Annotated in this window: 6 protein-coding genes; 4 read left to right on the forward strand and 2 right to left on the reverse strand. The window is 72.1% G+C overall.

What is annotated here, in order from left to right:
* A partial coding sequence (locus ACIBMZ_RS10310; protein ID WP_396692264.1) for a hypothetical protein occupies positions 1-953 on the reverse strand: 953 nt, incomplete at its 3' end.
* Positions 953-1,570 carry a hypothetical protein gene (locus tag ACIBMZ_RS10315; RefSeq protein WP_396692265.1) on the reverse strand — a complete coding sequence of 206 codons (618 nt, stop codon included), beginning with the start codon at positions 1,568-1,570 and terminating at the stop codon, positions 953-955. The genes ACIBMZ_RS10315 and ACIBMZ_RS10310, both read right to left, overlap by 1 nt.
* A gap of 149 nt (positions 1,571-1,719) precedes the next feature.
* Between ACIBMZ_RS10315 and ACIBMZ_RS10320 the strand changes: the two genes are divergently transcribed.
* From ACIBMZ_RS10320 to eccCb, 4 genes are all read left to right on the forward strand, one after another.
* Positions 1,720-2,244, forward strand: a complete 525-nt coding sequence (locus tag ACIBMZ_RS10320) for a hypothetical protein (protein ID WP_396692266.1) — start codon at positions 1,720-1,722, stop codon at positions 2,242-2,244.
* Between the two features lie 3 nt (positions 2,245-2,247).
* Positions 2,248-50,910: a hypothetical protein gene (locus tag ACIBMZ_RS10325; RefSeq protein ID WP_396692267.1), complete on the forward strand. Its 48,663-nt coding sequence runs from the start codon at positions 2,248-2,250 to the stop codon at positions 50,908-50,910.
* A gap of 49 nt (positions 50,911-50,959) precedes the next feature.
* A complete protein-coding gene (locus ACIBMZ_RS10330; RefSeq protein WP_396692268.1) occupies positions 50,960-53,080 on the forward strand; it encodes a hypothetical protein in 2,121 nt (706 codons plus the stop codon).
* Positions 53,081-53,153: 73 nt separating this feature from the next.
* A complete protein-coding gene (eccCb, locus tag ACIBMZ_RS10335; protein WP_396692269.1) occupies positions 53,154-57,203 on the forward strand; it encodes a type VII secretion protein EccCb in 4,050 nt (1,349 codons plus the stop codon).
* The last annotated feature ends 468 nt before the right edge of the window (positions 57,204-57,671 follow it).

Here is a 57,671-nt window from a genome sequence, read left to right on the forward strand (position 1 = left end):
GTGGCGGGTCGTTCTGCGGTGGCGGGGATGTCGATGTGGCCGGGGCGGTTGTCGGCGTCGAAGTCGCTGTACGTGGTGCCGTCGGGGCGTTGCTCTTTGAGGATCTTGCCGTCGGCGTTGTAGGTGACGATGGTGTCGTCGGGGTAGGTGTAGCGGGTGTTGCCGCCTTCGTAGCTGATGTCGGCGCTGGTGGCGGGTCGTTCTGCGGTGGCGGGGATGTCGATGTGGCCGGGGCGGTTGTCGGCGTCGAAGTCGCTGTACGTGGTGCCGTCGGGGCGTTGCTCGCTGAGGATCTTGCCGTCGGCGTTGTACGTGACGACGCTGTCGTCGGCGTACGTGTAGACGGTGTTGCCGCCCTGATAGTCGATCTCGGCGCTGGTGGCGGGGCGGCCCTCGGTGGCGGGGATGTCGATGTGGCCGGGGCGGTTGTCGGCGTCGAAGTCGCTGTACGTCGTGCCGTCGGGGCGTTGCTCCTTGAGGATCTTGCCGTCGGCGTTGTACGTGATGACGGTGTCGTCGGCGTACGTGTAGACGGTGTTGCCGCCCTGGTAACTGATCTCGGCACTGGTCGCCGGTTGGCCGCTGCGGGCCGGGATCTCGACGTACTGCGGCTGGTCGTTCGCGTTGAAGTCGGTGTAGAGGGTGCCGTCGGGTAGCCGCTGGCTGACCAGGTCCTGGCTGTGGCTGTCGAAGGTGAGCACCGACTTGTCGGCGTACCGGAAGATCGTCAGGTTGTCCTGGTAGCCGATGTGCGCGTACGTCGCCGCCTGCCCGTCCGACGGGGGGATCTCCACGTACCGGGCGCGTCCCGCGTCGTCGAACGAGCTGTAGACCCGCCCGTCCGGCATCACCTGTTGGACCGGCTGACCGTCGGCGTCGTACGTCACCACGGAGCCGTCGCTCTGCCGCTCGAACGTGTGCCCCTTGGTCGGCGGCTGCTCCGGCCCGGCCATCAGGCGGATTCCTCGGGGCCGCCGACCCGGGGGAGGGACTCGGGTGCGGTCGGCACCGTCTCGCCGAACGACCGCTTGTCGGCCTCGGCGTAGAACTGGGCGGCGTTGTTGACCCGGACGACGTACTGCGCCACCGCCTGGATCGAACCGCCGACCGCCTTGAGCAGCGAGAGTTGGGTGTCCACGAGCATCTGCGTCTGATCCGGATTGGGATCCTCGACCGGCGGGAGGTCCTCGCCCTTCACGGTCCAGTGTGAGATGTGGCTACCGCCGTCGTGGCTTCTCATCTTGCGGTCGTTCTGCACGCCGCCCTCGTTCTCGGCGTAGAAGATCCAGCCACCCTTGCTGAGCACGTCCGCCTTGAACGCCTCGAACTCGTCGACCTGGGTGTTGAGTTCATTCAGCATGTGGTTCTGCGCCCCGCGAAGGTCGGCGGGCGTGACCCCGAACGCGCGGACGGTCGGCTCGACGAGTTCCTTCGTCTCGTCGCCCGCGTCCTTGGGCGGGTTGAACAGATTGTCGCCGGTGACCGATCGCGCCGTGCGCTCTTCCATGTGCAGTTCGGGTACGTGTTTAATCGACGCCTGTACGTAGGTGTCCAGCTCAGGGTCGGCCATCTTAGACATGTACCACGCGGGTCCTCGCGGACGGATGTCCCTCTTCGGGGGACGCCCACCGTCACCAACATTGAGATGGTCCGGTTGAGCTGGGCCGATGCTAGCGTCTCCGGCACGGAACCGATCGGCGCGCGGGCGGGGGGCTGAACATGGGGAGTGGTGCGCCCGCACACTACGACGACGGCCAGAGCATCAACGTCGACCCGCAGGGCATGTGGACGATCGGGTCGGAGCGAGTCGTCAAGCTCATGGGCGATGTCGTCGATTCGTGGGAACGGATCGGTAACACCTGGAAGAACCTCGAACTCAGTTGGGCCGGCGAGACCGCCGAGGAGGTCCAGCAGTTCAACTATCGGCTGCAGAAGTTGCAGTGGGATCTGTTCGGATCGCAGGAACAGGAGACCTACGGGCTGATCTCGCAGGTGTGCGGGATCGCGGCGGTCGCGGCGTCGAACTACGGCGAGGCCGAGAAGACGGTCATCAAGATGTTCGACGAGTTCACCGCCGCCATCCCCGCCGAGGACCTGCCGCCGGAAGAGGACGGCGAAGGCGACGGTGGCACCCCTCCACCCATCGATCTCGGAGACGCGTACAACACGACCGAGTCGCCGGTGCACACCCTCTACCCCAACAATCCCGACGCGAACAAGCAGCCGCCGCCGGATAAAGAGTGACGGATGGCGAGCGACACCCATCCGGATCCTGACAAACTCGATGCGCTCGCCGCGCAGTGGGAGGCCAAGGCCGAGGACCTCGATCGGTTGCGCCTCGTACCGTCGAAGGCCCTGAATCAGGTCGGCAACTGGCAGGGAAGCGGGCGGGCGGCGGCCACCCGCACGCTGCCCAATCTCGAGAAGAACCTCCGCAACACCGCCGAGTTGTGTCGCCGCTGGGCCCGACGGTTGCGCAAGATGGCGGACGAGATCCGCAAGAAGCTCGAAGAGCTCCGCAAACAGTCCCTCGTCACGATCCTGAGCGTCATCTTCGGACTGCTCTTCGGTTTCATCGTCGGTTTCGCGATCGGCCCGGCGCTTGCCGCGCTCGTCGCGGCGATGGCGCGGGCGGTCGCCGGTCTCGCCACGGCGCTGCGGGCCATCGTCAACCTGTCGTTCCAGTTCGGTATCGGCGCGGCCGTGTTCGGTTCCACCCAACTTGCCGCCGAGGTCTTCGCCCAGGCGATCGCGTCGCACGTCGATGGCAAGTTCGAGATCACCAACGAGAGTTGGATCAGCGTCGGTGCCGCCGCCGGTCTGGGCGGTCTGTTCGGACTCTCCACCCGGGGCCTCGGCAAGGTCGGCGGCGGTGGGCCGAAGTCGACCGACGTGCCGACGGTCAAGGGCCTGGACGGCACGAACACCGGTGGCCGACCCGGCGACACCCCCACCCCGGACGTGCGGACCGGTCGCGGCGACATACCGGGCGTCGGCTCGCCGGACGGCCCACCGCTCGGCGCACCACCCCCGTACAGTGCCCTCGGTGGCCGGCCCCCGACACCGGGTCCGGTCAGTGCCAGTTCGACGCCGCCACCGGTTCGCCCAGCCGGTGGGCGGGCGACCGCCGGTGGTGGTGCCGCGCCGACCCGGACCACCCGCCCCACCACAGTCGACCAACCCCCGCCCTCGGCGCCCGGCGGCGCACCGGCGCGGACCACACCGCCGCCGGCCCGCCTCGACGGCCCGGTGACCACGCCACCACCAGCCCGACCGCAACCCCGAGCCGGGTTGTCGCAGCCCGATACCCGGCCACCGGCGGTCGGCAACGGCAACGCGGCCAGCAGCCTGCCACCGCCCGCCCGCACCACCCCACCGCCGAAGGCCGACGCGGGTGCGCCACCCGTCGGCACGCGGACACCCGGTGGACCGGCGATGGCCGGAGTGGACGCGCCCGCGCCGCCTCCGCGTGCCGTCACCGCCGACCCTCGGCCGCCGTCACAGTTGACGCCCGAGCCGGTGCCCGCCACTCCCGGCGGAGGACGCCCGCCTGCCGCCAGCCCCGACTTGCCCGCCACGCCGGGCGGAGGACGGTCGCCTGCTGTCAGCCCCGACTTGCCCGCCACGCCGGGCGGAGGACGGTCGCCTGCTGTCAGCCCCGACCTGCCCGCCACGCCGGGCGGAGGACGGTCGCCTGCTGTCAGCCCCGACCTGCCCGCCACGCCGGGCGGAGGACGGTCGCCCGCTGTCAGCCCCGACTTGCCCGCCACGCCGGGCGGAGGACGGTCGCCCGCTGTCAGCCCCGACCTGCCCGCCACGCCGGGCGGAGGACGGCCGCCGGCCGCCAGCCCCGACCTGCCCGCCACCCCGGGCGGAGCGCGGGACCTACCCGGCAACGGCCCTGTCCGGGACGTGTCCCCGAACGCTCCCACACCGACCCGGTCCGGCACGCCGCCGCCCGGTCCGGGCGTGACCGTCGACCCGCCCGTGGTCCGGCCGGGCGGCGGCTCGGTGGCGGACGTTCCGCTGCCGGGCGGCAGACCTGCCGGAGGTACTCCCGACCCCACCGTGTCCGTTCCGCCGCCCGCCCGCCCGGTCCAGCCGGGTGTCGAGGGGAACCCGGTGAACACGCCCGGCGGCGGCACCATCGGCGGGGCCCCGCGTCCAGGGCGCCCCGTCGAGGGAATCTCGGCCAACCAGGTGGTCGACGTCCCCACGCCCACCCCGAGACCGGCCACCCCCGAGCCGTCCACACCGGTGCCACCTGCCGGGCAGCCCGGCCCACGGGGCAACCTCGCCGCCAACGACCTGCCGGCAGACGTCAGGACCCCGGTCACCACGCGACCACCGCTGGACCGGGCAACCGTCTCCGGCGAGCCGCCGGCCGTCCGGCCGGACACTCCGGTCACGTCACCCCGACCCACCTCGCACGCGACGACCCGGCCGGACGCACCCGAACAGGTCCCGGGCGACGTCCCGCCCGGCTCCCGTCCGGGCGGCACCAACGGCGACCAGCCGCCGGTCGTCGGACAGGGCAAGCCGACCACGGACACCGCCCCGGTGGGCGCGTCCTCGAAGGGCGCGCCGGAGCCGGGCAAGACGAACCCGGTGCAGGCCAACCTCGACGCGCGGATCCGCGACCTCATCGCCGAGGGAGGCGGCGGCAAGGGTCAACCCGGGGTGTCGCAGTCCAGTCGGCCGGGCACGCTGACCGAGATGCGCGCGCTGCGCGAAAGGATCCTCGCCGACAGCCCCGGCGGGCAGCCCACCGGTGGCAACGCCCTCGTCGTGCAGCGCCTGGACGATCACATCACCGCCCTGACCCCACGGCGGCCCGTCGGCGGCGACGCGCAGGGGGGCGCGGGTCGGCAGTTCAGTGGTCAGCCGGGGGTCGATACTCCGCTCAAGCAGGTCCCGCTGCCGACGAAGCCCATGCCCGGTGGTCCGCGGCACACCGGGCCCGACGGCATCGACGCTCGGGCGCCCTATCCGGACCAGACGCCCGTACCCGTGGTGGGGCCGAAGGGACCCGGCGGTCCGCGACCCGACCTGGAGGCGAAAGCCCCGGTCCCGCCACCTGCCGAGGCGCCACCCCCCAAGACCTCGGGCCGCGACCAGTACACCGGCGAGTGGGACTGGCACATCCGACGGGACAAGTTCGGCACCGAGTTCCTGTTGTTGCAACGTGGACCGGAGCAACCGCCGGGTGTGCGGCTCGGCGGATCCAGCGGTGAGCCGCACGGCCCAGGAGGGCTCGGCCGACCGCCCCGGACCGATCCGGTGGATCCACCCGACCCCGGCGCCGGGCGTCGCCTGGGCGACGGCAAGGCGGTCCGGGACGACCAGTTCGGTGTCTCGTCGAGACCGGCCGGGAACAACCAGGTCAGCGAATATCCCGCCCAGGTCCGGGAGATCAACGGGGAGAAGTGGGTCCGTCTGCCGGACGAGGCGGTGCAGGGCCGGCCCGGTGCCGGCAACCAGCAGTCGTCGGACCGCTGGATGCGGATGCCCGACCGGGACAACCGCGTCCTGCCGGACTCCGGCGGGCGCGCCCCGGAGGGCAGCTTCTACTCCTGGCAGGAGCACACCCCCGGCAAGTCCGCCGTCTCCGCCCTGGACCGGGGCCGGGGGCAGATGGTCGACGTCAAGGGCCGCCCCGGGTGGCAACTCAACCCACCGGAGCCCGCGCCGCTCGCGGTGACCTCCCGGCCGACCCCGGACATGCCCGGTCCCGGAAACCGGCTCGGCGGCGGGACGACAGACCGCCTGATCAACTCGCTGAAGGACTTCGGGGGAATGTTCCGTCGGGGCGGTGACGCACCGGCCCCACAACCGCCCTCCGTCGTCATCAAGTCGGCGGGACCGGGCGGCAACACCGGCGGCGGGATCGCACCGGGGGGCAGGGGCACCACCCCGGACGCGCCGGCCTCCGGCGGAAGCTGGAAGGGGTACGGCGAGGGCCAGCAGCTCGGTGGCCGGGCACCCCGGCCGGACGCCGACGGCAGCCCGGTCCCGCCGGGACGGCGGGGCCTGGACGGCGGCGGAACGGGACCGGGCCGAACCGGGGAGGTCGTCACTCCGCCCCGGTCGACCGACACGCCGACGCCGAGGACCGACACCGGCAGCCCGCAACCGGGCCGCTCGGCCGGGGCGGAGGGCGGCGGCTCGTCGCGTACCGGTGGATCGCAGGGCCCGCTGGGGATGCGGGAGCCGCGCACCGGCAGCCGTACCGAGACGGTGACCCCGGACCGGTACATCGAGCCGACGGTGGACAACCCGGCCTGGGCCACCCGGGGCGTCCGCGATGTCGGTGACGCGCCCCGGGGCGTCGGGGGCGAGACCCGGGCACCAGCCGGGCAGGGCGGCCAACGCTCGCCCTCCGGGACCGAGGGGGCACCGCCGAGCGGTGCCAAGCGTGTCCCGGACCGCGTCACGACCACCGACACCCGGACGCCGGCCGGGTCGCAGCCGGGCGAGGTCTTCGGGGCGCGGTCCGGTCCGGCCACCGCACCGGGCCCGAGGTCGGCCGGACAGCCCGTTGCGGCCCGCGACAGTCTGCACGGACAGATGGCGGACCTGGTGGAGGGCGCGGCCAAGCGCGCAGAGGTCAAGCCCGGCGGCGGACCCAAGCCGGGTGATGACGTCAACCTGGGCACGGGGACGCGGGCGGGCGAGAGTTCCCGTACGCCTGGAGACGTCACCAAGCCGCCGGGGCAGTCGCGGCCGGGCGAGGCGTTCGGGCAGCGTCCGGAGTCGGGGACTCGACGGTTGGAGTCGTCCCCGGAGCCGGAGCAGGTCACGCCTGGGAAGTTGCGTAAGGACCGGCCCGTCGGTGACCAGGGACGGCCGGGCGAGACCTTCGGGCAGCGTCCCGAGTCGGGCACCCGGCGGTTGGAGTCGTCGCCGGAGTCGGGATCGGCCGGGCTCGGGAAGGTGCGCAAGGACCGGCCGGCGGGCGACGCGGGGCGGCCGGGCGAGGCGTTCGGGCAACGTCCGGAGTCGGCGAACCGGCGATTGGAGTCGCCGCCGGAGTCCGGGCCGGTCAAGCCCGGCACGTTGCGTAAGGACCCGCCGGCCGCCGACCCGGCACCGCGACCTGGTGAGCCGTTCGGGCAGCGCCCGGAGTCGGGCACGAAGCGTCTGGAGTCCGCGCCGGGGCCCGGCACGGGACGGACGGAACCGCCGGCCGGGTCGTCGATGCCGCCTACCGGAACGCCCGAGCCGACGACGCCGATCCGGGATGGTCGGCCCGCGTCGACGACCGAACAACCGGCAAGGCCGACGCCATCCCAGGTCGCGCCGGCCGAGGGCGGGCCTGCCGCGACGGTGCAGCCGGAGTCGGGTCCCCAGCCCGAGCCGGGCACCAGACCCGAGCCGTCGACCGGGCAGGAACCCGCACCGGCCAGAGGCGACGCGCCAGCGCCCGGATCGGCTGCTGACCGGCGGGCGCAGGCATGGGCGAACGCGTCGCCTGCGGAGATCGAGGTGCTGCGGGGCGGGGGTGCGGGCGCCGGGCTACGCCCCGACCAGCGGGTGAACGTGGTGCTCAACGACCGGATCTCGGCCGAGTACGCGAAAGCGGCCGAGGACGCGTTGCGGACCGAGCTGGCGGATCTGCGGGGTCGGGTGCGGACTCCGGGTGAGCCGATCTCGGAGTGGGTGTGGCGGGAACAGCGGATCGCGGAGATCGAGTCGAGGCTGGGCGGACGCGCTCCGGAGCCGGTGGACGTGCCGGTGCCGAAGGCGTCTGCGGGTGAGTCGCCTGCTGACCGGCGGGCGCGGGCGTGGGCGAACGCGTCACCTGCCGAGTTGACGGTGTTGCAGGGCGGGGGCGCGGGTGCCGGGCTGCGCCCCGACCAGCGGGTCAACCAGGTGCTCAACGAGCGGAACTGGGCGCGGCAGGCGGCTGAGATCGAGGCGGGTCTGCGGGCGGAGCTGGCGGATCTGCGGGCACGGGAGCAGTGGGGGCAGAACCCGTCCGAGGCGGAGCAGCGAATCCTCGATGGTGCGGGGCTGGGCGCGGGCGTGCGGCCGGATCAGCGGGTGCTGGTGGTGGAGGCGCTGCGGTCGTTCGCGCAGGGCGCCGAGACCTGGCTGGCGGGGCCGAAGGCGGCTGCGGCCGGGACGGCGCGGCAGGCCGAGTTGCGGCGGCAGGTGGAGTTGGCGCGGCAGGGCCTCAACCCGTACGGGGATGGTGGAGTCCGGGTCGTGCTGCACCGGCGTGGCAACCCCGAACTGCGGGCACCTGAGATCGACACGCCCGGTGCCCCCGCCACCACACGGGTGGAGCCGGACGGGCTGGAGTGGTTGTGGCGGGATCAGCGCATCGCGGAACTCGAGTCGGCGTTGGGTGTGCGTGCCGAGGTGTCGTTGCCGAGGCTGCCCGCGGGTGAGTCGGCTGCGCAGCGCAGTACGCGGGCCTGGAAGGACGCGTCGCCTGCGGAGCGGGAGATCTTGCAGGGTGGTGGTGCGGGGTTCGGGTTGCGGCCGGATCAGCGCGTCAACCTGGTGCTCAACGAGCGGAACTGGGCGCGGCGGGCGGCTGAGGTCGAGGCGGGTCTGCGGGCGGAGTTGGCGGATCTGCGCGGTCGGGTGCGGACGCCGGGCGAACCCATCTCGGAGTGGGTGCGGCGGTCCCAGCGGATCGCGGAGATCAGGTCGGCGCTTGGCGAGCAACCGGTCGAGGCGTCGGTGCCCAGGCCGCCTGCGGGCGAGTCGGCTGCGGAGCGGACCGCCCGGGCGTGGGAGAACGCGACTCCCGCCGAGACCGAGATCCTGCACGGCGGGGGAGCTGGTTTCGGGTTACGCCCGGACCAGCGGGTGAACCTGGTGCTCAACGAGCGGGCCTGGGCGCGGCAGTCCGAGCAGCGGTTGCGGGCGGAGTTGGCGGACCTGCGGCGGCAGGTGCGCACGCCCGGTGAGCCGATCTCGGAGTGGGTGTGGCGCTCCCAGCGGATGTACGACATCCAGGTCGCGCTGGGCGACCGTACGCCGGAGCCCGCATCAGTGTCGAGGCCGTCCGGTGCCGGACCGCGTCGAGTGGAGAACCCGACGCCCGCCGAGCAGGAGGTGTTGGCCGGTCGGGGTGCCGGCTTCGGGTTGCGGCCCGACCAGCGGGTGAACCTGGTGCTCAACGAGCGGGCCTGGGCGCGGCAGTCCGAGCAGCGGTTGCGGGCGGAGTTGGCGGACCTGCGGCGGCAGGTGCGCACGCCCGGTGAGCCGATCTCGGAGTGGGTGCAGCGGTCGCAGCGGATCGCCGAGATCCAGTCGACGCTGGCCGGGCGTACGCCGGAGCCGATCGTCGTACCGGTGCCGAGGCCGCCTGCGGGAACGTCGACCGCCGACCGGAGTGCGCGGGCGTGGGAGAACGCGACACCTGCGGAGTTGGAGGTCTTGCAGGGCGGGGGTGCCGGCTTCGGGCTGCGGCCGGACCAGCGGGTGAACCTGGTGCTCAACGAGCGGGCCTGGGCGCGGCAGTCCGGGGCGACCGGGGTCGAGACACCGACGATGCTGCCGCCGGAGCTGGCCCACCTGCAGGCGCGTTCCCGACGGATCACCGACCCGTCCGAAGGGGAGCAGCGGATCCTCGACGGCGAAGGTCTGGGCGCGGGTCTGTCACCGGGACACCGGGTGCTCACGGTCGAGGCGCTGCGGTCGTTCGCGCGGGGCGCCGAGACCTGGCTGGAGGGCCCGACGGCTGCTGCGGCCGGCGCCGCCCGCATCACCGAGCTACGGCAGCAGGTCGAGCTGGCGAGGCAGGGCCTCAGCCCGTACGGCGACGGCGGGTTCCGGGTCGTCCTGGACCAGCGCGGACGCCCGAGTGTCCAGCCACGCGACAGCGCCACGCCTGGTACCTCCGCCACCCGGGTGGAGTGGGAGGTCCTGGAACACGGCCGCGAGCCGGCGCCGCCGCGACCGGAGACCGTGGTGGTCACCGAGCACGACGCGTTGCCGCCGGTGACCGAGGAACCGGTCCCGCCGGTGCGGCCGGTCGAGAGTCCGTCGGTGATCCGCGAGCGCCCGGCAGGCGGGGAGTCGGCACCCCCGGTGCGGACGGTGGAGCGTCCGCCGCCTCCGACGGTGGAGCGTCCGTCGGTGCCGGAGCGGCGGATCCTGGCGGGTCAGCGTCTCGGCGAAGGGCTGTCACCGGCGCGGCGGGTGCAGACCGTGGAGGCGCTGCGATCGTTCGTGCAGCAGACGCGGACCCGCATCGACGACCTCACGGCGGCAGGCGGTCCAGCAGACCTGCGGCAGGCCACCCGGCTACGGCAGCAGGTGGAGGCGGCCGAGCAGGGCCTCAGCCCGTACGGGGAGCGGGGCGTGCGGGTGGTGCCCGGCCGGGACGGCCGACCGGAACTGCTGCCACCGCGTGACGTACGCGGCCTGCCGCTGACCGGGGCCGAACGGAGGGTGCTGGCCGGACAGGGGGCGGGCGAGGGCCTGTCGTACGACCAGCGGGTCGACCTGGTGGTCGCCGAGCGCAACGCGGCCTGGCAGACCGAGCAGTTGCGGGTCGAGTTGGCGGAGCTGCGGGACCGGGAGCCGCTGCCGGACGAGCCGCCGTCGGATCAGGCGTGGCGGGCGCAGCACATCGCCGACCTGGAAGCCCTGGTGGGCGATGCCTCGGCCGGTGACCGGCCGGCCCCGTTGGTGCGGACGGTCGCCCCGGTGCGACAGCCGCCACCGTCGGACGTCCGCGACGAGCCGCTGACCGAGGCCGAGCGGGAGGTGCTGGCCGGTCGGGGCGAGGGCCGGGGGCTGCCGTTCGACCAACGCATCGACCTGATCGTCGGCGAGCGCAACTGGGCCTGGCAGACCGCGCAGGTGCAGGCGGAGTTGGCGGAGCTGCGCGCCTGGGACGCCCTGCCGGGCGGCTCGGTCTCGCAACGGTTGTGGCGCGCGGACCGGATCGCCCATCTCGAAGCCGTGTTGACCGGCGAGGTCACGCACTCCCACGACGAGCAGCCCGTGCCACCGGTCCCGGCGTCGGACGGACCCCCGCCGGTGCCGCCGGTGGTCGCCCCGTCCGCAGGCGAGCAGCGGATCCTCGACGGCGAGGGGCTCGGCGCGGGTCTGTCGCCGCTGCGGCGGCGGGACGTGGTCGAGGCACTGCGGTCGTTCGCGCAGCGCGGCCGGGCGGAGCTGGACGAACTGGTCGCGGTCGGCGCGGACGATGCCCGGGCCGGACAGCTCCGGCAGCAGGTGGAGGCGGCCGAGCAGGGGCGCAGCCCGTACGGTGACCGTGGGGTCCGGATCGTGCTGGACCGGGACCGGCAACCGGTGCTGCTGCCCCCGCGTGAGCTGCCCGGCCCGCTGACCGAGGCCGAGTGGACGGTGCTGCGGGGCCGGGGCGAGGGCCGTGGCCTGACGTACGAGCAGCGCGTCACGCTCGTCATCCACGAGCGGGAGGTGGCGCGGCAGGCCGAGGAGGTCCGGCAGGCCGAGGAGGTCCGGCGGCGGCGCGAGCTCGACGAGGCGTTGCGGACGCGGCAGGCCGAGCAGGAACGGCGAGCCCGTGAGGCGCAACTGGCCGTACGCGCGGCTGCCGTCCCCGAGGGATACCAGATCCGGCACGAGCAGGCCGACACCTACCGGCTCTATCGGGGCGCGGCCCCGACGTCGGCGGAGGACGCGGGCGCACCGCTGGTGGCGGGTCGGGAGGCGTTGCGGGTCGACCGGTCGGTGACCGACATGAGCGTGGTGGGCCGGTACCTCCGCGCCCTGGACCCGGCGGTCACCCGTCGGCAGCAGGTGGAGGTGCCGCGCACCGGGCGGCGGGTGACGCCGGAGAAACTGCGGTCGCTCGTGGACCGGCACCTGCCGGCGGGGGCGGTCATGGCCGTACCGGTCGGTCAGGTGACCGCCGGAACGCCGGTGCCGTTCCCCCGTCTGCCCGGCGGTGCGTCGGCGGACGACGGCTGGTACCTGGTCGACGACGACACGACCCTGAGCGACGCGTCACGGACCCGGCCGATGGCCGCCGGGCACACCCTGGTGGAGTACCCGAACCTGATCTGGATTCGGCCACCCGGCGCCCCGGAGTCGGTGATCACCGGGTTCCTGGCCCGCCCCGACAACGCGAAGACGCTGGTGCTGGTCGGTGCGCCCGGGGTCAACCCACCCGGTGAGGTGTGGGACGAGCTGAGCACGTATCTGCGCGGCCTGCCGGAGCAGCGGTTGGGCCGGCTGGAGATGAAGGATCTGGTCGCCGAGCGACCCGACCGCCACCTGCCGGAGGACCGCCGGTTGGTCGAGTACCACGAGGCGGCGCGCCGGATCGGGCACGGTCTCACCGGTAAGCCCAGCCTGGAGGCCAAGGAGGAGCTCTGGGCGTACCTGTCGGACACGCTCAATCCGGCCGGGCCGGGACACGTGCCGGTGCCGGCGTTCGACCCGACACTCAACGCCCCCGGCCGTCCTGGCGATGGTAAGGGCCATGATCTACACGGTGGCTTCGAACATCGTCGTTGGCGTCTGCTGCTCTCCGACAAGCTGGACACCTGGCAGGCCGTGGTCACCACGATGCGCCACGAGTGGGAGCACGTCGAGCAGTACTTCCTGATGGCCCGTTACCTGGCCGCCACCCACCGCACGGTGGCCGACCTGCGGCGGCACCTCGCCGTCGAGGACGACCGGGTGCTCCAGGCCGCGCTGGACGACCCGGCCGTGCCGGGCACCGACGACCACGAGTACGGCGAGCAGTTGTACCGGGGTCGGCTCGGTGCCGATCGGGGGGCGACCGAGGCGGTGGAGGCGCGTCGGAGCGAGCTGTACCGGGTGTACAAGGACGCCGTGCAGCGCAAGCGGGCCAACGACGCAGACCCGGCCCGGACCCTGCGCGGTGGGGCCGAACTGGCGCTCCAGAGGATCCGTGCCAACGCCGCGTACGCCTCCGCACGCGTCGACTACGCCGCGCTGCCGCTGGAGGGCCCGGCGATCGAGCGGGAACGGCAACTGGACCGGCTGTTCGCCTGGGACACCATGCCGGATGAGGCGCCGGTCACCGTCGCCACCCCGCCCCGGCCCGGCCGCAGGGACGACCCCGCCCTCGTCGCGGGGGCCGGATCGGCACCGGACGAGCCCGCCGAGATCACCGCCAGCCCGCCCGATCCGGCCGAGACGCCGGTGGCGGTCGGGACGTGGCCACCCGAACTCCTGCCCGCCGCAGCGCTTCCCCTCCAGCACGAGCAGCGTTCCCTCTCGGCACCGGACCCGGCCGTTCCGGATCCCGTGTCGGAGGCCGCCAGAGACGTGGTCGGCGCGTACGCGCCGAGACTCGTGCAGAGCCGCTGGAGCGTGATCGGTGCGTCGGGCCGGTCGACGGGGCGGTTGACCGAGCTGCTCTCCACCGAGCGCCTCAGGGCCGTCCCGGCCGCACAATTTCAGGCCGGTGTGATCATCCGCCCGGCCCGGTCCGGAAGGTCCGGGGACGACCGGTTCCGGTTGGTCGTGCGGGCCGAGTCGGCCGGCCCCTACCGGCACGTCGATTCGGCTGACGGTGCGCATCGCTACGACGCATCTCTGCTGGTGACGGTGCGGTTGGAGCACACCGGGCCGGTACCGCCGGGACTTCCGAGCCTCGAACCGGTCACTGATCTGCCACAGACCCGTGCGGTGCTGCTCGATCAGCAGGTGACGGTGCCGGACCAGATCCTGACGCAGCCGAAGCTGCGGATCGATCGCGACGGCGTCGCGCCGGTGCCGGCACTGCCCGGCGGTCCGCAGGAGACGCTCGGGGCGCTCGGCCTGCGGTCGCTGGCGGTGACCACGGACGCCGTAAGGAACGGACAGATCCAGGTCAGCGCGGTCGTCCCGACGTCGGTGCGTGCGCTCAACGACGCGGTGATGGCGGAACTCCACTCGGGCCGCTGGACCGGCCGCCGGTCGGCGAGTGCCCGGGGCGGCGTCCGGCCCCACCCGGCGGTGGCCGACCCGGTCATGGTGGACGAGATCCATCACGCACTCTCCGCGCCGGGGCTGACCGCGCTGCTGCCCGACGCGCTGCGTGGATCGGGTGTGGCGGCGGGTCCGATCCGGATCGAGCTGGCCATGTTCGGCGGCGTACGCCTCGGCCGGTCGGATCGGGACGGCACCAGCCGCGAGCGGATCCGGGTGGGGCTGCTCGCGCAGGTGACTCCGACGGGTTCGGCGGCAGCGCCGCCACTGGCGGTCCGGCTGGACGGTGCGGTGGAGCTGTCGGTGTCGCCTGGCGACGCCGACCGGATCATGCGCGACGCCGTTCCGCTGCGCGACGAGTTGCCCACCTACGAGCGGGCGGCGTCGACGCTGAGCGCCGAGCAGCGGAGAGCACCGTCGGCCTCGGGGCTGAGCGCCGACCAGCACCGGACGCTCACCGACGCGTTGGGTGGCCCCGACGGCTGGGACCGGTTGCTGAGGAGTCAGCCGAACGGGTTCGACGGTGCGGGGTTCTGGCGGCTGGCGAAGCTGCTGGAGGTCATCGGTGAAGACGACCTGGTGGTCGAGGATGCCCGGCTGACCCGGTTGCTGCGGTGGGTGCAGCTCATCGAGCGGGTGCCGGAGCCGGGCCGGATCGAGCCGTTGGTGGTGGCGGCGGTGCTAACCCACAAGCGCGGCGGGTTGGCACACGCGGAAGTCGAGCTGAACCGGGCGAAGCAGGCGCACTGGTCGGCCGAGTACCACCACGGCTACTGGCAGACCAAGGAGACCGCCCTCGACGGTGCGGCGGAACGCCTCCAGACCCGCGCGGACGACCTCCGGCGTCGGATGGAACACGACCGGGAGCGGCTGGCCGACCATGCGGCCCTGGTCACGGAACTCGCCGATACGCAGGAGGAACTGGCCAGGGCGGCGGCAGACGTCGACAGGATCCGCGACGCGCGGACTGCCGCCGCCGCCCGCGTACGTCATGCCGCGCGGGAGATCGCCTCGCAGCATGTCGAGATCGAAGGCCGTCGCCGGGAACTGTCGTCGCTCGGCGCGAACCCGACCGGTGCGGTTCCGGGACTCCTGCGGGCCTGGTACCTGCTCGCCGTGGAACTCGGGGTGGATCCGTACGCGCTGGAGGTGTTCGGTGGCGAGCTGGCCGCGACGGCGGCCGGACGCGACGACATCGCGCCCGACGAACTGCTGGCCGAACTGCGGTGGCGGCTGCGGCCGTACGGGGTGTACACCGACCACGATCTGGGCCTGCTGGCCGACATCGGCCGCCGGCTGATTCTGGACCCGGCCGACCTGCCGGTACTGCGGTGGCTCAACGCCCGGGGCGTGTCGTTGGAGTTGTTGGACGCGCTGCCGGCGCACCTGATGTCGCGGTCGTTCGACTGGGCCTGGGAGCAGCACCATCGGGGTGACGATCCGACGTCCGTGGTGGCGGAACTCGGTCTTCCCAAGGCCGACAAGCCGGAGCGAGTGGCCGACGATCTGAATCGACTGGTCGACGAGCTCCGGTCGGCGGCGAAGGCCACCGAGGCCGAACCACCGCCGTACAGTGCCGAGCCGCAGTCCCCGGCGCCCGTAGTGCCCACCGACTCCAGCACGCCTGGAAAAGCACAGTGGACGGATTCGGCAGCGGACAGTTGGTCCGCGCTGCTGATGATCGGTGACGTGGTGCGGGAGGGCGTGCGGCGTGCGACCGCGTCCACGCAGGGCGGTCCGCTTCGCTCGCTGGGGGAGGCGGTCCTCGGCGTCGCCCGGGAGCACGGGTTCCGTACGCCGAAGCAACTCCTCCGGTACGCATCACTGAGTGGCCGACTCGGCTTCCCGGCCACCGCGCTGCTCGCGGATCTGTCGTCCCGGCACCTACGGCTACAGCTCTATCGGATGCTCGGCGACCGGCCGCTGGACGACATCGCCGGCTTCCTCCGCGCGTTGACGCCGTACGACGTCGCAGGCTCCTTCGGCGCGTTGACGCCGTCCGGCCTGTACCGGCAGGTGCCTCCGGTCACCGAGGCGCAGGCGACCAGGTGGGCGACCCGGTTCGGGGTGTCCGCCGACGAGGTGCGGGCACTGGCCGCAAACGCCTGGGCCGACCTGCCCCGCCTGGTCGGTCTGGCCGAGCGGATGGAACTGGACGACGGCGAGGCGCACTGGCTGTTCGACCTGACCCGAAAGACCGGTCAGGTGCCCAGCTACCTGCCGAGGCTGGCATATCGGGCGGAGGTGCGGCCACCGGTCCTGCTCGAGTGGGGTTGGCGGATGAACGCCGCCCCGGCGGAGCTCATGCCATTCCGGTCGGCGGCGCGCCTGCTGTCGGCATCTCCGCGGGTGCCGGTGCCGGAACCGGACCGGCTCTCCGTCGCGGAGCTGGTGACGCACCTTCGGAACAGCCTCGACGACGTGACCGGCGCGCCGTGGTGGGCGTTGTGGGTCGGCACGCACACCCCGTCGGACTTGAGCCCCCACGGCCTGACGCCGGTCGAGCTGTTCGACCTGATGGGTGCCGACATGCAGGATGTCCTCGCCCACCCGGGAGCGCTGAGCGCCGCTGGGCTCCTCGACCGCGTCAGGGACCCGGACCGGCCGCCCAGAGGCGCAGCGTCGATCAGCCCGCTGCCGGTCGAGCGCGCCGCTGACCTGTGGTTCGCCACGTGGTTCAGCGAGCGGTTCGAGTCCGAGGAGTGGGACATCCAGCGCGACATCATGACGCGCCCGTGGGTGGACCACCTCGCGGTGCTCGACGAGGCACGCAGGATGGAGGCACCTCCGGCGGACGTCCTCGACTACGCGCGATTGTCGGGCGGCCGGGATCTGGCGGCGACGCGAACCTATCGGGTGCCGTCCGGGACGCCGCAGGTCGGGCTGATCGAGTTGGCCATCCAGTGGGAGGTGCACCTGCACCAGTTCGCTCCGGTCGCCGACCTCCTGCCGCTGGAAACGGAATTCTGGGAACAGGATCTGGACTCGATCGCCACCGGTCTGGCGGCCCGGATCTGGGGCGATCCGGACCATGTTCCCGCCGATGTCTATCAGGCGGCCACGCTACCGCTGACGCTCCTGACCGATCTGGGACTCGGCGCGAGCGACTGGCAGTCGACGACCGACCGGAGCCGACTGATCGGCCGGTGGCTCACCTGGCAGTGGGGACTGGACTCCACCGCGCAGACGCGGGTCGTCGGGCTCCTCACCGACGACCACTTCCCGGAGCAGCGCGGCTACCTCGAACTGCTGTACGCGCTGGCCAAGCGGATGAACCTGTCGACGCCGGCACAGGCGGCCCTGGCCAGCCAGTTGGGTGTCAGCCGCGCCTGGGTGACCGCGTTCAGTCTCCGGATCGGGAAGGTTCCCGACCGGGTCGTCGATCAGGCACGCCGCCTCGGGGTGCAGGATCCGGCGCGGTTGTTCGCGCTCGCATCCGTCCTCGGTGTCGACCCGGCGGTGCTCGGACCCGACGACGACCTCGACCGGCTCAACCAGACGCCCGACGGCGACCGCTTCAGCGTCGCGTACGACGTCGCCCAGTCGATCCGGGCCCGGCCCGGCTGGGCGGGGCTTTCGTCGGGCGACACGATCACCGATCGACTGTTCCGGCTCGTACAGCGGTCGGGGACCGTCCCGTCGAATCTTCCGACGCTGCTCGACGACGGTAGTTGGCTCGGTATCGACCTGTTGTTGGAGATCGCGGAGCTACTGCACAGTGCGCCGGAGTCGGTGGCGCTGTACGCGAACACCCAACGGCCACCGGCCGTGTCGGGCGGTGTGCGCCCCACGATCGAGCAGGTGGTCACGGACTACCAGGCATGGGCCGAGTCCATGTACCAGAGGTACGCCCTCGGTCCGGAGCAGCTCTGGCGGGTGTGGAACCGGGAGGGCTCGGCCGCGCTCAGCCGTTACAGCGATCGCGCCGTCCAGGCCGCCGCGTTGGCCTCCGCAGACTCCGGCGAGGCCGCCGAGCTGTTCCATCGGTTCATCGGTGGCGCTGACCCGCTCGCAGTGGTCGAGGCACTGGCACGGGCACGTCAGCCCGGCGCATGGCTGGTGCCGTTCCTGCCGGAGGCCCCCGAGCTGACCGGTGTGACGATCCAGTTGACCCTGACCGAGCCCGGTCTTCTGCCGGAGACGGTCGCGGAACTGCGCGGGGCCAGCCTGGTGGACGGCGATCTGCGCTACGAGCTCGGACCCGAACGTGGTGACTGGGCTGGACTGGCCCACCTGACGGAGAGCATCCCGCGCAGTGCCGCCGCCCTGCATGTGGCGATCTCCGTCCGGACCGGGTTCGGCATGGACGCGGCCGCCTACCTTCGATTGGCGCACCTCTACTACACGCAGGCCGATGTGTTGACGGTCGCCGGGCTCACTCCCTTCGACGGGGGGTATAAGTACATACACGCAGACCTGATTCGGGAGTTCGACTCCTTCGAAGCATTTCTGCGGCACCACCGCACCGGTCCACTCGTCTTTCACGCGAACTGGCGTTCGGGCGACCACGTCTCGTTCTCCGTGACTCCCGGCCAGGTCTGGCCCGGCGCCCTACAGGCCCGCGTCCGGATCGCGGCGGAACTCGTGCGTGTCGCCCGGCAACCGCTTCCGCAGGAGATGTGGGAATGGCGCTTCACCGGCCCGGCCTTCCGCGACCCGTCACGGGCGGGCGGCCCACACCGGCTGGGAGACCGGGCACACCGACTGATCGGGCTGCTCGACGATCCAGCCCTTCGGGCCCAGACGGCCGGACTCGTGCTCGGTGGGAAGCAGGTCGACCACCGGGCCGGGCCGCAGGTGCCGGGACTGGGGCGGGTGCTCGACGATCCCACCGTCGCGCACACGGCGGTCGAGGAGCCACAGACACCGAGTGCGGACCGCGTACGTGAGATCCTGGCCGTCGACCTGTCGACGTCCGGCCTCGACGCCGAAACCCTCACTGCCCGGCTGAGCAATTCCGTCGACGTCCGGGGCGAGCGCGTGAGCTGGCAGGAGGCGGTGCTCCGGGCGGCGGTCCAGCAAGGCGTGGACTTCTCCGGCATGCTGGCCGAGCAACCCTGGCCGACCCTCACCCGCCAGATGATCACCGGACGGGTGGCACTGCCCGACGAGGTGATCCGGGCCGCGTACCGCTTCGTCGCCGGGATCTCGGACGCGGACTTGGCGAATCTGCTCTCCGCTCCGATGCCACTGCTGCCGTGGAACCTGAAGGTGCCGAACCGGGTGGACCGGGGCTCCGCGGATGGGCAGGGCGAGTGGCCGGACCTCGGTGCTACCGGCGCGCCCGCGCAGGATCTGGTGCGGTGGCTGGAGGAGCGTGTCTCGGCCGGTATGGAACCGCTGCCCTACCTCGTCGAGAACGCGTTGGGCGGCCTGGCTGGGCCGGAGACGGGCACCACCTTCGGCATGCGCATCACGCTCCGGCTCAAGGGTTTTCCCGAACGCTCCGACCGCCGGTTCTGGTCCGACTCGCGCGATGACCAGCGCTGGCTCGGCCAGATTCCGGAGATCATGTACGCGGTGTGGGAGGGGCTCGGGAACCAGGAGATCCGACGTAGACCGGTTGATCAGGACTCCGGCTCTGAGGAATATGACGTCGTTCTGACCGGGCTGGTGGACAGTCCGCCGGTGTGGCGGGCGCTCGGTCTGCTGATGGAGACACTGCGACCGTGGGCCGGTGAGACATCTGTCCTCATTACTGCCCGCTCTCCCGGCCTGGAATCGGGCTCCTTGTCCCGTCCGTTCGACGACGTCGCAGAGACGTACGCGGACCTCCTGCTCCGTTTGTCGTCCAGTCCGGACCGCGCCGCCGTCAGCGGGCAGTCCGGTCGTCGGGCCAAGATCACGAGCACGTTACAGTACGTGCGTACCGGGTGGATGCCGTTGTCTCTCGCGTTCGGGCTGGGGGGGCTACAGGCGCGGCTGCGACTCATCCTCGCGCTGATCCGGGCGGTGGAAGGCGGTGTCGGTAGCACCAGGCCCGTCCCGTCGCGTGGTGGCGGGTACGACCGGCTCGATCCCGAGCTGCGCTGGCTCGACGACTGGCTGCTCGATCTGTCCGGCTGGACGGACTTTCACGCGTTGCTGGACGTGCTGGACCTGGACCCACCAGGAGCCACGCAGATCGCCTCACTTTTCGTGTTGACGTCGTCACATCCGTCGGGCGAGCGACTGACCAGTCTGCCGCGAGGCGTCCGGTGGGGGCCGGACATGCCGTTGCTCGCTCCCGACGACGAGCACCCCGCCGCGTTCCTGGCCGAGATCGTCGAGGGAGACTCGGATCTCCCCGCCAGGGAGGCGGTGCAGCGGACCTACACGCGCCACCTCTCGTTGCGGTACTGGCATGGGCTCTACGCCCGGTTCCACGCCTTCGTCAGCGCACTACCACCCGGCACGGACCTCGACTCCGCACGCGCCGACCGGCGCCGAGCCGCCGCGAACCTGTGGGACCTACTGGACGACAGCGACGAGTCGGTGAGCGTCTGGCACGAGCGATTCCAGGCGCAGATGCCCCTGCCCGAGTGGACCTTGCCCACCTCCGTCCCGAGCGTCGCCGACCCGTACGAGACGGCCCAGTCGGTCTGGTTGGCCACCCCTGCCCGGCCGGAGAGCGCCACCGAAGAGGACGTCGCGATCCTGCGGACCGCAGCGGGATGGCTGGACGGCGTGCGGTCCGCACCCGCCACGAGCCTGTTGCACCGGATCGGCACGTGGCTGGCGCAACGGGAGCCGGGCCGGTTCTCCGTGTCGACGCCGGAGTTGCATCCGCGGCCGGGACGGTGGGCGCAACACGGTCTGCTGGGCGCCGTCATCGACGCCGCCGGGTGGCAGGGTGTTCGCCTTCCCTCCGGGGTCAGCGCCCCGGCAGGACTGCGCCGCCACGTGGTGGCGCAGATCGAGCAGCTCGGTGACCTCGATCGCGACCTTGCCAGCGCGGAACCGGTACGGCGTGTCGAATCGATGCCGCCCGGTGCGCTGCTCGAACTGGGGTCGCGGCTCCCGGCGCTGGCCGCAGCGCCCGAACCGACCGAGCACCGACGGGCCATCGCCGAGGACAACATCCGGCGCGAGCATCCAGGGGCCAGCGATCAGGAGTTCTCGCGTCTGGTCCAGGCAGCGCTCGACGGCTGGGCACGGGAGAGTCGGCGGCGTCTTCTGCGCGCGGAGCTGGCGCGTACGCTCCCGCCGCAGGAGTCCGCCGCCGCGCTCGGCAGCGCCCCGGAGGGCCGGTTGGACGCTCTGGTGGAGCACCTGGGGCAGCAGCAACCCCGCGACCCGACGGTGAGCCGTGACCTGGCCGTGGTGCTGGCTCGGGCACTCGACGTCGACATCGTGGTCCGCAGTGGTGTGCTCGCAGAGCACACCAATCCGGGCGAGCGTCCGGTCCTGTATCTCGACCGATCCACCGACATGGCGTACCGACCGCTGTCGCCGGTCGCGACCATCGACCCCGAGAGCCCGGTCCTGCCGCCTCTCGACGTTCTCGACCCCGAGTTGACCGCAGTCGTGCGTACCTGGGCTCGTGAGCACCACGCGACGCTCACCGCAGGCGGCGGCGCACGGGATCAGGCATGGACGGAGCTGACGAACCTGCTGACCGACTGGGTCGGCCTGCCGCAACTCCGCGTCGAGGTGGTGCCGGGAAGGCCCACCGCCCTGAGCTACGCAGAGTGGTCGTTGAGCATCAGCACGGAGCCGGTCGACCGCACCCTCGGCACGCTGTTCGCGGAGATTCTGCGCGCCGAGCAGCGGATGCTCGTGGAACAGGCGGGGCATGACGGGAGGGCTCTCCGGGAGTCGGTCGACCGTCCCGTCGCCGCCCCTCCCGCCCGACGTCACCTCCCGCGGATGTCCGTTCCCGCCGGCGATCGTCGGATCGCCTCGGCCAGGAGTTTGCGGGATCCGGAAGCCGAAGGCATGCGGGAACCGTTGCAGCGCGCCCTACAGGCTGCTGACACATGGCTCGGCCTCGAAACGGACGTGCGCTCCGCCGAGGACGGCGAGCTTTCGACGCGACTGGACCGACGCCTCACGCGTGACAAGAGCAAGGTCTTGCGGTTCCGCGCCGACATGCTTGCCCTGATGCACAACCCGTCGGTCGAGACGCATGTGCGGGGCATCCACGATCGTCTGCTCGCCGACGGATCGGTCCGCGACTGGCGTGCGGAGATCGACATCCGGATCGACCCGGACTCGGGCGTCGAGGTGGCATGGTCGGGGCCCCCTGGCGTCCAACTCCGAGCGACGAACGGTGCCGCCGTCCCACCGCCGAGCCATCTCGTGCACCCCGAGCGCCCGATCGTGGTGGTGCACGCGGCCTCTGCGGAGGAGGCCGGACAGATCCTCCGCCGGGTGGCCACCGACCTACCGGCGAACGCCCTCGTCGATCTGGTCGTGCCCCGGGTCGCCGGGGCACGGGTGATGGCCCTGGCCGGTCTGTTGCAGGACCGTCAGAACCTGGCACTGCGGGCGGATCTGATCACCCGGGGTGAACGGGCCGACCATCTCGTCGGATACTCCCGCGCACACACTCGGGCGGTCGGACCCTTCGTCTCCTACTACACGGTCCATGCCGAGCCGCAGAGCGAGCCGTTGCCGGTGTCGCACGTGACGCAGTTGGCCAACCTGGGTGGCGGCCGATTCGCACTCGTGCCGGGCTGGGCGGTGCAGGTCACGCCGCACCGGATCTGGATCCGACCCGACGAAACCGTCAACATCGTGCCCTCCTTCGGGGTCGAGTCGGTCGCCATCAGTGCACCGGGGGTGGCGACACCGTGGTCGGTCGTCCGGCTCGGGATCTGGCTCACCGAAGGGTTGGCGTCGCAGGCCGGCAGGCCCCCGGGCGACGATCTGTGGAAGGTGTACGGAGACGTCGGTCCGCCACCAGCGCTCCGCCAGATCAACGACGTGCTCGCCGTCGATCCGCATGACGGGTTGTTGTGGAGCCACGCCTTCGGTGCCGAGGGTGATCTCCAAGCCACGGGTTGGCAGATGGGTAGCTCCGACGGCTACCTGCCGTTCATGCTGCTCGACCAACTGGTCGGTCTCGCCGGTGGGGATGCGGAGGCCGATCCGGACCGGGTCGTCGATCTGTTGACCGGGTTGGCGCGTCGGGTCGGCCTGCACACCGGTGGTCAGGGAGACGTCGTCGACGAGAGCGCCCGAGTGGGACTGCTGCAGGTCGCCCTCGATGTGCACGAACGTCACGGCCTGCTGGGCGTGACGGAGGACCGCCTCCGGGCCGCAGCCGAAGAGGACCGCCTGCCGGACGCCGAGACGGACTCGGATCTCGGCTCGTGGGACGCCAGTCCTCCTGACCCGGCGGAGGCTCCGGTGTCGGTCGCCGGTGCCGGAGGTGCGGCGGCCCCCGAGGTGATGCCGTACCTGGTCGCGGTGGCCCCGGACGGCTCGTACGTGCTGGCGCGTCCGCCGTCGCAGGGCACCGACGGCCGGTACGGCTTCACCGGTTTCGACGTGTACCGGCCCGACGGCACCGCGCGGGGCAGCTTCGACACGCGCACGGTCGAGAGTGACGACTTCGTCGGTACCTCGTCGCTGGTGAACCACTCCGACGTTCCCGGAGCCCTGGACCTGGTCGCCTGGCACGCGACCCGGCACAGCACCCGACCCGATTTTCGGCTACTCAAGGTGATCAACCAGAAGGTGCAGCAGCGCCTTCGCGACGAGTACCGGATGGAGACGCTGCCCTCCTCCGTCGAGGGGGCACCCGACTATCGGGGCTCGCGTGAAACGGTCAACCGGATCGCGCAGGAGCGGCTGGAGCAGGCCGGGTGGACACTGGCCCCGGATGGTGGGGCCGCGACGACGCCGACGTTCACCCACCCGTGGACCAGCGATGATGCGGCATGGGCACCGACGGCTCCGGACGGTACCCCGTTGGCGGTGGTCACCGAGACGCTGGCGGACGGCGGATCCCGTCGGGTGGCAGGCCGGCACGACGCTGCCGGTGACTTCCAGATCGTCGACCCGACGACCGGACGTGCCGCCTATCGCCTGACCGCCAGGACCGGTCCGGACGGCGCTCGCGCCTGGACGGCAGGCGTGCTGTCGGCGCAGGACGCGCGCCACTTCCACGCACTCGCCAGGGACGTCGGCTGGACGGCTGCCCAGGGCACCGCCGAGCGGGTCCGGCACCGGATGGAGCGGGTGCTGGGCTCGCGTACGGCCGAGGACAAGGCACGCGACTTCGTCACGCACATCGTGACCCATGGTGAGCCCGTCACCGGGGCCGTGGAGGTCGGAGCCGCCGGCCACCAGCTCTACCGGCATCGGGTGGGCGGACAGACCGTGCTGGTCCGGGCCAGGGTCGTAAACGACGAGGTGTGGTCGGCGCATCGACCGTCGCCGCTGGATCGGGTCCTGGACCGCTTCGCCGCGCACGATGTCGTGACGACACTGCGCGACGCCGGATGGACCCTGAGCGCCGGTCACACCAGTGCCGTCGACCCGGCCGATCGGCGCGTCGACCTGAACGCCTTCGACGGTACGGCCTGGCCGGTCCTCCAGGAGACCGCAGCGCTGGTCCGGCCGGTGGCGCTGGCCCCGGACGGCTCGTACGTGCGGCTGCGGGAGCCGCTGGCGGGCACCGTGGAGGAGGGTGGCTGGATCATCCTCGACGTCTTCGGCCCGCGGGGAGACGCTCGCGGCAGTCACACCGTCAACACCATGCGGGCGGACGCCGACCACGTGACGACGATGGCGCTGTACAACAACTCCGACGTGCCCGGCCTCGTGCACCTGGCCGCATACCTGGTCACCGAGAACAGCGGCAAGGAGTACTACCAGTCGAGGTTCGTCACGAACGACCGGATCCGGCGGGTACTCGTCGACGAGTACGGCATGCGACCCGCGCCGGGGGTAGGGTCCTTCGCCGGGTTGTCGGTCGCCTCGCCCGGATTCGCCGCGGAGGACTACCGCGTGTCCAGGGTGATCGCCAACCGGGTGGCCCGCGACCGGCTGGAGCAGTTGGGATGGACGCTGCCGCCGACGGGCGGTGCCCCGTCGGCCCGCGTACTCCGCACGTCGTGGGTGGGTGAGGCGGGCGGATGGGAGCCGACCGGTCCGGACGGCACCCCGCTCGACGTGGTCACGGAGACGCTGGCGGACGGCGGAACCCGTCCGGTGTCGGGCCGCAGGATCGATCCGGAGACCTTCCAGATCGTCAGTCCGGAGACGGGACGCGACATCTACCGCCTCCGTGCGGTTGCCGACGCGGACGGCGGCCGGCGGTGGCGGGCACCCCTCATGTCCCCGTCCGACGAGAGGTATTTCGCCCGGTACGCCGAGGCCGCCGGGCTGGACTCGGCGATCGACCACGTCCGGCACGTCGTCGACGCCGGTACGCGGATCCGTGATCATCTGACGCTGCCCGGGGTCGGGCTGTACCGGCTCGTCACCGGACGACGTAGCGCCCTCGTCTACGCGCGGGTGGACGGGGCCGGCACGGTGACGAATGCACACCGTCCCACTCCACTCGACGAGCTCCTGGAGCGCTATCACGACCAACAGGTCCTGACCGAGTTGGTCGACGACGGGTGGACGGTGCGGCCGGGCCACACCAACACCGTCGATCCGGCGACGCGCCAGATCCAGGTGGACGCCTTCCAGGAGCAGGAGGCCTGGCGTACGTTGCGGCAGGCCCGACCGCTGCCCGTCACGGTCGTCGGGCCGTCCGATCCGCTGCTGGACCACCGGCTGCTGGCGACCTCGGATCCGGCACTGCACGACGCCGTGCGAGCGCATGTACAGGAGCATCGCGCCCTACTCGCGAATGAGGACAGGGAGGCGTGGCGGAGCCTGGCGAATGTGATCGCGGCCCACGTCGGTGGCCCACTGCTGCTGCCGCAGAACCTCACCGTCGGTGGAAACCAGAGGGCCGGCGCCGCCGGTCTCTTCTCCCGCCAGGCGTGGCGGGTCAACGTCGACCCGAGTGCCTTCGACAGCATGGTCTCCACCCTGGTGCACGAGATGGTGCACTACGAGCAGGCGGTGGTGGCCGGCCAGGCGGTGACCGGACTGGTCGGTGCCTTCGCCATCACGCCGCTGACCGACGATGCCCGGGTCCGCAACGAACTGGCCGCCAGTCAGGTGGCCGGCGACCTGCGGATCGGCTCGGGTGAGCGGTTGTGGACGGAGATCACGGTCGACAGCGAGCAGAGCCGCCGGGTCATCGATGCGATCACCGCCGCCGGGGCGCCCTACCGTGAGGCGACCCGCCTGCTCGACGTGGTGGATAGCATCGACGGATTCAGCCCTCGGCTCCGCCGCTGGTTGGGCCAGCGGCAGGCCGTGGCGATGCGGGAGATGGCCGACGCGGCCATCCTCTACATGGCTCTGCCGCTCGAGACGCAGGCGCACCTCATCCAGGTCGACTTCGAGGCCGGCGGCTCGGTACAGGACTGGCTGACGGACCCGAACGCCCAGGTCGTGCCGCCGGAGGGATACACCGCGCTGGCCATCCCCGCCGGCAGCTTCGTGTCTCCGTCGTCGTCGGTGGAAGCGGTGCCACCGGCCCGCCTGGCGAGCGCGGACCGGCCGCTGGTGGTGGTGCGGCTCGATGATCTGGATGATGCCGGGCCGGTGCTGGCGGCACTGGCCGCCGGACTGCGGAGGCCGTCGCTGGTGGAGCTGGTGGGCACGCCGGCCCGACGGCTCACCGTGCCGGAGGCGCTGGGTCTGGCCGAGATACTCGGCGGCTGGCACCTGCTGGCACTCGCTCCGGACCTGCTGGACGTGTCCGGACCGCACACCGCCCATCTGGTACCCCACGCTCGGAACCACGCCGTCACCCTGCCGCCCTTCGCCGGCTACTACACGGTCCACCTGGATCCACAGCGCCAGACGCTGACCCTCGCCAAGCCCTACCTCCTGCGCAACCTCGGCGACGGTGCCTTCGAGCTCTATCCGGGCTGGCAGGTGACGACCGTGGACGACCGGGTGTGGGTCGGCCCGGTCGACGCATCGCCGGACCTGACCGGTGCCGGTGCCGCCCGCGTGGTCATCGGCACCCCGGAGCGGGAGACGCCCTGGACGGTCGTGGGCGCCGGGATCTGGGTGGCCCGAGTCCTGGCCAGTCACATCGGCGTCGACTTCGACGACGGCTTCGTGCACGTGCACCGGCCGTCCCGCACACCGCCGGTGATCGACGAGGACGGCTACACCACGACCGACGACGTCGCGGCGGCCGACGGGGACCTGGTACGCCGCGCTCTCGGGACCGGCTACTCGTCGGGCGACTTCCGGGCCAGGTTGAGTGCGTACGCCAACCCGAGCCAGGACGCCGACTCCCTTCGTCTCCTGCTCCATGCTCTGCTGGAGCAGGCCGAGGAGGCCGGGCTCACCGAGCCCACCGGTGTGCCGGTCGACCCGGCGGTCGCGGTACGCGCCCTGACCGCGCTGGCGGGACGGCTCGGCATGCCGACGTCCGACGAGGACGCTCTCCGCTCCCGCCGGGACCTGGTGCACGTGGCCGAGCTGGCGGCGATCGCCTACGGCGTGCACGGTCTCAATCTGCCGAGACTGAGCGCGGCGTACCGGCTGTGGCCGGCCGGGCCCGATCGGGGTGGATCCGTGGTCGACTTCGCGGAGAGCCTGCTCAGCCGCTACGGGTCGTTCTACGAGGATGCCGACGCACGGGATCCCGACTTCCCGCTACGCCTGCGGCGCGTGCTGGAGCCGTTGCAGTCCCCAGAGGTGGACACAGCGGCGGCATCAGACCGCTACCTGACCGCCAACGACTGGCTCGACCAGGTGTTCGCCACCACCACGACGGTGGATTGGCAGGAACAGATCTTCGGCTGGGACGGGGTACGGCCGGAGCATCCGCTGCCCTTCGCTGCGGGCGGGATCGTGGTCGGGTACCTGTCCGGGCCGGACGGACTGCCGATCGTCGGCGGCCGGTCGGCGGCCGAGCAGGGGGTGACCGGCGGTGCTGCGCTGCTGGCGCAGCTCGGCGACCGGGTCCGCGCGAGGGTCGCGCCGCAGGTGCCCAGGGACGAACTGTCGGTCTGGTTGATCCCGTTGGTCGGCGACCAGGCCCCCGGGCCGAACCTGGCCGCGCTGCGAGCCGAACTGCACGCGATGCACGAGTGGCTGGCCTGGGGGGTGCGGCTCGGCGACGCGGTGACGGTCGACGAGCCGGAGCCGACCACCACCACAGGCGACCGTGAGCACCTCGACGGGACCACGGAGCTGGACGCCAGTCCTCCTGACCCGGCGGAGGCTCCGGTGGCGGTCGCCGCCGTCGGTGACGACCTCGGGTGGCAGCGTGCCGCCGACGGCACGTACACGCATCCCGACGACGACGCCGCCGACGATCTCCCCGAAGCGCTGCGCGAGACCCGGTCACGGCCGCTCAGTAACGTGGAGTTCTTCACGTCTCTGTTGCGCCTGGTGATCGCCCGGACCGCGCCGGAGCGGGTCCCGACGCAGGACGAGTGGGTCGACTACCTGCTGCGGTGGACATCCCGGAACAGCGAGGGGCCTCTCGTCTCCCTCATGGACGGCGTTGGCGAGGCGTCGCGGAACCTGATGGACCGCGAGCCGGGGTTCCGGATGCAGGCATTCATGCGAACGCCGGAGAGCGATCTCGTCCATGTCCTGCCGGTGTCAGGCGACGGCGACGAGCTCATCGACACGTTCGTCGACGTGCGGAGCGAGGCGGTCGTGCACCGCCATTTCCTGGGCCAGGACGCTGCACGACTGGCCGGAGACACCGGGCGTCCCGAATCGGTGCCCGGACTCGTGCGCCGGATCCGGCAGACGCGACTCGGTATCCCCGACACGGTGACGCCGGGTGGTCGATACGCGTCCGACTCCGCCACCGGCGTCGTCGAGACCCCGGTCGTCGCGACGGCCCGGCAGTGGCGTCGGAGCGTGCTCTGGCTGCGGTCGCTCGCCGTGGACGGGACACCCCTGGTCGAGCGGGAGATCATCGACCGGATCGACGAACTGCACGGCGAATCGCGAACCGTCATGGAAGCCGGTTGGTCCGTGCTGCGGCGGCGCATCGGCCAGGCGTGGCAGTGGGCTACCCGCCCGGATGTCGAGCGGCAGGACCCCGGCTCGGGCCAGCGGGAGCGCGCCAGCCGGTTGGCCGGCGGCCTGCACGCGGACCTGGCGACCTTCCGGGCCGAGCTGGCCGAGGCGGTCGAGGCGGCCGCGCAGGAGGTCTCGCAGAGCCACCCGAGTGATCGTCGTGAGTCGGTGATCAGCGTGTTGGCGCAGCAGCCGTCGATCGACATGTCGTCGGCTCTGGTGACACCGGTTCGCGGCACCGGCGGCTGGGACCTTCGCCCCGACGGCGCATACCAGGAAGGGGAGGTCGCCGGGCTGCCCACGGGGTTGTGGTTCGACGACTCCGGTGTCGCCGAGCAGGAGGACGAAGACCTCCTCCGGGTGGTGCAGGAACTGCTGGCTGCCGGGGCCCGACCGGCACGGCTGCCCACGTTGCGCCAGTTGCGGGACATGCCCCCGGCGACCTCGTCGGCGCCCACCGAAGCGGAGCGGTGGGACGAGCAGTTGTACACCTTGCTCCGGGCGGCGGCGGCCGATGCGGGCGGCGTCCCGTTCCGACTTCAGGGCTTCGAACGGCTGGATTCGGGCGACGTTCGGGCGTACCCGGTGCAGGGCGACTCCGGCGAGGTGGTGTTCGCGTACCTGGCGGGGCAGACGCTGCACCGGCTGCGCGGATGGCCGGTGACGTCGACCGGCGGCTACCAGGAGACGACCACCGCCGAACTCCCGCCGGGCCTGTCGACATTCGATACCCGGGTGAGCGGTCGGGCCGACCAGATCGTGTTCACGGTGGAGATGTTGCTGACGGAGGTGATGGGCACCCGGCGGTTGCCACCGCGCTCGGCACTGGAGGAGAAGTCGACGTTCTATGCGGACCTCGCCTGGCCCCGGCGGATCTTCCGGCTTCTGCACTGGGCGGCGAAACGATCTGCGGGCGCGGCACAGTCCGCGGAACCGGTCCCGTTCCGGTTGCAGGCGTTCGAGGACGTCGGCCAGGGCAGATACCGGGCGTACCCGATCGAGGGCGACTCCGGGCCGCTGATCTTCGTCTACGAGTCGGCGTACAACGGCATCGCCCCGCTGCGCAGGCGGGAGTGGGCGAGATCCGGAGACGGCGGATTCGCTCCGGTGCCCGGCGTGCGGGCCGTTCGCCTGCCCGACGGGCTGAACGTCAGCCCCGCCGACCGCGCCGACGCGATCGGACTGGCCGACGCGGTGGCCCGACTGATGACCGTGCACGGACATCCGGCGACCGCCGAGGGACTGTGGCAGCACCTGAGCGAGGCGGAGGTCCTGCCCGCCGGGACGGTGCCGGAGCACCCCGCCGACGCGGCTCTGCTCACCGTGATGGGGCAGGAACTCGGCTTCCGCGCGCAGGTCTTCGTGACCGACGGCGAGACCGTCGTCGGTGAGCCGGTCCGGGGCGACCTCGGTCCGCTGTTCCACCTGGTCCACGACTCCCGCGACGGCAGCTACGCCCCGGCCTGGACCGGACCGGCCGAGGATCTGCTGCCGGCGACGGCAGGGCCACCCTCGGAAGACGGCTGGGAGGTGACCGCCGACGGCGAGTACCAGCGGGAGGGGGCCGCACCCCGACTGCCGGAGGCGCTGTCACCGGGCATGGGCGGGTCGTCGGCGCAGGCCGTGTTGCGGGCGGTGCGGGAGCTGGTGGTGGCCACCGGCGTGCGGCGGGTGCCGACGTCCGCGCAACTGCTGCGGTTCACCGAAGCGGTCCCGGCCGGACTGGACTGGGACCAGGAGATCTTCGAGTGGCTGCACGGCGCCGTCCGTGGCCTCGGCGGCACCGGGGCGTTCCGGTTCCAGGCCTTCGACGAGGTCGAGCCCGGACACTTCCGGTCCTATCCGGCGTGGGGCGAGTCCGGTCCGATGCTGTACCTGCTGCGCACCGACGACAACCGGTACCACGCGCTCTGGAGCGACCGACCGGCGCAACTCGCTGTATCGCTCGACGCTCTCATACTCCGGAACCGTCCGGTGGCGACGGACGAGGTACGGGTCCGGCTGGCCCGCCTGGGCGGCGCGGACAGCGGCCGGTTCGGTCGCCGATGGTCGCAGCTCAGCGACCGGATCGAGCGGGCACGGCGGAGCCTGGGCGCACGCCAGGAGTTGGCCTTCGGTGGCCAGGACGAATGGGCGCCCCTCGCCGGGCAGGCGATGGCCCTGCTCCGCGCGGACCTGGGCCGGTTCGACGTCGACCTGGACCGGGCGGTGGCCGACGCGGAGCTGACCTCATGGTTCGGGTTCGGGACGGAACTGTCCGACTGGCACCGGCAGATGTGGGAGCTGCTCAGTCGGTTGGCCGGTGTCGACGGAGGTTTCGGGTCCTGGTTGCGGGAGACCGCGCAGGCGGTCGGGCTGTACCACCAATCGAGCACCGCGCAGTGGGGACAGGAGATGTCCCGGTTGCGCCCCTGGGCCCGGCGTCCGGACATCCCGATCTGGGCCCGACGACGGCTGTTCCACATCGTCGGTCTCACCGAGGCGTTGTACCCGGGAGAACTCGTCGAGAGCGACGAGGCGCGGCGGGCCACGTTGTTGCGGCGGGTACGGCGCCTGGTGGACGCGGTCCGACGTGACCCGTTGTGGCGGCGTACCCCGGGTGCGCAGGATCGGATGCGTCCGGAGCTGCTGACCGACCTGCTGCGTGGATGGCGGGGCGCGTCCGCCGACCGGCCGATCACCAACGACGACCTCCGCGCGCTCGTGGACCTGGTCGACGAGATCAAACAGCCGGGGCACAAGGTGCGGCTGCACCGTGTGCTGAGCGCCTGGCAGGAGCGGTACCGGTCCGCTCCGGCACAAGCGGTGCCACCCTCCGCCGACGAGGCGCTCGCCCTGCCCGTCGACCGGGCCGCGGACCGCTGGGAGTTGCCGAGGCACCTGGTCGAGGGCCAGCTCCTCGGCCCGGCCGACGCGACCCTGCTCCCGGCCGAGGCCGCCCAGGTGTTGGCGCTGGTCCAGGAAGCGGTCGGGCACGGCGTCCCCGACCACGACCCCGGCATGGTGCGGCTGCGGTACGACCTCGAACACCGGTACCGCGGCTTCCTCGTCAACGGCAACCGGTACTTCATGCGCCGCGACGGCATCCCGATCGAGTTGCACGTCGGCTCGAAACTGGTCAACGCCCTGGTCGAGGAGAAGTTCCCGGGAATACCGAGCTCCCGGCGGCTGGACAGCGCCACCCTGTCCGCGCGCAAGCAGAAGTACCTCAAGAAGTTCCTCCGTCCGCGTACCGTCCACCTACCGTTCTCGGCGCTGTTCGGTGCTCTGACGGCTGGTTTCGTCGCCGTGCACGTCGCGATCACGCGTAACGAGCCGGCGAGCACCATGAGCAGGTCCGCAGGGGTCCTGCACACCCGGATGCTGCGCAGCGGCACCACCGCCACCGCCTTCCGCGCCGACAGCAGATGGACGGTGACCAGCATCGCCCCCGGTGCCGAAGCGGGACAGGCGGTACGCGGTGAACCGCACAGCCGGCTGCTGTCGGGGTCGGTGCTGCTCGACGTGCCGGTCTACATGACGCGTCCGTCGGCGAACGTGAAGGGCAAGGCCCGAGCCACCACCTTCTCGGCGTCCGATTCGGTCAGGTCGTCGAACGACGCCGAATCGGTGCTCGCCGACTCCGTCATCTCCGAGTCGAGCCACCCGTCGCCACAGTTCCGACAGGACATCTGGGGCAGCGAACCGAGCGGTGACAGGTCACCACCGACCATCTCCCGGCGCAGCTCCACCGACTCGTCCGCGTCGTCGGTCATCCGCCAGCCCAGCAGCTCGAGCAGGATCGAGTCGCGGCCGAGGCGCCTGGTCCGGTGGATGCGGTTCCGGAAGAAGAGCCATGAGCAGTCGGGCATCGACCTGAAGCAACTGCGGCGTACGCCCTCGGGTCGGCTGGTCCCGCAGCCGAGCGAGCGTCCGGTCGCCCGGGAACCGGTGACCGCCGGCGATCTTCCGCCGACGATCGACTTCCAGGGCGAACTGCCGCGGGCGTTCGTCGTCGACGATGTCGGCGACACGACGACGTTGGTCGACGCGATGGCCGCGGCGGCGGGCCGGCCCCTCGGGGTGGGCGGGTCGGCCCGAGCCACCCTGTACGACTTCTCCGACCGGGGCGAGGTCGGTAACACGATCCACGAGATGGTGGACACCTACCAGTACGCCCCGGTCCTGACCGACGACCGGAACGCCAAGCCCATCGCGGCGGAGCGGGTACGCGCGGAGTTCGGTGCCGCCCAGTTGCTCTCCGTCACCGAGATGGACGACGACGTGGCGATGCGGCACATCTTCGCCAAGTCGATCGAGGTGGCCGCCGAGACCGGCGTCATCGACGGCCTCAGCGGAACGGTGGGCGCCGGACCCGGATCGCGTTACCGGGGGTTCGGAATCACCGTGTCCGGCGGTCTGCGGTGGCTGTTCGGCAAGTCGTTCCGACGGACTCGCGGCGGTGCCGCCGGCAGTGGTGCGGTGAGCCAGAAGTTCGCCGAGACCGTCGGCCAGACCGCGCTGTACGCGGTCGACGTCACCTTCGACATCGAACCGATGGGTGACCAGCCGGCCCAGCACGCCGTGGTGACCCTGCTCGTCCGGATGCAGGTGGAAGAGGTCCGGCGGTTGGCCGACGCCGACCGGGTGGTCAACCCACAGCGGGTGACCGATCTGACGTTCCGCTATCCGGGCAAGTCCAGCGCACGAAGGGGAGTGGGCCGTACGCCCACCAACGGCGATCGGATCCAGCCGCCGAGGTACCTGTCGCGGGAGCATCCGACCACGATCGGCAGTTCGGTGGTGGCCGACCTCACCGGCCTGCGTGACCTGCACGACCGGTTGCTCGGCGAACTCGAATCGAGCAAACAGGAACTGTTCCCCGGTTGGCGGACGGTGCAGCCGTCCGACCGGCGCCTGAGGGACGTCTACGACATCGTGCAGAACTACCGCACGCTGGCAGCCGGCCTCGCGCGGACCTCGTCGATCAGCGGCGGCCTGTCCCCGCTGATCGGCAGCGGTACGCGGATGAATTTCCGGCAGTTCGGCGTGCTGCACTCCGACTACTACGAACTCGTGGTGAAGGGGACGTTGAGCAACCGGCGGCACGCCGGGAGCACCGGCCTGATCAAGCCGGTGGACGTCGCGGTCCTGACCGACCTGGTGAGCTCCACCCACGCCCGTGAGCAGGCGTACTCCACCGGGCCCGAACTCGCGGTGGCGGTGAAGTCGTTGGCCACCGAGATCGGTGGCCGGTTCGGTGTGGTCGGCAAGGTGAGCTGGCCACGGGTCAGATCCGGCGGTTTCGGCGCACCGGTGCTGACGTACCGCTGGGCCAATCGGGCGACCGGGGTGGAGGTGTTCGACTTCGACCTCGACTTCGACGCGCTCTGGCTGCACCACCGACGGCCGGCACGGTGGCGGCGTTCGGCGCTCGTGGCGTGGGCCAACAGCGGCTGGCGGATGCAGGTGAGCCCGCCGGAACGGCTGCTGACCGGGGGCGAGCCACCGCAGGGGACGGTGAGCCTGTGGACACCGTCGGACCTGTCCTGGCGTGTCGAGCCCGGCGTCACGCCGGTCACGATCGCGGCGGCGACGCACACCCCACCGGTCGAGATCGCCCCTGCGGACGCCCGAACTCTGCTTGACAGCGCCCGCCCGCAACTGCTGACCCGCGCCACCCACATCGACGCGATGGACGTCCAGCCGGGGGTGTTGACGACCCTCGCCGAACTGGCGATACGCGACGTCAGCAACGGTTCGCCGATCATGACCACCTCGGGCACCCCGGTCAACGAGGCGCTCAACGACGCGCTCGAGGAGTCGGTGCAGAAGGGGCACTTCAGCACACTCACCGCGCCGGGCGGATTCCAACTGGGCGGTCTGCTCGGGGACGGCAGCTACGCCGACTGGCACGCCGGGGTGGCGACGCGGGTCGTACCGGTCAACTGGCGGCTGGAGCAGTACATCGACGCGCTGTCCGTGGAGGACTACTACCGGGGCACCAGCGGCGCGTTCGTCTCACGAGGCAGGGGAACCAAGTGGACCGGCGGCGTGGTGACCGGACCCGGCTGGACTCCCGACCATCCCGCCGGACGCTTCGCCGGCCGTCTGTTCGGGAGCTACTACTACGACCGGGAGCGGATCCGGGCCATGCGCCAGGAGGTCACCGGCGCCCAGGAGCGCAACCGGTCGCACACCGGTCGCTACCTGGTGCTGAAGGCCGATCTGCAGTACCTCGCCCTGGCCACCGCACGGTGGGGCAACCTGCTCACCGAACTGCCCGGCACCCGGGACCTGCTGGCGTTGCTGCCCAACCGGCGAGGTCCGCTGCTGCGGTCGTCGGCCTGGCAGGCGACGGTCCCCGACTCGCTCTACGTCTACATCGCCGAGTCGGACCTCCAGGATCTGGCTCTGCTGATCGATCCCCAGGAGCCGGCGACGGCACGGCTGCTGGCGGGGCTGTTGCCGCCGCCACTCGGGCGGGAGCGGGCCTGGCGGGCGCCCGAGCCGATGCGGATCGGGCAGGGTATGACGGTCAACGTCCTCGAGGACAAGATCGACCTGGACGAGCTGAGGGCGTTGCTCCACGACCGGCTCGCCGAGCAGATCAGCGGAGCGCTGCCCGACGATCTCGCCGACGACGTACTCGGTGGTCTGCGGCACCTGCTGGCCGGGGTCCGCGCCGACGGGGTCAACGCCTTCCTCGACGACCTGCTCGAAGACGGGATCCCGTTGGCGCTGCGCCGACGGACCTATCTCGGGCGGCGGGTCGTCGAGGTGTCCGTGCGGCTGCGTCAGAAGGGCGAACCCGTCTTCCGGGACCTGCGACACGACGTCAGCATCGAGCACCATCACATCGCCCACATCCGGCAGGAGGAGAACGACACGGTCTCCCGCCGCCACCTGGGCATGGTGCAGGGACTGGCCGGCGACGGCACCTCGCACGGCCCGGTCTTCGCGCTGATGCCGGGGGCGGCGGTCGGCGGCGCTCGGGGCCGATCCACGTACCGTCACCAGGCGCGCCTGCTGCGCGTGCACACCACGGTGACGTCCACCGGGCCGACGGTGCGATTCGCGGTGAACCTCCTACCGGAGGCCGTCGTCGAGTACGGGGACGGCACCGTCGAGATCATCTCCGGTGTGCCGACACGGCCGCTGGTCCGGGTACCCGAGACGATGAGCACTCCGGCGCATCCGGGCGGCAGCGAGGTGCCGGACGTCTCGCCGGGGCCGACGACGATCCGCTTGTTGGCGTCCTGGGAGGTGGAGCCGGCCCGGCTGGTGCGGTGGAAGAACGACCCGCTCGCGGTCCGCCTGCCCGCGTTCTTCGGGCCCGGCCAGGTCCGGGGCACCGTGTCACTGCGGCTCGCGGCGCAGCGCCTGCTCACCATGATGGTCAACGGCAGCACCGGGCTGCCGGGCAGCGACCTCACGGCGATGGACCGGATCGGCTCGTCCTACCAGGTGGCCGGATCGGACGCCAGCGCCACCCTGAAATCCCTCTTCACGCGAACCGTCCTGAGCAGCACCTTCTTCCAGATCAACGACGCGAGCGACCGGGACTCGGCCGGCCGCCTGCCGGACGTGGACGGCGAACAGGCCGGGTTGGCCCTGCCGACGGTGTCGGTGCTCTCGGTACGGAGCGCGACGGAGGGCACGTGGCGGGACGTGGACGCGCGGCTTCTCGCCAACCTGCGCAACGTGCGCCTGCACTCGGTTTCCGGGTCCACCGGCGAGGTCGTCCGGATCGAGCGGCGCAAGGTGACGCTCACCCCCTCGGGCGTCGATCACCAGCACGCGGACAGCGGGATCCAGGACCTGCTCTTCCAGACCTCGTTCGACCATCAGAAACAGCGCGACGGCGAGATCAACGAAACCGACCTGTTCGCGCTCACCGGGGTGAACGAGACGTCCAACACCGAGGACGACGCCGTCGGTGACGAGGGTGAACCGGCCGGCTACCGCAGCATCCGCGACATCGGGCGCACCTACGAGTACCGGGCCGACGTCGTGTACCGGTTCGTCGCGACGCTCGACCGGCGAGCCGAAGGCGTCGAGGTGGTCGTCCCCGACGGCTTCTGGTTCCGGCTGCGCGAGCGGGAGGCGTTCACCACCCACCTGATCACGGTGCCCGTAGCCGCGAAGTTGACGCCGCCCATCGAGATGGTCGACACGGCCGCCACCACCTACCGCAGGGCCTCCCAGGAGGCAGAGGACGCCTGGCACCGGATGGTCGTCGCCGGGCAGGAGCTGACGCAGCGGATCGAGACCGAGCAGCAGGCATGGCAACGGCTTTCCGATGCGGTCGAGGCAGCCCGCACGAACGAAGAGTCTCCACTGCCCAGCGGTGTCGAGAGCGTGATCGAGCAATGGAAGAAGCATCGCGACAAGGGGTACCGGCCGCAGATCGAGAAGTTCCAGGAGGCCCGCCAGGAGTACGTCGAAGCCCTCCGAGAGGCATCCGCGGCCAACCGGTGGTTCCGCGAGGAGCAGGCCGCCAACATGTTCGACCATTTCACTGCCGAGCCGATTGCCGCGGGCGAGCTGCCGCCCGGGCAGGCGGCGGTGGAGGCGGCCGACGACGACGAGATGTTCCGGCGGGAGAGTCTCGGCACCGCCTTGACGTCGCTGTCCGAGCGGGTCGACCTCCCGGAGCTGCCAGGGCGGCTGGCGGACGACGCTGCCGGGCTGGGGCCGCTCGCCACGGCCTGGCTCACGGCGATCGATCGGGTACGCGTGGCGGCCGGCGAGGCGGATGACCGTCTCGATGAGTACCCGAGATTGCGCAAGAAGACCGACGAGTCCGCGAAGCAACTGCGGAACCTGCGGCTGTCGCTCAAGCACCAGGTCGAGCGCCTGGTGCCGGGCAACGTCTGGCCGGCCGAGTCGGGACCTCGATCGATCGACGACAGCGGCCTGCCGTCCGCGCCGACCGTCGTCGATCTGGACGCACCGGCCGGTGGAGAGTTCGCGGACGCGGGTGTCCGTTTCCCCGGCGGTCGGTACTGGCCGCCGGAGGCGGGTGGGCCGGAGTCGGCGGTGCCGGAGTCGTTGCCGGTCATCGCGGGTGCGTTCGTGGCCGCGCTGCACGGCGACCGCCGGGGTGTCCGGATCAACGGTCGGCACGTCTCGGTGGCCGGGTTCGCCGAGTTGGTGCGTCGGACGCCGGGATGGTCGGGGCAGCCGCTGGTGCTGGCGATCTGCGACTGCGCCACCGACACCTGGTCCACCCGGTTCGCCGACAGGTTGCGGCGGATTCTGCGGGTGGACGTGTACTCCAGCGACGGCTGGGTGGAGACCGACGACGAGCGGCTGCGGGCGTTCCGGGTGGGCTTCGCGCCGACCGACGGGCCGCCCTCCGGTGCAGCGGCCCCGGTCGTCGACGACGAGATCGTGGTGCGGCGTGACCTGGCGGTGTTCTGGCGGTACCCGGCCGACGGTGGTGATCCGGTGCGGGTCGGGTCGGACCTGGTCGCCGTTGGAGCGGGCGAGTCCTCCCCAGCGCTGTCGTGGTCGCTCGACCCGGACCCGGTGGGTGTGCTCGCCGTGGAGAGCCCGGAGACGCAGCGGGCCTCGCACGAGTTGGCCCGCACCCACTTCGAGGCGCTGACCCGCGCCTGGCAGAGCACGGCCGTCGCGGGGGCGGCCGATGCACCTGCCGGGTCGGTGTCGATCCCCGACCGGTCCGACCCGGGCGGCACCGATGCGGCCAGGTCCGCCGCCGAGGAGGCGCTCCAGGAAATTGCCGACCACCTCGCGGCTGCCGAGCAGATGCCGCCGCCCTCGGTCGAGCTGGTGCCGCACCCCGGCACGGCCGGCGGCCTCGACCCGGTCGCCTGGGCGGCGCGGGTGGTGGTGGACGAGCCGGACCGCATGCTGACGGAGTTGCGGCGGGCGGTCCTGGCGGCAGCACAACACTTCCTGGCGCACCGCCTTGCGGCGGGCATCGGTGACGAGCAGACCGGCTGGGACGCTGTCGGTCGGCAGGCTCTGGACGCGGCCCGCCGACACCCGTTGTCCACCGAGGACACCCGGTGGAACCTGGCCGTCGCACTCCGGCGGGATCTGTACCACCCCGAGTACGGCGACGCCGTCCGTCGACCGGTCCGGGAGCGACTGCACCGGGCCGCCCGCGACGCCGACCGGCGACTCCACCGTGCCCAGCGCATTCCCGGGTTCAGTCCGCAGGTACGCCAGCGGCTGGCGGCGGCACGAGACGAGGCGTGGCAGCGGTACACGTCCGCCGTGGAGACGTACCGCAGCTCCCTGACGCAGACCCGGGCTGACGCGCTCGAACTCGTCGCGTCGCAGCTCGGCTCGGCCCGGGACTGGCGCACGGACCTGCTCGGCGCCGACCTCGACGCACCGCCCGGCCAGTTGCTGCTGCCCCGGCCCGGCGGTCTGTACGTCGGCCCCGACATGCAGCGGCTGGGTGAGCTACCGGACCGCCCGGCACATCCGTCGCGGCTGCGCCTGGTGGTGGACGCCCGGGACGCCGGGTCGCTCCGCAGGGCACGGCGGCAGGTGTGGGCGGCGGTGCAGGCACTGCCCGGTCACCTCGCGGACCGGGTGATGGTGGAACTGCTACCGCCCGCACCGCTGGACACCGCCAGGACGATCAAGCTGGCGAACCGGCTCGGCGGCTCCGGCCGGTCCCTGCTGCTCGGCCGGGACGCGGTGACCGGCGTACCGGCCCGGTCGGAGCGGGTCCGGCCGCTACGCGCCGGAGGTTGGGACAGCCTCGTCGCGACGGCCACCGAGTTCGAGTTCCGCCCGAGGGACGCCGCACCGCCGTCGACGCTGCGCCTCAGCCCGTCCCTGCACCTGCCCCGTCGGTCGGACGGGACCTACCGGCTCGCCGGTGAGCGCGACCGCTGGCTGATCCTGGACGAGGAGCTGTCGCTGGACGGCGCCGTGCCCGGCCCGGTCCCGTGGGCGGCGCTGGCGCAGGCCCGCCGCGTCGCGTGGGCACTGGCCGGGGGAGACGACCTCCACCCGGTGCCGCTGCGCACGCCGGACGAGGTGGCCGCACCGCCGCCGATGCCCACGTCGTCCGCGCCGGACGCCGTCGGCCCGGACCTGCTCGGCCCGGTCGACCCGGCACGCTACGCCTGGTCCGGCGCTGCCGGCGATCTCGGGTTCGCGCTGCCGGACCTGGTGTACGCGCTCGGTGACCTGGCCGGTGTCGCGCCGGATGCGCCGCCGGACACCGCCCGCGAGGCGTGGGCGCGGCTGGCCGAATCCGTCGGCATCGGCTCCGGCGACCCGCTGGCGCTGCTCGACGTCGGTTTCGTGGCCGCGCTCACGTACGGCATCGGCGGCCTGACCTCGGCCCGGCTGACCGCTGCCCGGCAGCTCGTCGCCCTCGACCGAGGGCTCTCCGCCGGTCCGGCGGACGCCTGGTATCGCAGCCCGGCTCAGCTCAACGCCCTGTTGCACGAGCTGTGGGGGCTCTCCGACCCGGACCCGGCCGCACCCCTGGCCCGGGACTGGCTGGTGGTCGCCGTCGAACTGGCTCCGGGCGCCGCCGATCTCGCCGAGCTGGGCCACCGCCGGCGGCAGCTCTACGCGACGGTCGACGCCTGGATCGACTCGGCCCGTCCCCTGTTCGGCGGTCGGGTGTGGTCGGTCGGCGATGCCGGCCCCGAGGACCCGTGGTCGGACGCGGTGGTGATCGCCTACCCGTCCCACGACGACGGTCGGCCACGACCCCTGGACCCGGCGATCGGTGTGCCTGCTGCGGCGGGCTGGCTGGCGGTCCTGCTCGACCGGGCACGCGCCGCCGATCCCGACCTGTTCGGCGGCCCGGTGGTGGTCCGGCCGGTCGGCATCGACGCCCGGTGGCTTCCGGAACTGCGTCGGCAGGCCGCCGCACTCGACCACCGGCTGTCGCAGGGCCTCCTGGTGCAGCCACCCCGCGCGCACACCGAGCCGATCCTGCGACTGCGGGGCGGACGGGGGGGCCGGGAGCTGGAGCTGCCGGTTCTCCTCAAACGCACCGACCCGGGCCGAGGGCGAGGCCGCCGGGACATCGCCCGCTCACCACACGGACTCCGGCTGGACGCCGACGGTGACGCCGGAGGCATCCTGGAGGTCGTCGAGCCGCCACTGCTCGTGCTCGACGACGAGGTGGTCGGCGCCGATCCCGCCCGGGTGCTGCCCGCCACGGCCGAGGCCATCCGGCGGGTCAACTGGCCGGGCCGGCTCGGTTCCGTCTTCGCCGACTACGCCGTCGAACCGGACATGCGGGAGACAGAGCTCAGCCCGCTGAACGGGCGGCCGTACGTGCAACACAACTACGGCTTCCCGGTCGAGGACATGCACGAGTTCCTCGGGGACCTGGTCGACTACCGCGACCAGGCCAGGAACGAGGCGTTCGCGAAGGCAGCCGCGCTGACCACGCAGGGCCTCGTCTTCGGTGAGCAGGTCGCCACCGCGTTCAACGGCGGCGTGAAGCCGGACCTGACCCGGCCGTCGCCCGCCACCACCCTGGCCGGTTACCTGGCGCAGGAGTACACCCGGGTGGGCGCGGTCGCGTCGGCGTACCACACCGAGGAACACCGGCCGAAGAACCTGCTGCTCTGGGCCACCCGGGAGACCTGGCGGGCCGCGCTCGCCGCGCTTCCGGCCGAGTTGCGACGCTACCTGCACACCCACGCCGAGTGGGTGCAGGAGCAGTTCGTCGCGCGATACCGGATCCACCACGCCGACCAGTTGACGAAGGCCGGACGCGGCGCAGACCTGCTGGACGTCGCGGTGCCGGGCAAGTCGTTCACCCTGCGCCAGGTGCTCGACAACGTGGTGCGCCCCAACCCCGACCGCGTGATCACCCCGGCCGAGGCGCTGAACATCCGGACCTACACCGACGAGATCGACTCCAACGAGGGCCACCTGCGCCATGTCGGGCTGCGCGTCGGCGAGGGGCGGAACTTCGGGCTGGCGCACTCGATGTTCTCCTCGCTCCTCGAACGCGACGGCCGATGGCTGTGGCGGCGGGTACGCCGGGGATATCAGAAGGTCGCCTTCGCGCGTACGGCGTCGGCCGCTCCGCCCACCGTCGAGCTGGCCGACCTGGTGGCGGACCTGCGGCGCCAGGTGGCGTCCGGTGAACCGGCTCCGGGCGGCCCGTCCGGGCCGGGACCGGTCTGGCAGGGGGCGCTGGGGCTGTTGACCGGGTTGCTGGAACACCCGGACCGGCTCGACCTCTCGGCGGCCGGCGACGTGCTGGACCGGGTGCCGCCGCAGCGGCGCGTCGACCTGGCGACGGCAGTGCTGGAGAGCGTGCACCTGCGGCTCGACCCCGCGTTGCGCCGCCGGATCCAGATCGTCGACCTGCGCGCGGTCGACCTGCCCGAGCGGTCGTGGCCCAAGGTCCACCAGTGGTTCCCGAAGGCGGAACTGCGCGTCGTCGACGAGCCGGTCCAGTTCCCACCCACCTGGACGCAGGTCAGCGACCGGTTCGCTGGTGCCAACAGCGCGCCGGTCCGGGTGCCGGTGCGCGAGGTGGCCCGGCGCCTGGACGAGCTGGCCGGGGACCGACACCGGGTGGCCGGGTTCGCGCGCGGTCTGGGACTGACCGACGACCCGACCACCGGCGCCGACGTCCGGGAGGCGCTGCACGATCTGGCGTACCTGACCGCGGCGGTGTCCGGGTCCACGTTCGACCGGGCCGACCTGGAGCGCCTCGCCGAGCTGCTGACGGCGCTGCGCCCGGAGCGTCGCGTGGTGACCTGGGGTGACCTCGAAGCGGCGGTCGGCCGGCTCTCCGCCGACCAGCCATGGACCGTGACCCTGTCGGTGCCGGACGTCCGCTGGTTGCTGAAGGTCCTGGCGGACGGCGACCGGCGGGCAGCGGACGCACTTCTGCGTACGGCGGCGGCGCTGGCCCGCTGGGTGTACGGCGCCGAGCCGCGCGAGGGCAGCCTGGCCCGGTTGGGGCGGACCATCGGGGTGTTCACCGGGCGGACCTTCGTCGGGGAGACCGACCTGCGGCAGGCCGTCGCCGCCGTCACCGGCGGTGACCCGGCAAAGCTTCGCGGGACCGACGTCGCCCTGACGGCCACGCTCATCACCGACCTGGACAAGCGCGAACCGGTGACGGTCGACCTGCTGCGCGAGGTGCGGGCACTTTCCGCGCGGCTCTTCGACGACGAGGCCAAGGCGGCGGACCTCGTCGGTACGGCCCGGCTGGTCTCCGTGCTGCCGGACCGGCCGAGACTCGACGATCCGGCCGCCCTGATCCCACCGTTGCGACGGCTGGTCTTCGAGCATCTGCGGATCTCCGAGGTGCAGCCGCGACACCTGAGCTGGCTGGCCCGGACCCTGCATCACTTCCGCGACGAAGCGGTGGAGATGCTCCACATGCTGGCCCGGGACACCAGCGTCCTGTTCGGCCGGACGGCCACCGCCGACGACATGGTCGGACTGGGACGCCTGATCGGCCTCCTGGCCGGCCCCCGCCGATGGAACCTCAGGCTGGACGACGTCGTCGATCTGGTGCGGTACCTGGAGGCACCGGCCGGCCACGGACCGCTCCGACTGGCCGACGTCGACCTTCAGGCGTTGACCCGGGTGGTCCGGCAGGCTGCCGACGACGGCGTCGTCGCCGTGCGCGACACCCTCCGGTCCGTCTGGTCCGTGTTCGGCTCGTCGGACGATCCGCAGCCGATGGAGGGGGACCTGGCCGGACTGGTGCACCTGGTACAGGCACTGGAGATCGGTCGACCGCCGGTCGACCGGGATGAACTCGTCGTCGCCGTACGGCGGGAGATCTTCGCCGACGACCCGCTCTGGACGGGCAGCGTCGCCGAGATCAGGGCGGTGGCGCGGGCCATCCTCGCGCATGGCGGGACCGACGCGGACGCGCGGTGGCTCCGGCGCCAGGTGTGGGCGTTCGACCCGGCCGGCAACCCGGCGGCCTTGGAACTGGCGCAGAACTGGCGGCAGACCCTGCGTGACTGGCTGACGGGTCTCGCTCCGTTGGACGCCGAACCGGGCTGGCTGGCGCAACAGACCGGTCTGAGACACGGGACCAGCCTGCGGAAGCGGTTCGGCCGGCTACTCAACGAGGGCCTGCCGGCGGACGGCGACGAGCAGGAGTCGTTGCTCACCATTGGCGTGTGGGCGCGGGCACTGTTCGGCGCGCGGACCACCGTCACCCATGTCGCGTCGGTGCGCCGGTTGTCGGCCGCGCTGTCGGAGGAGGACCGGTCCCCGGTCCGGTGGGGCAACCGCTTCGACCTTGCGGTGTGGGCGCTGCGCGCCGGCGACTCGGCAACGGTCACCCCCGACGAGCTGAGGCGGCTGCTGGCAGCCGTGGAGCACGCCAAGACCACGCGAGGCGACCGGCCGGTGCGGGTGGCGGATCTCCCGGCGGCCTGGGCGGCGGTGGGCAGCACGCCGGGCACGGCCGGGGACTCCGCGGCGACATCGCGCGGCAGCCGCAAGGACCGGGTCGGTGACCAGGTGTCCGGCGACGTGTGGGCGGTCGACGAGACGTCGCGCGCGTCGGACGACGGCGACCTGCCGGCCCCGTCCACGCCCGCGCGGCACGACGGCGTCGGTGCAGAGTTCGCCGATGCGGGCGTCGGCTTCCCCGGCGGGCGGTACTGGTCACCCGAGGCGAGCGGCCCGGAAGCGGCCGTGCCGCAGTCGCTGTCGGCCATCCCCGGCGCCTTCGTGGCCGCGGTGCACGGCGACGCCCGAGGCGTACGCGTCAACGGCCGGCACGTCTCGGTGGCCCGGTTCGCCGAGATCGTCCGGATGACGCCGGGGTGGCGGGGACAGCCGCTGGCGCTGGCGATCTGCGACTGCGCGACGGACTCCTGGTCGACCCGCCTCGCCGACACGCTCCGCCGCATCCTGGGCGTGGACGTGTACGCCAGCGACGGCTGGGTGCAGAGCGAGCCGGGGCGGCTGCGGGCGCTGCACGTCGGGTTCGACCCGACCGGCGAGTACACGCTGCGGCATGATCTGGCGGCGTTCTGGCGGTACCCGGCCGACGGCGGCGATCCGACGCGGATCGGCCCCGAGCTGACCGAGGTGCCGACCGCCGGGCAGCCGTCGGCACCGCCAACCTCGGTCGACCCGCACCCGGCGAGCGGGTTCCCGATGGCCGCTCCCGAGGTGCAGCGGGCCTCCCACGACCTGGCCCGGACCCACTTCGACACGCTGCTCCGCGCCGGGTTGGCGGCTGGCCCGCAGGTCAACGGCTATCCGACCGACATCACGGTCGCCGCCGCCGAGGACGTCCTGCGGGAACTGGCCGACCACCTCGCGACCACCGAGCAGATGCCGCCGCCCTCGGTCGAACTGCTGCCACCGGACACCGACGGCGTCCCCGGCGCGGTCTTCGACCGCCCCACCTGGACCGTGCGGGTGGTCCTGGACGAGCCGGACCAGATGCTCGTCGGGCTGCGGCGGGAGATGCTGGCCGCCGCGCAGCACTTCCTCGTGTACCGACTGGTCGCGGGCACCGGCGACGACCACTGGCAGCAGGTCACGCGGGGGGTGACCGACGATGCGGTGCTGGACGCGGCCCGCACCGACCCGCTGCCCGTCGACGACGTTCGGCACGGGCTGGCCACGGCGCTCCGGCAGGACCTGTACGACCCCGACCAGGGCGACGCGGTTCGTCGGCCGGCCCGGGAGCAGCTCCTCCAGGACGGCCGCGACGCCGACCGGCGGCTCGCCGACGCGACGGAGACGCCCGGCTTCAGCCCCCGGACGCTGGCCTGGCTCGGTGCTGCCCGCGAGGAGATCTGGGAGCGCGCGACGACCGCCTCCGCCCTGCACCTCGCGTCACTGGCCCAGACGCAGGCGGACGAGCTGGAGCTGACCTCGTCGGCCTTCGGCTCGGCCCGGGACTGGCGGGTGGACCTGGCCGACGTGGACCTCACCGCACCGCCCGGACAGCGCCTGCTGGCCCGCCCCGACGGCCTCTACGTCGGCCCCGACCGCCAGGCCCTCGGTGACCTGCCGGAACGCCCGGCGCACCCGAGCCGCCTGCGGGTGGTGGTGGACGCCCGGGCGGCTGCCACCGCATCGGCGGTGCACGCGGCGCTGGACGTGCTGCCCGATCACTTCAGGGCACACGCGATGGTGGAGGTGCTGCCGGCGGCACCGCTGGCGACCGATCAGGCCGTGGAACTGGCCGACCAACTCGGCGGGAGCCGGTCGTTGCTGTTGGGCCGCGATGCGTTGGCCGAGGTGCCGGTGCGATCGGGGTGGATCCGTCCGCTGCGTGCCGGCGGGTGGGACAGCCTCGGTGCGACGGCCACCGAGTTCGAGTTCCGGCCGTCCCGCGCGGCGGCGTACTCGGAGTTGCGGCCCGGTCCGGGCCTGACCCTGTCGTCCAGCCGGAGTGGCGACCACCTGCTCACCGACCACAACGACTGGTGGCTGACGCTCGACGACGAGCTGACCCTGGAGACGGGACCGACGGACGAGCCCGCACCCTGGGCTGCGGTGGTGCTCGCCCGCCGGGTCAGCCGTGCCCTGACCGGGGGCGACAGTGTCCACCCGCACCCGCTGCGCGTGGCGAACGCAGTGGCCGGTCGACCGGCCTTCCCCGATCGACTCGCACCGACGGCGGACACCTCGGACCTGGTCGAGGCCCTGTTCGGAGCGGTCGACCCGGGCCGTTACCAGTGGCCCGGTGACGACGGTGGCATCGCCTTCGGTCTGCCCGACCTGGTACGCGCCATCGGTGACCAGGCGGGCACCACGTCGAGCGAGCCACCTGCGGTCCGCCTGGCCTGGTCGCACCTGGCCGAAGCGGTCGGTGTCGACCCGGACCGTCCCTCGGCGCTGCTCGACGCCGGGTTCGTCGCCGCGCTCGCGTACGGCATCGGTGGGTTGAGCTGGCCCCGGTTGGCCGCAGCGGGGCGGCTACTCGCGTTGGACGGGCCGACCGGCGGTGTGGAGCCGGCCCGCCTCACCGCCCTCGTGCACCGGCTGTGGGGCCTGCCCGCACCGGCACCGGACGAGCCGTTGGCGCTGGACTGGCTGGTGACGGCTCTGGAGCTGGTCCCCGGCGCGGCCGACGCAGACGAGGTGGCGCGGCGGGTGGCGCACATCTACCGCACCGTCGACGACTGGATCGGCTCGGCGCGATCCTTGTCCGAGGGACGGGTGTGGGCGCTCGGCGGTGTCGGTGCCGAGGAGCCGTCGCCGGACGGGGTGGTGGTCGGCTACCCGGCGGACGAGGACGGCAGGCCCCGGCCGCAGGAGCCGGCGGTGGGCGTGCCCGGTGGGGCGGCCTGGTTGACCGTGTTGCTCGACCGACTCCGGGCCGCCGACCCGGACGCGTTCGACGGGCCGGTGGTGTTCCGGCCGGTCGGCCTCGGCACCATCTGGTTCCCGGTGCTGCGGGCCGGGGCCCACGAACTCGACCACCGACTCCGCCTGGGTTTCGAGGTACAGCCGCCCCGGGCGGTGAGTGCCGTCGGCAGCAGCGAGAAGAACGACCCGGCGGCGTCGGCGACCGGTACGGCAGCGACACCGGCCCTCGCGCGGCACCGCGCACTGGTCGAGCTGACGCGTCTCGCGTCGGGCGCGAACGTGCTGGCCGCCGCAGCTCGCCGAGAGGCCGACCGGCTCCGGCGCAGGATGGCGGCGCAAGCGGAGGAGTCGCCGGACACCTCCGCCGTCATCTTCGTCGCCGACACGGGACCGGGCGGCACGACCTTCCGGCCGGTGCCGGTGGTGGTCGACGGGAGCGATCTGCACGGCCTCGATCCTGAGACCGGGCTGCCGGACCGGGACTACCGGTGGTCGGGCAACGGCCGGTGGGAGGCCCTCGGTCGGCTGCGTGGCGGGCGGGGCGGCAAGGAACTTGAGGTGGCCGAGCTCAGGTGGCCCGGTGACACGTCGCCTGGCAACGCCCGACGGATCGCGACGTCGAGGGACGGTTTCCGTCTCGACGCGGACGGACGGTGGGGCACGCTGCTGGAGATCGTCGAACCGGCGACACTCGTGCTGGACGACGAGGAGGTGGGTGCAGACCCGCACTCCGTGGCCCGGACGACTGCCGACGCGATTCGGCGAGCATCGCGGCGCGCCACGCTCGGCGAGGCCTTCTCGGACTGGTCGGTCGACTCCTACTTCCGGCAACTGTCGATCGTTCCCGGCCGGCACTACGCCGTGGATGCACAGCACAATTACGGTCTGCCGGTCGAGGACATGTTCCGCTTCCTGCAGGACCTCGTCGACTATCAACGACGGCACCATCCCGAAACGCCCGTCAGCATGCTGGCCCTGATCGACGAAGGTCTGGATTTCGGCGGGCTGATCGCCACGGAGTTCAACGGCGGCCTGCGCCCCGATCTGGACCTGCCCTCCCTGGCCACGACCCTCGCGGGTTACCTGGCCCACGAGTACACGCGGGTCGGTGCCGTCGCATCGAGGTTCTATCAGGTCACGAAAATGTCGAAGAACCTGCTGCTGTGGTCCACCCGGGAGACGTTCCATGCCGCGCTGATGGCGCTTCCACAGGAGTTGCGGCAGTACCTGGCGACGAACGCCGCACGGATCCAACGCCTGTTCGCCGACCACTATCGTCGGCACTACGGGGGCAAGCTGGACCTGAACGTGCCCCCGGGTGGGTTGCGGAACCTGCTGGACGACCGGATGCCGGGCGGAAGGTTCACGGTGCGGGATCTGCTGGACAACGTCCTTCGCCCGAATCCCGGCCGGATCATCGGAGTGGCCGAGGCGCTTGGCATCACCACGGAGTTCACCACGGTCGACACCAACGAAGGGCATCTGACCCACGTGGCGTTGCGGGTCGGGGAGGGCCGGGGCTTCGGCCATTACAGGCCATGGTTCCGCGCCGAGGTCGAGCAGGACGAGGAGTGGCTCCGACGGAGGGTGCGTAGAGGCTACCGGCGGATCGTCCTCGAACGCTCGGTGCAGAAGTTGTTCAGCGCGGTCGATCTCGTCGAGGTGGAGAGCGATCTCGTCCGTCAACTGGCGTCACTGGACCGTTCGGCCGAGGAGGCGGGCCGAGAGGCGACCGACCTGCGACGCATCTGGCAGGGCACGTTGCGGTTGGTGGAAGGCCTCCAGGACCAACCCGGCCGGCTCTCCCTGTCGGTGGTCGCGCCGTTGTTGGCGCAGGTCCCGGAGGAACGTCGACCGGTTCTGGCGATGGGCCTGCTAGAGAGCGTGAACCTGCGACTGGACCCGGCGCTACGACGGCGGATCACCATGGTGGACGTGCGCGGAGCAGACCTGGCCGGACCGGCCGCGCACAAGGTCCAGCGGTGGTTCCCGAATGCCTGGGTCCGGGTAGCGGACGACCAACTGTGGCCGCCACTGCGGCGGGCGCAGCCCAGTGACCGGTTCCGTGGGGCGAACACCGCACCGGAGCGGGTGCCGGTCCGGCAGGTTGCCGATCGGCTGGCGGACGTGGCCGGGGGCGCGCACCGGATCACGGAGTTGGCCCGGAACCTGGGGGTGGAGGCCGATCCGCCCGGCGACGCGGATGCGGAACAGGTGCTGTACGACATCGCCTACCTCACCGCTCCCGTCTTCGGGCCTAGGTTCACCACGAACGACCTGGTGCGGATGAGCCGACTCCTGCTGGTGCTGGGCCGCGATCACCGTCCGTACACGTGGGACCAGGTCGAGGACTCGGTCGGTCGTCTGCTCGGTGTGCGTACGCCTCCGGTCACCTTGTCGTCTGGCGACCTGGCGGCACTGGAGGCGTTGATGAGCCCCACCGACTCGCCGAAACGGAATCGTGCAGCTCTCCGCAACCACGTGACCAGAGCCGAGATGATCTTCGGTGGCGAGTTCAAGGCGGGAGACATCTCGCGACTCAGCCGTGCCGTGCCGGTCCTGTTGGCGCAGGGACTTCTGGTCGGTGACCTGAATGCGGCCGAGGTCAGCCGAGCGAGGGTCGCCATCGACGTCGTCGCGACGTTCCAGACACCCATGACGCCCACCGAGGTGAAGAGCCGATTCCTGCAAATGGAGCGGCTGAGTCAGGCCGTCTTCGGGACGTATCTCCGAGAGCCGGACCTGGTCGGTCTGGCGCGGTTGTTCACCGTCCTGCCGCAGGGGCTGCCGCTGGACCAGCCCTCCGCGTTGCAGCGGGCGGTCGTCGACCTGCTGCGGCGGCGTCTGCCGATGCTCGGCGAGATCCGGCCGGTACACCTCCGCTCGCTGAGTCGTCTTCTCATCCAGCCGCGGGGTGATGTCGCCGAGGAGATCGATTTCCTCGCCGATGACATCATCTTCGTCTTCGGGAACCGGGCGAATGCGGAGGACGTGTTCGGGGTGAGCCGCCTCACCCAGGTTCTCCGTCCCGTTGCCACCGCCCGCTGGCCCGTGCTGGTGGAGATGACCACACTGTGGATACGGGCGAACGGTCTCGCCCTGGCGGCGAATTACGTCGATCTGGAGGCACTCACGGACGTGGTACGTGATGCCGACAGGCGCGATGCGGACGCCTATCCCGAACTGGTCGACCTCATCACCTTCGCCCGACAGGCACTGGGGAGGTCGGCGCGTGGCGGGGACCTTGCGACGCTGGTAGACCTCCGGGCAGCCTCGCCGACCCGGCGTCCCGTGTCTCCGACAGCCGCGGCGGGAACCGTCGCCTCCGTTCCCCGGTCCGGTTCCCCCGGGTCGGGGGATGCCGCAGCCCGCGCCAATCTGCTGGTCCGCTCCATCGGTGGTGGTGATACGGCCACGATCCGGATGCTCTCCGATCGGGTCCACGACGCGGGCCCGACGAGCGTCGAACGGGCAGCCGTCGCGTTGCTGGATCGGGTAGGTGCCATCCTCGACGGTCGGCCGGGCCTCCACGTCATGCCGGTCGACCTCGTCGTCGCTCTCGAACCGCACAAGCTGGACGCGAGCCGGTACCTCCGCACGCTGGGGTCACGCATGCCGGAGCACGACGAACAGTTGGCCGCGCTCAGTCAATCGCTCTTCGTCTGCCCGCCGGGGACGTCCCCGCGGCCATAACGGGGACTGTCGCGCGTCCCGTCCGGGATGCCACGGTGACGGGGAGACGATGAGGAGCCGTGGCGTGGTCACCCACCTTCCCCTGATCACCCGTCCGATGGCGGAGCTGTGCGCCGACGGACGCACGGTGTTCCTGCCCGGCGGGGCGATGGCGGTCGTAACCGACGAGATCCCCACGGCCGACGACCCGTTCCTCCAGTGGGCCGCTGCCGCTGCCAGGGTCTCCGGCCCGCTGGCCACACCGCTGTTCCCACAGGAGGACTCGGAGCTGCTGCGTCGCATGCTGGCCCGGCAGTCGGCCGAAGACCTCGATCTGACTCCGGTGCACTGGCCGGAGTCAGCCGGGCCGGTGAACCTGCCGGCTCTGGCGGAGTGGGCCGACGACCTGCGACTACCGGCGCAGGTGCTGCGCACCCAGCTCGACAGCGACGACGAGCCGGTGCCGTACGGCCCGCATCGCGTCGTCGACCTGGACGCCGAGGGCCGGATCACCGCCCCCGGCACCGGCGTCACGGTGCGGCTGGCGCCGATGTCACACCGCGAGCCGTCGCCCTGGGCGGACGTACCCGCCGAGGCGTTGGAGATGCTGTCCGGGAAGCCGTACCTGTCCGGGCGGATCGTCTTCTTCGCCGACGGTGTCGAGGTCGGCCTGCCGGCTGCCCTGACCAACCACCGGTACCGCGCGGCACTGCGTGCCCACGGCCTGCGGTTCGGCGGGTCCGGCGACGACGCCCTCGCGGCGACCGGCGCCGAGCGGGTGGACGAGCCGACCGGGTACGTCGACCTGGCGTACCGGATGGACCAGGCCGGTGCCGGCGCGCACGCCGTGGTCGTCGTGGACGGCCCGGACGGCGAGTCGATCCATCTGGCGGTCAACGATGAGGCCCGCAGCCTCTCGCTGCTCGGCCCGGACGGGTCGGTGCTGCTGCCCGCCACCGAATCCGGCCGGATCCGACTCGCCCGGTACCCCGGGGAGCCGATGAGCGTCGAGGAGCGACTGATCCAGATCGCTGCGGCTTCGACTGGTAGCTCGGCCGCGGTGTCCACCGGCCCCTCCTGGGCGGAGACCACCCGCAACGAGGTGACGCCCTACACCTGGCAGGCGGCCGACGGCACGGGCCGGGTACTGGAGATCATCGGCCCGGCGGCGGCGGTCTCCACGCCCCACCTGCGCGTACTGGCGGAGGCGGCCGAGTACCTCGACCAGCCGATCATCGTGCTGGCCACCGAACGGCCCGGTCGGAAGCCCTCCCCGGAGCAGGTGTCGCTGCTGAACCGGCGCCTCTTCGTGTACCTGGGTCAGTCGGTGCTGGCCGGCGGTCACGATCCGGTGCCGGTCGTCTACACCCGCGCGTCCGCGTCGCCGGAACTCACCAGGGTGCTCGACGAGTACGGAGCGCCGCTGGTGTACGAGGCACCCGGGCTCTCCGCGCCGGGTGCGGGCGTAATGCCGCTGCTCAACCTGGGCAGCGCGTGGACGGCGCGGCGACCGGGTGGCTCCCCGGGCGGGGGTGGCCAGGCGGCACCGCCCGTCGTGGACGCGCTCAGCGTGGACCTGATCGAGGCGGCTACCGGTCTGCGCCGGGCTCCCGCGTTCACGCCGCCGACCGTCCCGGTGGTGTCGTTCCTGTCCGCCTCGCTGACCGATCCGCAGGCCATCGTGTCCGGGCTGGACCGCGCCGGACCGGCCCTGCCCGACCAGCACTCCCAGTTGCGCGATGCGGTGAACCGGGTCCCGTCGCTCGCTGGCTACCACGCGGTGCTCAGCCTGGCCAAGCCTCTGCTTCTCGACGGCCCGGCCCGGCCCGGCGGCGCGGCTGGCACCCGGGGTGCGGCCGGTGCCGGTGGCGCGGCCGGTGCCGCCGGCTCCGCAGCGCAGCTCGGCGCGATGGCACCGATGCTCGCCGACCTTGCCGGGGTGTCGTTCGACGACCGGGCCAGCCACGCGATCCTGGGCGCGATCGGCGACCTGATCGAGGGCAATCGATCGGCCGAGGAGGTGACGACCGCCATCTGGGAGTTCAAGGACGACCTGCCGAGCACGGGTGGGGTCCGGACGAACTGGATCCGCAAGATCAACGCGCTCGTGCCGTTGGTGTCCGAGGGGCACCGGGAACCCCTCGCGCAGATCCAGAAAGCGATCATGACCTGTCCCGACCCGGACAGATGAGCCCGTCCCGGCGACTGAACGGGAGGTCACCCCGGCCCGTCGTGGAGGACATGAACGAGCGGAGCGTGGCCGGATGAGCCGGGTGGCCTTCCACCGTCCGGCCCGCCACATCCTGCCGGCGCTGCCGACGGACCGGATCGTGCTGCCCGTGCCTCCCGAGGTGCCGGACGCCTCGACCGGTTCGCACGCCTGGAACCTGGTCCTGCCGCTGATCAGCAGTGTCGGTATGGCCGCCTACATGGTCAGCTTCGGGCAGCCGGCGACCATCATCCTCGGCTCGGTCTTCTTCTTCTCCTCGATCGCCGCCGTCGTCTTCCTCTTCCTCGGGCAGCGGCGTACCCGAGGGGTCACGGCCCGCAAACAGCGCCGCCGGTACCGCAGCCACCTGCGGCTCGTGCGGGACCAGGCGCGACAGAGCGCCAACGCGCAACGCGCCGCCTCCGCGCTGGCCAACCCCGAGCCGGCCCGACTCTGGTCGATCGGCGTCGGCGGCCACCGCGTCTGGGAACGCCGTCGCGACGACGCCGACTTCCTCCAGGTCCGGCTCGGCCGGGGTACGGTCCGACTGACCACCCCGATCGAGCTCGACGCCAAGATCGACCCGCTCACCGACTACGACTGGGAGTCGCAGGAGGCCGCCGAACGACTGGTGGAACGACTCGGCGTGGTACCCGAGCAGCCGATGGTGGTCGACATCGGCCGGGCCGGGGTGATCAGCCTGCTCGGCCCGCCGCCGGCCACCGCCGAGGTCGCCCGCGCTCTGCTCTGCCAGGTCAGCGTCTTCCACGCGCCGGACGACGTGCTCGTCGCGGTGGAGGCCGGCGGGGACGACCAGTGGCAGTGGGCGAAGTGGCTGCCGCACACCATCGACCCGGAACTGCGCGGCGAGGCGGGGGAGCTGTCGCTGGTCGGGGAGAGCCCGGCCGCGCTCACCGACTACCTGGAGGCCGAACTCCGGCGGCGACTCGACCAGCAGGGCAACCGGCGCCCGACCACCGGCGGACCGACCCTGCCCCGGCTGATCCTGGTGTTCACCAGCTTCGACCCGTTCTCCGAGTGGGGGCGTGGCGAGCTGATGGCCGCCCTGCTGGCCGGGGCCGGTCCGCATCTCGGCATCACGCTCGTCTTCCTGGTCCAGCGCGAGTCCGACGAACCGAGCCGGGTCAACCTGCGGCTGCGCTGTGGAGCGGACGGCCAGCTCACCACGGAGGGCAGGGCGGAGCTGGTCGTCACGCCCGCCACCGACTGCCACGTCGACCGGGTGAGTCTGGGCATGGCCGAGCTGGTCGCCCGGACCCTGGCACCGCTACGGCTCAGCGACGAACGGGAGCAGGTCCTCGCCCGCACCGTCTCGCTCACCGAGATGGTGCTCGGCGGCGACCCGATGAACTCCGAGATCACCAGCCGCTGGATCGGTGCCGGCGACCCACGGCTGCTGCGCGCGCCGATCGGCACCGACGGGGACGGCCACCCGTTGGTGCTGGACATCAAGGAGTCGGCGCAGGGCGGCTCGGGCCCGCATGGCCTGATCGTCGGTGCCACCGGCTCCGGCAAGAGCGAGTTGCTGCGTACGCTCGTCACCGGCCTGGCCCTGACCCACCCGCCGGAGCTGCTCAGCTTCGTGCTGATCGACTTCAAGGGCGGTGCCGCGTTCGCCCCGTTGACCGGGCTGCCGCACGTCGCCGGTCTGATCACCAACCTGGCCGACGACGCCGCGATGATCGACCGGGTGCTCGCCGCGCTGATGGGCGAGCAGCAACGCCGGCAACGCATGCTGCGCGACGCCGGCAACATCGACTCGGTACGCGAGTACCAGAGCCGCCGCGCGGAGGGTGCCGTCGGCACCGACGGCCGTCCGCTCGACCCGCTGCCGTACCTGCTGATCGTGGTGGACGAGTTCGGTGAACTGCTCTCCGGTCGGCCGGACTTCGCCGAGCTGTTCGTGCAGATCGGCCGGGTCGGTCGAAGCCTCGGCATGCACCTGCTGATGGCCACCCAGCGGCTGGAGGAGGGGCGACTGCGCGGGCTGGACTCCCACCTGTCCTACCGCATCTGCCTGCGTACGTTCAGCGCCAGCGAGAGCCGTACGGTGATCGGCACCACCGACGCGTACAACCTGCCACCGATTCCCGGCTCCGCGTACCTCAAGGTGGACGAGTCGATCTACCAGCGGTTCCGGGTCGCGCACGTCTCCGCTGGCTACGTCTCGGCCGAGGAACGGGAACGGGCCAGCGGTGCGAAGCCCCGCAACACCGTCGCGCAGTTCCCGCTGCGGGGAATGACCCGGATGACCGAGGAAGAGCTGGACGAGCCGCCACCGGCAGCGGAGCGGGGTGGCCAGACCGAGCTGGGCATCGTGGTGGACCGGCTCACCTCGGTCATCAGCCCGGTGCACCAGGTCTGGCTGCCGCCGTTGCCGAAGGCGCTCGCCCTGGACCACCTGCTCGGCCCGGTCGCCCACCACCCCGGCCGGGGCTACAGCGCGAAGCACTGGCCGATGACCGGTTCGTTGGCCGTCCCCATCGGCCTGCTCGACCTGCCGCTGAAGCAGGAGCAGGAAACGCTGATGATGGACTTCGGCGGGGCACACGGCAACATCGCGATCGTCGGCGCACCCCAGACCGGGCGCAGCACGCTGCTGCGGACCCTGATGCTCGCCGGGATGCTCACCCACAGCCCCGACGAGATGCAGTTCTACTGCGTGGACTTCGGCGGCGGCACGCTGCACACGATGGCCGAGGCGCCGCACGTCGGCTCGGTGGCCGGTCGCAGCGACCGTGACCTGGTGAGTCGGATGATCGTCGAGGTACGGTCGCTGATCAGCGAACGGGAGCAACTGCTCCGCGCCCTCGGCCTGGACTCCATCGCCGACCTGCGCGACCTTCGCCGCGCCGGCAAACTGCCCGAGGGGGTACGCGCCGCCGACGTCTTCCTCTTCGTCGACAACTGGGGCGCGTTGCGGACCGAGTTCGACTGGGCCGACCCGGTGATCAACGAGATCGCCGCCCGGGGACTCGGCGTGGGCGTACACCTGATCATCACGACCGGCCGGTGGAACGACATCCGCCCCGCCCTGCGGGACAGCATCGGCACCCGGATCGAGCTGCGTCTCAACGATCCCGCCGAGTCCGAGGTGAACCGCCGCCTCGCCGCCCGGGTGCCGGCGAAGGTGCCCGGTCGGGGTCTGAGCCAGCCCGGCGTCTACTTCCAGCTCGTCCTGCCCCGGATGGACGGCCAGGACAGCGTCGACGGTCTACGCGCGGCCCAGCAGGACGTCCTCGGCAAGATCGCCGCCGGCTGGTCCGGCCCCCCGGCCCCGCCGGTACGCCTGCTCCCGGCACGGATCGACGCCGCCGACGTGCCTGCGCCGCCGGACGCCGCGCCGACCGCCGTACCCATCGGGATCGGCGAGTCCGACCTGAAGCCGGTGACCATCGACCTGATCCGCGACGACCCGCACTTCCTCGTCTTCGGCGATGCCGGTTCCGGCAAGTCGTCGGCCCTGCGTACCTGGCTGGCGGCGCTCTGCGCACGACAGTCCGCCTGGGACGCGCGGGTGGTGCTGCTCGACACGCGTCTCTCGCTGCTCGACGCCGTGCCGCAGGACCATCTGGCCGCCTACGCCGGTGACCCGGACACCGCCAGCGCCTACGTCCAGCAGGTGGTCGCGAAGCTCACCGAGCGGCTGCCACCGGCCGGGATCAGCCCGCAGCGGCTACGCCAGCGGGACTGGTGGGAGGGCCCGGACATCTACGTGGTGGCCGACGACTACGACCTGCTGCCCACCGGCTCCGCAGCCCCGCTCGCCCCGCTGTCCCGCTTCCTGCCGCAGGCCCGCGACATCGGCCTGCACCTGGTGTTGGCCCGCCGGGTCAGCGGCATGGCGCGGGCCATGGCCGATCCGTTGCTCAACCGGGTCAAGGAGATGGGTTGCAGTGGCCTGATCCTCTCCGGCGACAGCCGCGAGGGCGTCGTGCTGGGCAGCGAACGCGCCGCCGCCCGCCCGCCCGGTCGGGGCACGCTCGTCGAGCGGGCCCAACCGGGCCGCCTGATCCAGGTCGCGCTCCCGCCACCCGTTTCCGAGACACCCGAGCAGGACGGTCCCGACACCGCCCCGGCGTGACCGCACCCGACGAGAGGGGGCGGATCGTCCGTCTCTCGCCCTGTCGAGCTGATAGCGGCAACGAGTCACCCTGCCCGACGGCGTAGGCGGTTCAGCTCGACAGGGCGACACCTGAAAGTAGACGTGGCGCGGTCGTCAGTAGACGTGGTGCGGTCGTCGCCGAATCTCTGCTTGAAACCGCGCAGTTCGCCGGACGTGTGGTGTGGAGTGAAGCAGAGCACAGGCGACACGCCGGTGGGTACGGGCGAGAGCCGGGGAGGGGAGGTCTGGCGTCCCCATTCCGGGACGTCGGCATAGCCCCCGGATGAGCGTGCGGTGCCACGCCTTGCCGGAGTGGGTGCCGGATGAGGGACTACCGGCTGCTCCGTACGGCCTGCGAAGCTGGGGTCATCGTCGCCGACGGCCGTGCGCGGTCGTGCGGAGGCGGAACGGCGAGGAAGGGGTTGCTGTGGTCAGCGGGCAGGCGGA

Origin of the sequence: Micromonospora sp. NPDC049900, assembly GCF_044461025.1 — a bacterium.
GTDB lineage: Bacteria > Actinomycetota > Actinomycetes > Mycobacteriales > Micromonosporaceae > Micromonospora.

What these genes read in the sequence shown, in the direction of transcription:
- ACIBMZ_RS10330 (WP_396692268.1), top strand. Translation starts at nt 50,960, where the DNA reads ATGAGGAGCCGTGGCGTGGTCACCCACCTTCCCCTGATCACCCGTCCG.
- ACIBMZ_RS10320 (WP_396692266.1), top strand. Translation starts at nt 1,720, where the DNA reads ATGGGGAGTGGTGCGCCCGCACACTACGACGACGGCCAGAGCATCAAC.
- ACIBMZ_RS10325 (WP_396692267.1), top strand. Translation starts at nt 2,248, where the DNA reads ATGGCGAGCGACACCCATCCGGATCCTGACAAACTCGATGCGCTCGCC.
- ACIBMZ_RS10315 (WP_396692265.1), bottom strand. Translation starts at nt 1,570, where the DNA reads ATGGCCGACCCTGAGCTGGACACCTACGTACAGGCGTCGATTAAACAC.
- eccCb (WP_396692269.1), top strand. Translation starts at nt 53,154, where the DNA reads ATGAGCCGGGTGGCCTTCCACCGTCCGGCCCGCCACATCCTGCCGGCG.